At 43.2% G+C, this 57,233-nt stretch carries 54 protein-coding genes, 3 tRNA genes and 1 pseudogene (2 of these 58 cut by a window edge); 37 read left to right on the forward strand and 21 right to left on the reverse strand.

From position 1 onward, the window contains the following. Positions 1-377 carry the 3' portion of a GNAT family N-acetyltransferase gene (locus tag CDH51_RS14890; protein WP_100629468.1) on the forward strand. The gene continues 124 nt to the left of window position 1, outside the view, so the window shows 377 of its 501 coding nt (coding positions 125-501); its start codon lies beyond the left edge, outside the window; it ends in the stop codon at positions 375-377. Between the two features lie 55 nt (positions 378-432). Here CDH51_RS14890 and CDH51_RS14895 read toward each other — a convergent pair whose 3' ends face one another. From CDH51_RS14895 to CDH51_RS14905, 3 genes are all read right to left on the reverse strand, one after another. Continuing rightward, a complete protein-coding gene (locus CDH51_RS14895; protein ID WP_100629273.1) occupies positions 433-2,778 on the reverse strand; it encodes an outer membrane beta-barrel family protein in 2,346 nt (781 codons plus the stop codon). 64 nt (positions 2,779-2,842) lie between these two features. Then, positions 2,843-4,096, reverse strand: a complete 1,254-nt coding sequence (locus CDH51_RS14900; protein ID WP_100629274.1) for a sensor histidine kinase — start codon at positions 4,094-4,096, stop codon at positions 2,843-2,845. Beyond that, positions 4,093-4,776, reverse strand: a complete 684-nt coding sequence (locus CDH51_RS14905; RefSeq protein ID WP_100629275.1) for a response regulator transcription factor — start codon at positions 4,774-4,776, stop codon at positions 4,093-4,095. Before CDH51_RS14905 ends, CDH51_RS14900 begins: the two co-directional genes overlap by 4 nt. A 203-nt stretch (positions 4,777-4,979) precedes the next feature. Between CDH51_RS14905 and carB the strand changes: the two genes are divergently transcribed. Both carB and CDH51_RS14915 read left to right on the forward strand, forming a co-directional pair. Beyond that, positions 4,980-7,799, forward strand: coding sequence for a carbamoyl-phosphate synthase large subunit (carB, locus tag CDH51_RS14910; RefSeq protein ID WP_100629276.1), 2,820 nt, complete (start codon positions 4,980-4,982; stop codon positions 7,797-7,799). A 22-nt stretch (positions 7,800-7,821) separates the two neighbouring features. After that, complete coding sequence (locus CDH51_RS14915; protein ID WP_100629277.1) at positions 7,822-8,088, forward strand: DUF4834 family protein; 267 nt, start codon at positions 7,822-7,824, stop codon at positions 8,086-8,088. Here the strand turns inward: CDH51_RS14915 and CDH51_RS14920 are convergent, their stop codons facing one another. The 3 genes from CDH51_RS14920 to CDH51_RS14930 all read right to left on the reverse strand — a co-directional run bounded on the left by CDH51_RS14920 (position 8,089) and on the right by CDH51_RS14930 (position 10,897). Beyond that, positions 8,089-9,318 (reverse strand): class I SAM-dependent methyltransferase, encoded by a 1,230-nt coding sequence (locus CDH51_RS14920; protein ID WP_100629278.1) that lies wholly within the window; start codon positions 9,316-9,318, stop codon positions 8,089-8,091. Continuing rightward, positions 9,318-10,307 (reverse strand): aspartate-semialdehyde dehydrogenase, encoded by a 990-nt coding sequence (locus CDH51_RS14925; RefSeq protein WP_100629279.1) that lies wholly within the window; start codon positions 10,305-10,307, stop codon positions 9,318-9,320. Before CDH51_RS14925 ends, CDH51_RS14920 begins: the two co-directional genes overlap by 1 nt. A gap of 338 nt (positions 10,308-10,645) precedes the next feature. Next, a complete protein-coding gene (locus tag CDH51_RS14930) occupies positions 10,646-10,897 on the reverse strand; it encodes a hypothetical protein (protein WP_100629280.1) in 252 nt (83 codons plus the stop codon). Between the two features lie 174 nt (positions 10,898-11,071). Here CDH51_RS14930 and CDH51_RS14935 point away from each other — a divergent pair, with 174 nt between their 5' ends. Both CDH51_RS14935 and CDH51_RS20090 read left to right on the forward strand, forming a co-directional pair. Then, positions 11,072-13,579, forward strand: a complete 2,508-nt coding sequence (locus CDH51_RS14935; RefSeq protein WP_100629281.1) for a lamin tail domain-containing protein — start codon at positions 11,072-11,074, stop codon at positions 13,577-13,579. Between the two features lie 69 nt (positions 13,580-13,648). Beyond that, positions 13,649-13,819, forward strand: a complete 171-nt coding sequence (locus CDH51_RS20090; protein WP_157807126.1) for a hypothetical protein — start codon at positions 13,649-13,651, stop codon at positions 13,817-13,819. Between the two features lie 71 nt (positions 13,820-13,890). Here CDH51_RS20090 and CDH51_RS14940 read toward each other — a convergent pair whose 3' ends face one another. Next, the gene (locus CDH51_RS14940) at positions 13,891-14,958 is read right to left on the reverse strand and encodes an isoaspartyl peptidase/L-asparaginase family protein (protein WP_100629282.1); all 1,068 of its coding nucleotides are present in this window, start codon (positions 14,956-14,958) and stop codon (positions 13,891-13,893) included. A 177-nt stretch (positions 14,959-15,135) separates the two neighbouring features. Here CDH51_RS14940 and CDH51_RS14945 point away from each other — a divergent pair, with 177 nt between their 5' ends. Together CDH51_RS14945 and scpB are read left to right on the forward strand one after the other, a co-directional pair. Then, a complete protein-coding gene (locus CDH51_RS14945) occupies positions 15,136-15,519 on the forward strand; it encodes a TraR/DksA family transcriptional regulator (protein ID WP_026947826.1) in 384 nt (127 codons plus the stop codon). 2 nt (positions 15,520-15,521) lie between these two features. Continuing rightward, entirely contained in the window at positions 15,522-16,082 is a 561-nt protein-coding gene (gene scpB, locus CDH51_RS14950; protein ID WP_024283518.1) for an SMC-Scp complex subunit ScpB, read from the forward strand. 160 nt (positions 16,083-16,242) lie between these two features. On the opposite strand, the gene CDH51_RS14955 is transcribed toward scpB, so the two are convergent. From CDH51_RS14955 to era, 4 genes are all read right to left on the reverse strand, one after another. Further along, positions 16,243-16,866: a SprT-like domain-containing protein gene (locus tag CDH51_RS14955; RefSeq protein WP_100629283.1), complete on the reverse strand. Its 624-nt coding sequence runs from the start codon at positions 16,864-16,866 to the stop codon at positions 16,243-16,245. Between the two features lie 120 nt (positions 16,867-16,986). After that, positions 16,987-17,208: a hypothetical protein gene (locus CDH51_RS14960; protein WP_024283516.1), complete on the reverse strand. Its 222-nt coding sequence runs from the start codon at positions 17,206-17,208 to the stop codon at positions 16,987-16,989. A gap of 76 nt (positions 17,209-17,284) precedes the next feature. Next, the gene (der, locus tag CDH51_RS14965; RefSeq protein ID WP_024283515.1) at positions 17,285-18,598 is read right to left on the reverse strand and encodes a ribosome biogenesis GTPase Der; all 1,314 of its coding nucleotides are present in this window, start codon (positions 18,596-18,598) and stop codon (positions 17,285-17,287) included. A 2-nt stretch (positions 18,599-18,600) separates the two neighbouring features. After that, entirely contained in the window at positions 18,601-19,494 is an 894-nt protein-coding gene (gene era / locus CDH51_RS14970; protein ID WP_100629284.1) for a GTPase Era, read from the reverse strand. Between the two features lie 200 nt (positions 19,495-19,694). On the opposite strand from era, the gene CDH51_RS14975 reads away from it, so the two are divergent. Beyond that, positions 19,695-19,767: transfer RNA gene (locus CDH51_RS14975), tRNA-Met, on the forward strand. 182 nt (positions 19,768-19,949) lie between these two features. Here CDH51_RS14975 and ruvC read toward each other — a convergent pair. Next, positions 19,950-20,525 carry a crossover junction endodeoxyribonuclease RuvC gene (gene ruvC, locus CDH51_RS14980; RefSeq protein ID WP_100629285.1) on the reverse strand — a complete coding sequence of 192 codons (576 nt, stop codon included), beginning with the start codon at positions 20,523-20,525 and terminating at the stop codon, positions 19,950-19,952. A 21-nt stretch (positions 20,526-20,546) separates the two neighbouring features. On the opposite strand from ruvC, the gene CDH51_RS14985 reads away from it, so the two are divergent. The 12 genes and pseudogenes from CDH51_RS14985 to CDH51_RS15040 all read left to right on the forward strand — a co-directional run bounded on the left by CDH51_RS14985 (position 20,547) and on the right by CDH51_RS15040 (position 28,729). After that, positions 20,547-21,698, forward strand: coding sequence for a glycosyltransferase (locus tag CDH51_RS14985; protein WP_100629286.1), 1,152 nt, complete (start codon positions 20,547-20,549; stop codon positions 21,696-21,698). Further along, a complete protein-coding gene (locus tag CDH51_RS14990) occupies positions 21,673-21,930 on the forward strand; it encodes a hypothetical protein (protein ID WP_317045952.1) in 258 nt (85 codons plus the stop codon). The genes CDH51_RS14985 and CDH51_RS14990 overlap by 26 nt, the downstream gene beginning before the upstream one ends. 2 nt (positions 21,931-21,932) lie before the next feature. Then, positions 21,933-23,159, forward strand: coding sequence for a PP2C family protein-serine/threonine phosphatase (locus CDH51_RS14995; RefSeq protein WP_394335571.1), 1,227 nt, complete (start codon positions 21,933-21,935; stop codon positions 23,157-23,159). Continuing rightward, on the forward strand, positions 23,146-23,772 hold the full coding sequence (locus CDH51_RS15000) for a polysaccharide deacetylase family protein (RefSeq protein ID WP_100629287.1): 627 nt from the start codon (positions 23,146-23,148) through the stop codon (positions 23,770-23,772). Before CDH51_RS14995 ends, CDH51_RS15000 begins: the two co-directional genes overlap by 14 nt. After that, a complete protein-coding gene (locus tag CDH51_RS15005) occupies positions 23,769-24,866 on the forward strand; it encodes a glycosyltransferase (RefSeq protein ID WP_157807127.1) in 1,098 nt (365 codons plus the stop codon). The genes CDH51_RS15000 and CDH51_RS15005 overlap by 4 nt, the downstream gene beginning before the upstream one ends. After that, positions 24,863-25,645: a TatD family hydrolase gene (locus tag CDH51_RS15010; RefSeq protein ID WP_100629289.1), complete on the forward strand. Its 783-nt coding sequence runs from the start codon at positions 24,863-24,865 to the stop codon at positions 25,643-25,645. The genes CDH51_RS15005 and CDH51_RS15010 overlap by 4 nt, the downstream gene beginning before the upstream one ends. Continuing rightward, positions 25,635-26,702 carry an asparaginase gene (locus tag CDH51_RS15015; protein ID WP_100629290.1) on the forward strand — a complete coding sequence of 356 codons (1,068 nt, stop codon included), beginning with the start codon at positions 25,635-25,637 and terminating at the stop codon, positions 26,700-26,702. The genes CDH51_RS15010 and CDH51_RS15015 overlap by 11 nt, the downstream gene beginning before the upstream one ends. Positions 26,703-26,798: 96 nt before the next feature. Further along, a tRNA-Ser gene (locus CDH51_RS15020) sits at positions 26,799-26,886 on the forward strand. A 668-nt stretch (positions 26,887-27,554) separates the two neighbouring features. Next, positions 27,555-27,788: a hypothetical protein gene (locus CDH51_RS15025; protein WP_100629291.1), complete on the forward strand. Its 234-nt coding sequence runs from the start codon at positions 27,555-27,557 to the stop codon at positions 27,786-27,788. A gap of 4 nt (positions 27,789-27,792) precedes the next feature. Continuing rightward, positions 27,793-28,149 carry a hypothetical protein gene (locus CDH51_RS15030; RefSeq protein WP_100629292.1) on the forward strand — a complete coding sequence of 119 codons (357 nt, stop codon included), beginning with the start codon at positions 27,793-27,795 and terminating at the stop codon, positions 28,147-28,149. Positions 28,150-28,194: 45 nt separating this feature from the next. Next, positions 28,195-28,407, forward strand: a pseudogene (locus CDH51_RS15035) (RHS repeat domain-containing protein); the annotation flags it as partial. 160 nt (positions 28,408-28,567) lie between these two features. Further along, positions 28,568-28,729 carry a hypothetical protein gene (locus tag CDH51_RS15040; protein WP_157807128.1) on the forward strand — a complete coding sequence of 54 codons (162 nt, stop codon included), beginning with the start codon at positions 28,568-28,570 and terminating at the stop codon, positions 28,727-28,729. 544 nt (positions 28,730-29,273) lie between these two features. Here the strand turns inward: CDH51_RS15040 and CDH51_RS15055 are convergent. From CDH51_RS15055 to mltG, 3 genes are read right to left on the reverse strand one after another with little or no spacing between them, the layout of a single operon-like run. Next, on the reverse strand, positions 29,274-30,242 hold the full coding sequence (locus tag CDH51_RS15055) for a YihY/virulence factor BrkB family protein (protein WP_100629296.1): 969 nt from the start codon (positions 30,240-30,242) through the stop codon (positions 29,274-29,276). Between the two features lie 13 nt (positions 30,243-30,255). After that, positions 30,256-30,660, reverse strand: a complete 405-nt coding sequence (locus CDH51_RS15060) for an acyl-CoA thioesterase (protein WP_024283487.1) — start codon at positions 30,658-30,660, stop codon at positions 30,256-30,258. A 1-nt stretch (position 30,661) separates the two neighbouring features. Beyond that, complete coding sequence (gene mltG / locus CDH51_RS15065; protein WP_100629297.1) at positions 30,662-31,711, reverse strand: endolytic transglycosylase MltG; 1,050 nt, start codon at positions 31,709-31,711, stop codon at positions 30,662-30,664. Between the two features lie 158 nt (positions 31,712-31,869). On the opposite strand from mltG, the gene CDH51_RS15070 reads away from it, so the two are divergent. From CDH51_RS15070 to CDH51_RS15085, 4 genes are all read left to right on the forward strand, one after another. After that, complete coding sequence (locus CDH51_RS15070; RefSeq protein ID WP_100629298.1) at positions 31,870-32,286, forward strand: (deoxy)nucleoside triphosphate pyrophosphohydrolase; 417 nt, start codon at positions 31,870-31,872, stop codon at positions 32,284-32,286. 44 nt (positions 32,287-32,330) lie between these two features. Continuing rightward, positions 32,331-32,960 carry an L-threonylcarbamoyladenylate synthase gene (locus tag CDH51_RS15075; protein WP_100629299.1) on the forward strand — a complete coding sequence of 210 codons (630 nt, stop codon included), beginning with the start codon at positions 32,331-32,333 and terminating at the stop codon, positions 32,958-32,960. Next, entirely contained in the window at positions 32,960-33,583 is a 624-nt protein-coding gene (locus CDH51_RS15080; protein WP_100629300.1) for a WbqC family protein, read from the forward strand. The genes CDH51_RS15075 and CDH51_RS15080 overlap by 1 nt, the downstream gene beginning before the upstream one ends. An 81-nt stretch (positions 33,584-33,664) precedes the next feature. Next, a complete protein-coding gene (locus CDH51_RS15085; RefSeq protein ID WP_100629301.1) occupies positions 33,665-36,202 on the forward strand; it encodes an ATP-dependent Clp protease ATP-binding subunit in 2,538 nt (845 codons plus the stop codon). A gap of 61 nt (positions 36,203-36,263) precedes the next feature. Here the strand turns inward: CDH51_RS15085 and CDH51_RS15090 are convergent, their stop codons facing one another. From CDH51_RS15090 to CDH51_RS15100, 3 genes are all read right to left on the reverse strand, one after another. Then, complete coding sequence (locus CDH51_RS15090) at positions 36,264-36,740, reverse strand: hypothetical protein (RefSeq protein WP_100629302.1); 477 nt, start codon at positions 36,738-36,740, stop codon at positions 36,264-36,266. Between the two features lie 63 nt (positions 36,741-36,803). Continuing rightward, complete coding sequence (locus tag CDH51_RS15095) at positions 36,804-37,091, reverse strand: hypothetical protein (RefSeq protein ID WP_024283480.1); 288 nt, start codon at positions 37,089-37,091, stop codon at positions 36,804-36,806. Positions 37,092-37,291: 200 nt separating this feature from the next. Next, positions 37,292-38,953, reverse strand: a complete 1,662-nt coding sequence (locus tag CDH51_RS15100; protein WP_232724837.1) for a DNA polymerase/3'-5' exonuclease PolX — start codon at positions 38,951-38,953, stop codon at positions 37,292-37,294. Positions 38,954-39,142: 189 nt separating this feature from the next. On the opposite strand from CDH51_RS15100, the gene CDH51_RS15105 reads away from it, so the two are divergent. Genes CDH51_RS15105 through CDH51_RS15120 form a run of 4 tightly spaced genes read left to right on the forward strand, consistent with a single transcriptional unit; the run spans position 39,143 to position 42,660 of the window. Next, entirely contained in the window at positions 39,143-39,541 is a 399-nt protein-coding gene (locus tag CDH51_RS15105; RefSeq protein WP_100629304.1) for an EVE domain-containing protein, read from the forward strand. Continuing rightward, the gene (locus CDH51_RS15110; protein ID WP_100629305.1) at positions 39,538-41,145 is read left to right on the forward strand and encodes a hypothetical protein; all 1,608 of its coding nucleotides are present in this window, start codon (positions 39,538-39,540) and stop codon (positions 41,143-41,145) included. The genes CDH51_RS15105 and CDH51_RS15110 overlap by 4 nt, the downstream gene beginning before the upstream one ends. 36 nt (positions 41,146-41,181) lie before the next feature. Continuing rightward, positions 41,182-41,730, forward strand: coding sequence for a bifunctional pyr operon transcriptional regulator/uracil phosphoribosyltransferase PyrR (gene pyrR / locus CDH51_RS15115; protein WP_100629306.1), 549 nt, complete (start codon positions 41,182-41,184; stop codon positions 41,728-41,730). Positions 41,731-41,733: 3 nt separating this feature from the next. Next, positions 41,734-42,660 carry an aspartate carbamoyltransferase catalytic subunit gene (locus CDH51_RS15120; protein WP_024283475.1) on the forward strand — a complete coding sequence of 309 codons (927 nt, stop codon included), beginning with the start codon at positions 41,734-41,736 and terminating at the stop codon, positions 42,658-42,660. A gap of 3 nt (positions 42,661-42,663) precedes the next feature. On the opposite strand, the gene CDH51_RS15125 is transcribed toward CDH51_RS15120, so the two are convergent. Beyond that, positions 42,664-43,272 (reverse strand): outer membrane beta-barrel protein, encoded by a 609-nt coding sequence (locus tag CDH51_RS15125; RefSeq protein WP_100629307.1) that lies wholly within the window; start codon positions 43,270-43,272, stop codon positions 42,664-42,666. A gap of 94 nt (positions 43,273-43,366) precedes the next feature. On the opposite strand from CDH51_RS15125, the gene CDH51_RS15130 reads away from it, so the two are divergent. From CDH51_RS15130 to CDH51_RS15145, 4 genes are all read left to right on the forward strand, one after another. Next, the gene (locus tag CDH51_RS15130; protein ID WP_100629308.1) at positions 43,367-44,083 is read left to right on the forward strand and encodes an ABC transporter ATP-binding protein; all 717 of its coding nucleotides are present in this window, start codon (positions 43,367-43,369) and stop codon (positions 44,081-44,083) included. After that, positions 44,076-45,716 carry a putative ABC exporter domain-containing protein gene (locus tag CDH51_RS15135; protein ID WP_100629309.1) on the forward strand — a complete coding sequence of 547 codons (1,641 nt, stop codon included), beginning with the start codon at positions 44,076-44,078 and terminating at the stop codon, positions 45,714-45,716. The genes CDH51_RS15130 and CDH51_RS15135 overlap by 8 nt, the downstream gene beginning before the upstream one ends. Before the next feature lie 91 nt (positions 45,717-45,807). Further along, a complete protein-coding gene (locus CDH51_RS15140) occupies positions 45,808-47,175 on the forward strand; it encodes a pyridoxal-phosphate dependent enzyme (protein WP_100629310.1) in 1,368 nt (455 codons plus the stop codon). 6 nt (positions 47,176-47,181) lie between these two features. Beyond that, positions 47,182-47,853, forward strand: coding sequence for a hypothetical protein (locus tag CDH51_RS15145; protein ID WP_100629311.1), 672 nt, complete (start codon positions 47,182-47,184; stop codon positions 47,851-47,853). Here the strand turns inward: CDH51_RS15145 and CDH51_RS15150 are convergent. Next, positions 47,825-48,559, reverse strand: coding sequence for a lysophospholipid acyltransferase family protein (locus tag CDH51_RS15150; protein ID WP_317045953.1), 735 nt, complete (start codon positions 48,557-48,559; stop codon positions 47,825-47,827). The two genes, CDH51_RS15145 and CDH51_RS15150, sit on opposite strands and share 29 nt — an antisense overlap. A 295-nt stretch (positions 48,560-48,854) precedes the next feature. On the opposite strand from CDH51_RS15150, the gene rpsA reads away from it, so the two are divergent. Beyond that, a complete protein-coding gene (rpsA, locus tag CDH51_RS15155) occupies positions 48,855-50,615 on the forward strand; it encodes a 30S ribosomal protein S1 (RefSeq protein WP_100629312.1) in 1,761 nt (586 codons plus the stop codon). 295 nt (positions 50,616-50,910) lie between these two features. Here rpsA and CDH51_RS15160 read toward each other — a convergent pair. Next, a tRNA-Cys gene (locus tag CDH51_RS15160) sits at positions 50,911-50,981 on the reverse strand. Between the two features lie 425 nt (positions 50,982-51,406). Between CDH51_RS15160 and CDH51_RS15165 the strand changes: the two genes are divergently transcribed. The 4 genes in view from CDH51_RS15165 to CDH51_RS15180 are tightly spaced (at most 31 nt apart) and all read left to right on the forward strand, a layout consistent with a single transcriptional unit that may run on beyond the window. After that, positions 51,407-52,672, forward strand: coding sequence for a c-type cytochrome (locus CDH51_RS15165; RefSeq protein WP_100629313.1), 1,266 nt, complete (start codon positions 51,407-51,409; stop codon positions 52,670-52,672). Positions 52,673-52,703: 31 nt separating this feature from the next. Beyond that, complete coding sequence (locus CDH51_RS15170; protein ID WP_100629314.1) at positions 52,704-55,787, forward strand: TAT-variant-translocated molybdopterin oxidoreductase; 3,084 nt, start codon at positions 52,704-52,706, stop codon at positions 55,785-55,787. A 17-nt stretch (positions 55,788-55,804) separates the two neighbouring features. Next, positions 55,805-57,169: an NrfD/PsrC family molybdoenzyme membrane anchor subunit gene (nrfD, locus tag CDH51_RS15175; protein WP_024283465.1), complete on the forward strand. Its 1,365-nt coding sequence runs from the start codon at positions 55,805-55,807 to the stop codon at positions 57,167-57,169. A gap of 1 nt (position 57,170) precedes the next feature. Beyond that, positions 57,171-57,233, forward strand: the start of a protein-coding gene (locus tag CDH51_RS15180) for a DUF3341 domain-containing protein (protein WP_026947002.1). 471 nt of this gene lie beyond the right edge of the window; the window shows 63 of its 534 coding nt (coding positions 1-63); it begins with the start codon at positions 57,171-57,173; its stop codon lies beyond the right edge, outside the window.

Raw genomic sequence — 57,233 nt, forward strand, 5'->3', positions numbered from 1 at the left:
TCATGGAAAGCTTGCTGGAGTTTTACAGGCAATATGACCCAGCTAGGGACAAGGTGTGGGTGGTAGAGGCTGATGGGGAGATGGTTGGTTTTTTATTGCTAATGCACAGGCAGGACGAGCAGGCCCAACTGCGGTATTTTATCCTCGAAAAGAAATACAGAGGAATGGGGCTGGGCAAAAAACTGATGCAGGAGTGGATAGATTTTTATAAAGAAAAAGGTTACAAAGGTGCGTTTTTGTACACCACATCTGGACTTGACCCAGCGGTAAGTCTTTACGAGCGATTTGGTTTCAAAAAAGTCAGCCAAATCAAATCAAGGAATTTCGGTGTACCACTTTTGGAAATGCTCTACCAATTGAAAATGGAGAAGGCATAAAAAAACACCTCCAATTTAGAGGTGCATTTTTCTTATTACCCAATCTATGTTTTTTTTAAAAGCTGTATCGTGCACTCAAGAGTGCTATCCGGGTTTCTCTTTTGGAGTAGAAGTCTTGGTTGAAAGTATTGGTACGTGCAAATCCAGCCCATCTTCTGGTGTCGAAAATGTCTCTAACGCTCAATGTGACAGAACCGCGGTTGCCTGCAAAACCTTTTTGGATACTGGCATCCACAAAATACTGCGAGAGGTCTCTACCCTGGGCTTCGATCTCAGGAGATTCATAATTGGCAACCAATTGGAAATTGATTCCATAAGGAAGTTTGAAGTCTTGCGTAAGCTTCGTGTTCCAAGAGAATCCTGAATTGGTAAATTCTTCACCGATATTCGAACCATCGACCGAAATCTGAAAGATGGTTACTCCACCATTTAGCGAGTACCATTCGTTGATTTCTCCTACTCCGACAAATTCGACTCCGTATGAAGTGGAGGAAAGCAAGTTGTCCGGCTGAGAATAGGAAATTCCGTCTTCAATTATAGTAACATAGTCCAATTGTCCGTCAGTATGGCGGTAGAAGATATTTGTAGCAAAGCTTGACTTATCAAAATTCGCCAAATGCCCAAGTTCGAAAGAGTCAATCATCTCCGGCTGCAAGTTTGGGTTACCTCTTCTTACATTCAAGGAGTCGGTAATGTCTGGAAATGGATTCAGTCTCCAGGCGGTTGGTCGGTCAATTCTCCTACTGTAGGTGAATTTTATGGAGTGATTCTCATTCAGGTTGTACATGGACTGCACACTTGGAAAAAGATTGAAGTAACGCTGCTGATTTTCTTCATCTGTATTGGCCAAGTAGGTGTCTACGATCGTTGCTTCACCTCTCAACCCTAATGAGTATTCAAATTTTTTCCCAGCATTGGCATAAATGAAATAACCTGCGTGAATCTGATCCTTATAAATAAAGCGGTTGCTGATGGCAGGGTCTTCCACAAATTCTTGACTCTGCTCATCTAAACGCTCGTACCGGTAGTCATTGTCAAATTCCCGAATGTTGGATTTCAGACCCGCTTCGATTTTTCTTTTCTCATCCAGAGGCTTAATGTAGTCGACCTGAAAAATTGAAATATTTCGTACTTCATCTGTCACCGCTCGTTCCTGACCATTCAAATTAGAAGGGTCGGGGTCTAGGGTATTTCTGAAAATGTCAATGTTCTGTGTTTTGAACTGATTTCTGTAGGAATGACTAGCTGTAGCTCGAAAAGTATGCCCCTTGTCAGCGAATGAATGTTCAAAAATCAAAGCATTATCTATCCCTTCATCTGATTCGTTTTCATTGTTTCGTCGGACATAATCAAACTCAAACAATTCGCCGTTTTCCAATCTTTCCAACTCTGCAAAAAGGGTATTGGTCTGATAATCCATCCCATATTGATACACACCTTCATAGCTGATCACATTATTTCCAAAATAATAGTCAGCTCCTGCGTTTAGATTATGTCCCGTTCTTCTGGAAGAATTTCGTGTGTTTTGTTCGAGCGTTTCGTTCGTTTCGAATATTTCGCGAGTAGAAGATCGATCACCTACGTCCCGCCAATCTCGATAATTATACCCTCCAAACACATTGAACCGCTTTCCTCTGTGATTCAGACTTCCGCCAATGTTACTTCTACCCCGAGTACCGTAAGTGCCTTCTACATTTCCGTGAGTACCGAAATCTTGCCCTTTCTTCAAGATGATGTCAATCACACCACCTTCAGCTTCTGCGTCAAAACGAGCATTTGGATTATTGATGATTTTAATTTCTTCAATAGCAGAGGCAGGAAGTTGATCCAAGTTTTGTGTAAGGGAGGAGTTTCTACCATTGATCAGGATATTGGTACCCGAACTACCTCTTAGCGATATGCTTCCATCCTCAGATACTGTGATAGAAGGTGTGTTTCTTAGGATGTCCAAAAGTGTACCACCAGTATTTGCCAAGTTATTGTCTGGAGTAACGGTGATGCCTTCCATAGTGGATCGAACAGGCATTTTGGTTGTTTGGACGACGACTTCCTCCAAGGCTTGTCCTTCACTTTTCATGGATAGTTCTCCAAGGTCTTTGGAAGTGCTCAGATCGATATCAGAGACGATCAAATCCTCAAAGCCTAAGAAAAAAGCTTTGAAGGTATACTTTCCTTTTGGAGCGCGGAGAGAAAATTCTCCATTTTCGTCAGTGTCTGAGAATACTGTCGGGCTGGCATCTTCTATCGATTGAAACAAAGCAACCTGAACAAATCCGAGTGGCCCACCGCTTTGATCATCGATTAGAGTCCCTGAGAGGGTGTTTTCTTGCCCAAAAATTGGAATTGATATAAAAAGCCCCAGAAAAATACTGAGGTAAAAAGATTTAATTGTGGCGTACATTGTTGGTTTGGTTTAAGTCTTCGCTACAAGAGTACAATATGATTTTGTAGAGAATTTGAAGCAATTACTTAAACAAAATAGAAATTACGTGCAAATTGTTTTCAATTCGGTAGGTAGGTCTAAAGCCGTAGGTTTTACAGATTTGCTTGACGATAGCCAGACCCAAACCAATTGAATCAGAGCGGTTTTCGGCTCTTTTAAAGCGCTCAAAAAAGATTTCTGGATCAAAGTCAGGGAGTTTTCCGGTATTTTCTATGCGTATGGAGTAGTCATTGAGTTCAATCTGAATTTTTCCGCCTGGTTGATTATGTTTGATGGCATTGTTAATCAGATTCTGAAGTAAGACTTCAGCTACAAATGGATGAATTTTTACAAAAGCCTCCTCTTTGATTTGGGTTTTGAGATTTAGATCTTTCATTTCGATCAATTCCTCCATACTTTCAATTACTCGCAAAAGAACTGGACTCAAATTGATTGTCTCCGGTGCTTCAAATTCTTCATTCTCCAACTTGGCAAGCATGGATAGAGATCGTACGATTTTGTTGATCTTTTCATTGCTTTGATAGATTGACTGAATCATCGCAGCTTGATTTTCGCTGATATCCTCATTCATCATATGCTCGAGTTTTCCGCGGATGATTGCCGACGGGGTCTGGATCTCATGCGAAAGATTCTCAGAAAACTCCTTTATCTGACGATAATCTTTCAGGAGCTTTAGGGACATTCGAGAGAGAAAACTATTCAGTTTGTTAAATTCAGAGATTGCATATTGATCGAATTCCAGGGGTTTATTTTGCTGAAAATTAAAGCCTCGTATTTTGGAAAGGGTTCTATGAAAGGGTCTAAGAATTCTCTTAGATCCAATTCTTACAAAAAAGCCAAGAATCACCAGCTGAATCAAAAAAATCGAAGCCATAGTGATGACAACTGTCTCAGTGATATCCTCGCTTTCAATCACTACATTGTAATAAGATATTCGGTAATGTTTGTCCTCAGTTTTGAAAGATTTACTAGCCTTGAGTTGTTTCTCATGGCGGTTCATCGGGTCATGATAAGCGACTGTATCTCGAAGCGAGAGTTCTTCGATGGGTAGGTTGAAAGGGATTTCTTTTATTTCGAGCTTATCATAATTCAGTCGATCTGGTGGTACTCCTGCTTTAACTCTCTGCGCATAGGCATCAATCTGACGGTCTAGTTCGCGTCCGAGTTCGAAGTCAATTTCGGAATCGAGTTTTTTATAGATCAAAAATCCACCGATCAGCAGACCGACCATTGTGATCAAGATATACCAAGCGGTGAGAAGGTTTAGTAGTCTCATTTTGCGTTCGCGTCAAATTTGTAGCCTATGCCATAGACTGTTTTGATGTAGTCCTTTCCACCAGACTTCTCGATCTTCTTTCGAAGATTTTTCACATGTTGGTAGACAAAATCAAAGTTGGCCAAGTCATCGGTATAGTCTCCCCAAAGATGCTGGGCGATGGCTTCTTTTCCGATGACTCTATTTTTGTTGGTAAGGAAAAAGAGGAGTAGGTCATACTCTTTTTTGGTCAGGTCTAGGACACTTTGATTCACTTTTGCCTCCAGAAGTTTGGTGTCCAGATTGATTTCGTTGAAAATGATTTGATCCGAGCCGTCCAATTTGCTTCTGCGGTAAATGGCCCGAAGCCGGGCAAGTAATTCCGAAAGATGAAATGGCTTTGGTAAGTAATCATCCGCACCCAAATCCAAACCTCTCAGCCGATCATCGAGGGCATTTTTGGCAGAAATGATCAAGACATTTGCAGAGATTTGATTGGATTTGATGAAGCTTAGGATGTCCAGTCCATTTCCGTCAGGAAGCATGAGATCCAGCAGGATGCAATCATATTGGAAAGCCAAAAGCTTGTCCTGCGCCTCGAAAAGGTTCTTGGCTGTTTCGCAACGGATATTCTCCTGCTCAAGGTAGTTGACCATATTTAGGGTCAGATCTTCATTGTCCTCGATTATAAGTACCTTCATAAGGCTTTACTTTTGGGGCGGGTTTTGGGTGAAAGTCTTGAAATTTACAGCTAGGCTTTGAAGCAATTTTGAAGTAATCAAATTAGCCTTTTTTTATTTCTATTCAGGATTCTTCTACTTTTCTCCATGTCCCTATCGGATATTTTTCTAATTTTGACCCAATTTGGACTTAAGTAAAATTTTCTTCTCAACCCACCTTTCAAATGCCTAAAGACAGTAGCATCAAGCACATTCTTATCATCGGTTCTGGCCCTATCGTCATTGGTCAGGCTTGCGAATTTGATTATTCCGGTTCGCAGGCTGCAAGATCACTGCGGGAAGAGGGTATCACCGTCACTTTGATCAACTCCAACCCGGCTACGATCATGACAGACCCAGTTACCGCAGATAATGTTTACCTGCTACCTCTGGAGAAAAAATCCATTCGAAAAATACTCACTGACCACCCGGATATCGATGCTGTACTGCCGACCATGGGTGGTCAAACTGCATTAAATCTAGCGATCGACTGTGATAAAGCTGGAATCTGGAAGCATCACGGAGTAAAAATGATCGGGGTGGATATCGACGCAATCGATACTGCCGAAAACCGGGAGAAATTCAAGGCCCTCATGGAGAAAATCGGCGTGGGTGTCTGTAAAGGTGCTACAGCGACTTCCTTTCTTCAAGGAAAAGAAATTGCTCAGGAGATCGGTTTTCCGCTGATCATTCGTGCCTCCTATACCCTTGGGGGTGCTGGAGGTGCTTTCGTAGAGACCAAAGAAGAATTCGAAAAGGCGCTTTCTGCGGGACTACAAGCATCACCGGTTCACGAGGTTTTGATCGAGCAAAGTATTTTGGGCTGGAAGGAGTATGAGTTGGAGGTAATGCGCGATAATATCGGGAACATGATCGTGATCTGTTCCATTGAGAATTTTGACCCCATGGGTGTGCATACCGGAGACTCAATTACAGTTGCTCCGGCTATGACCTTGCCGGATACGGTCTATCAGCGCATGCGAAACTATGCCATTACAATGATGAATTCCATCGGGAACTTTGCCGGAGGTTGTAATGTGCAGTTTGCCGTCAGCCCTGACAATCAGGAAATCATCGGTATCGAGATCAATCCACGGGTTTCTAGATCTTCGGCCTTAGCTTCAAAGGCAACTGGATATCCAATTGCTAAAGTAGCTGCCAAGTTGGCAATCGGCTATAATCTGGATGAGCTTTCGAACTCCATCACTGGAACCACTTCAGCTTATTTCGAGCCTTCGATCGATTATGTGATCGTGAAGATTCCTCGCTGGAACTTTGATAAATTCAAAGGCTCTGATCGTCGACTAGGACTGTCCATGAAAGCCGTGGGTGAGGTGATGGGAATTGGAAGGAATTTCCAGGAAGCTTTGCAAAAAGCCTGTCAGTCTCTGGAGATCAAGAGAAATGGATTAGGAGCAGATGGAAAAGAACTCCGGGATCAGGAGAAAATTCTTTATTCACTTGCTAATCCTAGCTGGAACAGACTTTTCCATGTATATGATGCATTTAAGCTAGGGATTTCATTCCGTACCATTCAGGACCTCACTAAGATCGATAAGTGGTTCCTGAAGCAAATCGAGGAACTCATTCATCTTGAGGATGAAATAGACAAATATACCATAGATACCATTCCTCACGAGGTAATGGATATGGCTAAGAAAAAGGGGTATGCAGATCGTCAGATTGCTCACCTACTTGGCTGCTTAGAGAGCGAGGTATTCAATAAGCGCTATACAGAGATGGGTATAAAGCGTGTCTACAAGCTCGTTGATACCTGTGCCGCTGAATTTGAAGCACAGACTCCATATTATTACTCTTCCTTTGGGGAAGAGAATGAGTCCATCCGTACTGACAAAAAGAAAGTGGTTGTTCTAGGTTCTGGTCCTAATCGGGTAGGACAGGGGATAGAGTTTGATTATTCCTGTGTGCATGGAGTCCTTGCGGCCAAAGAGTGCGGATACGAAACCATCATGATCAACTGTAATCCAGAGACGGTTTCTACGGATTTTGATGTGGCTGATAAGCTTTACTTCGAGCCGGTATTCTGGGAGCATATTTATGAGATTATCCTTCATGAAAAGCCTGAAGGAGTAATCGTCCAGCTTGGTGGTCAAACTGCCTTGAAGCTTGCAGAAAAGTTAGACAAATACGGGATTAAGATCATTGGTACCAGTTACGAGGCCTTGGACCTGGCAGAAGACAGAGGTTTGTTTTCCACGCTCCTGAAAGATAATAATGTGCCTTATCCAGAGTTTGGTACAATTCACAATACAGATGAAGCGCTTGAGCTTTGCAAGACGATTGGATTTCCACTATTGGTAAGACCGAGCTATGTACTCGGCGGACAGGGGATGAAAATTGTGATCAATGAGAAAGAACTGGAAGAGCATGTGGTAAACGTGCTGAAGGATATACCAAACAATGAGATTTTGTTGGACCACTTCTTAGAGGGTGCGATCGAAGCCGAAGCAGACGCGATCTGTGACGGGGAGAATGTCTATATCATAGGAATCATGCAGCATATTGAGCCTGCGGGTATTCACTCCGGAGATTCCTATGCCGTATTACCTCCCTACAACTTGGGAGACTTGGTGATTCGTCAGATTGAAACGTATACTGAGCGTATTGCCTTGGCACTAAAGACCCAAGGTTTGATCAATATTCAGTTTGCCATCAAAAATGACAAGGTTTATGTGATCGAGGCCAACCCTAGAGCTTCGCGGACCGTTCCTTTTATCTGCAAAGCCTATCAGGAACCTTATGTGAATTATGCCACAAAGGTGATGCTTGGAGAGAAAAAAGTCACTGACTTTGAATTCAAACCGGTCAAAAAGGGTTATGCTATCAAGGAGCCTGTCTTCTCCTTCCACAAATTCCCAAATGTGAATAAGGAGCTTGGGCCTGAAATGAAGTCCACCGGTGAGGCAATCTATTTTATTGATGATTTGATGGACGATTACTTCTTGAAAATCTACTCAGAGCGAAACTTGTATTTGAGTAGATAATTTCGAATCAAAAAAAGCTTTAATGGGAGGTTTATTAAAATTTATCATAATTCTATTGGGTGTCGGATGGTTGCTTGGGCAGCTTATCCGATACTTTCTTCGTACCAAGTTGGCAAAATTTGCTCAGCAGGTAAACGAGATGGAAAAAGAGCAGCGTAGAGCACAACAGGCTGCTTCCAGATCAAATGAGGGGGTGAATGTGGATTATATCCCTAAAAATCACCAAAAGAAACGCCAGAAAGATATCGAAGGCGGAGAATATGTAGACTATGAAGAAGTGAAGGAGTGATTACATTCCTTCATTTTTTTTCTTGCACCAAAAAACCTTATAGCCTTTCATGGTTTTTGTCGCAATTAAAAAATCATCCCCTCCATCTTTAAGCCCCATTTTCTTTTTTAAGGAGTCGGCACCTAGCACATAATTTCTGGTAATGACATTGACTTTTCCGCTAGGGAAGAGCTTTTTGATTTCCTGCTTCTTCAGATTTACTTCTTGGATCACTTCAAAGGTTCTCCCGGGAATATCTTCAGGGACTTGGTTTCCTGTATATAAATGGCTGTTTTTTTCCAGCTTTTTTAACCCGTATCGCTCCCCAAAAAGATTGAAGGCTCCTGATTTTAAGATTCCGCTAAGGGGTTCAACCAAGTATCTTTCCGCTTCTGAGTAGTTGGCATCAGCCTGTTCCTCTTCTTCTCTGTTAAAGCTAAATTGTTGGAATTCTCTTCCTAAATCCACCACTTCTATAGATTGCCGATTAGAAATAGACCCTTTTTTCCAATGAAGCAAAAGCTCTTTTACCTCGTTCTTAACAGAAATGATTGTGACTTTTTGGATGTCCGGGAGCTCTTTCCATGCCTGAGAAATATCCAGCATGGGAGAGGCTTTGATTAGAATCTGTTCAGATTTGGAAGTTAAGAGTTGCCAATTGCTTACTACATCGGGCTCGCAGTCCTGCAGTTTGTAAAGCTTTTGATTACCGGAGCCTCTTCTGGCAGGGTCGGCATAGATTAGGTCAAATTGGATAGTTGTTCTTTCTAAAAACTCCAAACCATCCCCTTCCACAAAGTCAAACTTTCCTCCTAAACCCTCCAAGCCTTCCCTGTCCTTGGATAGCTCCAATTGCTCGAGATTATGCTTCGATATCTGGAAAAGTTCAGCCTGCCTTTCGCAGTAGATCCCTTTTTCAAAGCCTTGGCTTAGATAGAAAAAATCCACTCCCAAACCTCCTGTGAGATCAATCATGGTTTTTCCTTCGAGTCCTTCCGCCTTGAATTTGGCAGTTTCTTCACTAGAACTCTGCTCCAAAGCTAAAGAGGCAGGAAAAAGCAAGCTTGGGTTGCTAGACCAGCTTGGGAGCTTTTTAGAAGCCTTTTGTCGGGCTGAAATCTGTTGTACAGCCATTTTCAAGTCAAAAGGAACTTTGCCCTGATACCTAAAAAGTAAAAGTGCAGGATCGTCTTGGAGATGATCCTGCACAAATTTTTTGAATTCAGCGCTATTTGCTTCGCTGATATCCATTAGACCAGTTTATTAGCCAGCAAGTACTCTGCAATTTGTACAGCGTTGGTAGCTGCTCCTTTTCGCAGATTGTCTGCAACGATCCACATATTCAGCGTATTGGCTTGAGACTCATCTCTGCGAAGTCTTCCTACAAATACTTCATCCTTCTTGTGGGCATGAATTGGCATAGGATAAAGCAATTTTTCCGGGTCATCCTGTACGACGACTCCCGGAGTTTTGGTAAGTAGGTCACGGACCTCAGCCAAGTCAAAATCTGTCTTAAACTCCACATTTACCGATTCAGAATGACCACCCATGGTAGGGATACGTACCGTAGTGGCTGTAACAGCAATGCTATCGTCAGAGAAAATTTTCTTTGTCTCATTGATCATTTTCATCTCTTCCTTGGTGTAGCCGTTAGGCTGGAACACATCGATGTGAGGAAGGACGTTCATGTCAATTTTATAAGGATAAACCATTTCAGGCTCTTCTCCTGCTCGCTCAGCCATCATCTGATCTACCGCAGCTTTTCCGGTTCCTGTGACAGATTGATAGGTAGAGACTACCACACGCTTGATTCCATATCGCTGACGTAAAGGTTCCAAAGCCAAGACCATCTGAATTGTAGAGCAGTTGGGGTTGGCGATGATTTTATCTTCTTTGCTCAGCTCCTTGGCATTGATCTCCGGTACAACCAGTTTTTTGCTTGGGTCCATACGCCAAGCGGAGGAATTGTCTACCACAGTAGTACCTGCCTCAGCGAATTTGGGAGCCCATTCTAATGAGGTGCTTCCACCCGCAGAAAAAATGGCGATCTCAGGTTTGGCTGCTACTGCATCGGCTAAGCCAATAACTGTATGGGTTTTTCCTTTGTATTCGATTTGTTTTCCCACAGAGCGCTCAGAAGCGACTAGTAGTAATTCATCATATGGAAAATTGTGCTCATCTAGCACTTCTAGGATTTCAGAGCCTACCAGACCGGTTGCTCCTACCACTGCTAATTTCATTTGTTTATAATTTGTCTTTAAGCGGTCACATGGAATCTCTGCCTGCGGTAGGCAGGTCGCATATTTTCCCCGATATATCGGGGCATCCCCCCTTGTGACGGGTACGTCATGCCTGCCTGCGGAAGGCAGGCTCGATTTCATGATGGTTTAAATAGGTTAATGTATCGGTTTGCAAAAGTAATAGCTATGTAATCAATTTCAGGTTTATCCTGAGAATTATTGACTTACTCAAATACTTTTTATCAAATTCGGACCCCTGCCGCACCGATAGCTCTCAAGTAAGGAGACTCTTAAAGCTTTCCATTGATACCTCATGCTCATTCCTTGAAAGAGATCCACTAGTCATCAAATTCACCTTCTCTTCTCCAGCCATAGGGGTTGGAATCCGCAGTGGTAATTTGGTAGTCTATTTTTCCCGTTTGAGGGTCCTCCGTAAAAAACATAGCTGAAGATTCCCATCTCAGTAAGTTTACTTCGGCCTTTAGTTTTTCTTCATCGCCGTCAAAAAACCTATTTAGTAAGTCCTCCCTGCCGGCGCATTGGGCATATTTTGTCTCACCGTTTTTGTAATGTATCTGATATTCTCTCATAAGCTCTTTTCATAAAAAACTACCCCTTTCTGGTTTTGTTACGAAACAAGCTCATCCTGACGGATTAACTATTCGGGAACTAGCCTAATCCCTGGAGGATTTTTATTCGGTTGAAATCAAAATTATTCTTTTAGATTTAGTAAATTAGTTTACAGATGCTAGTCTAATAGGTTTATGATCAGATTTTTAGCCAGACTTTTTCTTTTAATACTGTTTCTGTTTCAGATAGGTGCTCTGAAAGCAGCGAATCAAAAGGAGGATTTTGAACAGGATTTTAGAATTGTAAATGATCCCGATGAATTTATTCCAGGTTGGCGCGGCAATGAGTTGAGAGAAAACTCTTCACGTATTTTTCAATCCAATTCCTCCGGAAAGGAGGGAAGTCGGTGTTTGGCGGTTCAGCCTATTTCTACCTTCGATGGAGAATTAACCGTTCGGCTTTCTCCCGCTGATTTTGAGAATCCTGCCATACAATTCTGGGCACGATCGATCCGCAATGGAAGTGGTAGCCGACCCGCTTTGGTTTTTTATGGATTTGGTGAAAGTGTGGACTCAGATTTTTCCGAAATGGTACAGATTGGAGACAATTCGGAATTTGCGAATGAGGATCAGATTTTTCGTCAGTTTAAAATTGAGTTGCCAGACTCACTTCGAGGCTTAGAGGAAATCTTTTTTCGGTTGAAAATCGAATATGGTCCCGGAACAGGAAGTGCGGCTCGTTGGCTTTTGGATGATTTTGAATTCGGAGATTTTGTGGAGGATTTGCAGCCCCCGACTTTGGAATTGGTAAGAGGTTTTGGGCCTAGGACAGTAGAATTAGGCTTTTCTGAAGCCTTGGATGCTGTTTTCTCTCAGATTCAACTCAATTACTCGCTAGATGGCATAGATCCAATCAATGCAAGTTTGGCTTTTGATTCCTTGGTTTACCTGGACTTTGAAGAACCATTGGCAGTTGGTCAAAATTATGTTCTCACAATTAGTCAAATTCCTGATTTGGCGGGAAATTTTTTGAGGGATACGACCCTTACTTTTCGCTTCGAAGATCCTACTGCTATCGGGTTTAAGGATTTGGTAATTAATGAAATCATGCCGGCTCCTCGGGATGGAAATGACTTGCCCAATGTGGAATATGTCGAGCTTCTTTATTTGGGTGAAAAGGATATCCGTCTGGGTGGAGTGAGTTTTCGGAATTCCAGAAATGAATCGATTTTGGAGGATAGATGGATGGAATCAGGGGATTATTTGATCTTGGCTCCTGCTAATCAGGCAGCTTTATTTGCTGAATATGGAGATTTCCTTGCGGTTGATCCTTGGCCCACGCTACTCAATTCGGGAGATGAAATTAGTCTTCTCGCTCAAAATGGAGAATTAATAGATCTAATCAGCTATTCCACGGCAACTTGGGGAGATTCAGAGCTTAGCGGTGGAGGTTACAGTTTGGAAGTGGTCAATCCTAACCTTCTTTGTGAGCAAAGCGAATTTCTCAAACCCTCTGAATCTCCAGCCCGAGGTACTCCTGGGACAGAAAACTTTGTCTTTGATCTTACTCCGGATACCTTGGCTCCTGAGTTTATAAGCTACTCCTTCACTGATTCCCTAAGCTTGGTATTAGCTTTTTCAGAGCCTATCCAATCAACTTTGACTGTGGCTGACTTCCAGATTGAACCCAATTTGCCGCTCGATTCAGTAGTAGTAGCAAGCAAACAGATTCTTTTATTTTTCTCAGAAGCTATAGCTGACAATCAATCCTATCAATTAGGATTGGACGGGGTGGCCGATTGTAGTGGAAATCAACTGGAAGAGACTAGAATTGAAATCATCCGTCCACGAACTGCAAAAATTGGCGAAGTTTTTCTTAATGAGCTGCTTTTTGACCCGCGCAGTGGAGGCCCTAAATTCGTGGAGCTTTATAATCCGACTGATGATTATCTGGAAATTGGGAAATGGAAATTGGCTAACCTGGATGATTTGGGACAGGTTGATCAAGTCCGGATGCTTTCTGAAGAGAGCTTGGTGATGTCCCCGAGTTCCTTTTTGGCCATCAGTACAGATTCCGAACGACTCAAAATGGACTATCCCAGGTCTGCAAATGGAGGTTTTTTTGAGATCAGGACTTTGCCTTCTTATCCAATTTCTGGTGGTTCGGTAGTGCTGATAGATGCTCAGGGGGAGATCGCCGAACAGTTTGAGTATGATGAGGAACTGCATCATCCTTTGCTACGAGAGACGAAGGGTGTTTCGTTAGAAAGGGTTTCGGTTGGGTCACCTGCTGATTTTACAGGGAATTGGCACTCAGCTTCGGGGAATGAAGAGTATGCTACACCGGGTAGGATGAATTCTCAGCGGATACCGGGAGAATTTGAAGCTGAACTCATTCAAATTGATCCCGAGATTTTTGATCCTGAGGGGAGTCAGGGCAATACCTTCACGACGATTCGATATCAATTGGATCAATCAGGTTGGGTAGGAAGCTTCAGGATTTATGATATTTCTGGCAGAATCGTGTCGGTGCTTGCGCAAAATGAGATTTTGGCTACCCAAGGACTATACACTTGGACAGGGACGGACTCTAAAGGTAGAAGATTGCCGACGGGTTATTATGTTTTGTTAGTTGAGTTATTTGATCTGCAGGCAAGGATTCGGAATGTCAAAAAAACAATCATTATTGCAGAAAATATCTAAAAATTATCAGTTTACGAAACATGATTTGCTAAAAATCAGTATTTTAGAGTAACAAATCACGCCCAAACCATGGAACCCGGAATAATCAACAAAGCTCTCAAACAACTTTGCGTCGTGGAATCAAAACCGATTTCGGAGGTGGTGCAATATCTCAAGTTGCGCTACCAAATCGATGCCGACGAAATGATCCTCAAAAAGCGACTGGAAAAAATCCTGAATCAGGAGCAAGCAGTAGCCTAGATCATTTTAGACTTTATTAAAAAGCTGCATTCTTTCAACGAATGCGGCTTTTTTTGAATCGCTAAGGGCTACTAGTTTTCGTCCTTGTAGATAAATACCTGAGCTTCCTGATCGGCTTTGCGATAGCCACGATACATCCCTTCAGAGTTAAAAGGCATCGCGATATTCCCCATACGATCGATGGAAATTATTCCTCCTGAACCTCCCATTTCTACCAATTGCTTCATGACTACATCATTTGCGGCATCTTCGAGACTTTTATTTCCATATCGCATTTGAGAGGCAATTTCATGGCCAACGACAGTTCGAATGAAAAACTCCCCATGTCCGGTAGCTGAAACTGCGCAAGTTGCATTGTCTGCGTAGGTACCTGCTCCTATGATTGGTACATCACCTACTCGGCCATAGCGCTTGTTTGTCATTCCACCTGTGGAAGTAGCTGCGGCGATATTGCCATTTTTATCAAGTGCTACTGCGCCTACTGTTCCAAATTTCCGGTCCTTGAAAAAGGGATCCTGAAGCTCCATCTCTAAAAGTGAACTGTGATCCAGTTGTGTTTTTTCGGTTTCACGGATTTTCTCTAATTGCTGAAAGCGGAAATCGGTGTAAAAGTAGTCTGGAGATACCAGTTCGAGCTCCTGTTCTTTTGCAAAAACTTCGGCTCCGGCACCAGTCATAAATACGTGGGGTGAATTTTCCATTACAGCTCGTGCTGCGGTAATTGGGTTTTTGACGGTAGTTAGTCCTGCCACGGCACCTGCGTTTCGGTCTCTCCCGTCCATGATAGCAGCGTCCATTTCATTTTTCCCTTCATTGGTAAAAACAGCTCCTTTTCCAGCATTGAACAAGGGGCTGTCCTCCATGACTTTCACCGCAGCAATGACGGCATCTAGCGCTTCACCTCCGGATTCTAAGACAGCGTAACCAGCATCGAGCGCCTCTTTAAGCTTCGCTCGGTATTCAGCCTCCTGTTCATCACTCATGTTTTCCCTTTTTATGGTGCCTGCTCCTCCATGGATGGCAAGTGCAAACTCAGATTGTGTTATGGTTTCTTCTGAAACTGACTGATTGTCAGTTGGCTGCGAGCAAGACCAAGAAATAATTAAAATTGAAAGGAATGAAAGGAAGATTTTATTCATGTCTTGATTAAGTTTTTTTAGATGTGGAATAATTTAAAAATAGGGCCATTTCTTCAAATTGGAAGGGTTTTTTACATCGAGAGTAAAATTAAATTTTTGTATTTGCGATCCCCCACGTATTTTAGGGAACTTTAAAAAGTCCAGTACGTCAAAGAATTATTACCTAATAGAATCGCCATGAGCCAGGAAGCAAAAACATCCTATTCTCAAGAAGAATTAAAGGAATTTGAAGAGATCATTTTGAAAAAATTGAGCAGTGCTAAAGAAGAGTTAGGTATGCTCAAGGAATCTCTCAGCAAAAAGAATGATAGTGGTACGGACAATACAGCATCTACTTCGAAATTACTCGAAGATGGGGCAGATACGCTTGAGCGTGAAAGTCTGAGCCAATTGGCAGCCCGTCAACAGAAGTTTGTAATCAATCTTGAGAATGCGCTCGTGAGGATTAAGAACGGAACTTACGGCATCTGTGTGGATACGGGGAAATTGATCTCCAAGGAGCGATTGCGCGCAGTACCTCATACCATGCATTCTATAGAAGCTAAGCTGGCTAAGAAATAAAAGTGGATTTTCTTCCCCGCCATATTGAGGCCTTGATTTTCTGCAGTCCTGCGCCACTACCCAAAGCTGAGATTCAAAAATGTCTTTCGGAGATGTTTGAGTCAGAAGTGCCGGGTGAGCACATCGACGAAGCTTTGGCGCAGTTGATTAAAAAATATGAGCAGGACGAGTTTTCTTTTTCTCTCGAAAAAATAGCCGGAGGGTATCAATTTTTGACCAAGCCGGCCTATCAAACGAGTATTGCGATATTACTCAAGCAGCAGAGTCAAAAGCGTCTCTCAACGGCTCAGCTCGAGACCCTTTCTATCATTGCCTACAAGCAACCGGTGACGAAGGGGGAAATCGAGCAGATTCGAGGTGTCAACTCCGACTATTCGGTTCAAAAACTTTTGGAAAAAGAACTGATCGAAATCAAAGGGAAGTCAGAGCAAATTGGCCGTCCTATGATTTATGGAACTTCGCCGAAGTTTATGGAGTATTTCGGGATCAATTCCATTCAGGACCTTCCTCAACCCAAGGATTTTTCCCAACCTGATAATCAGATCGGCGAGGAGCGTGAGTAGGGTTGGATTAAATGTTTGGGAAGAACTCTTCCAGCTTCGCTCTTCTTATTCAATCGTTATGCTGCTTTTCCGAAAGCAGCATTTCTGATTAAGGGAAGTTAAGTAGTTTTTGCTAGAAATGAGGATCACTTCCAACTTCCCTCTTCCATCTCCCCACTTCTTAACTTTCAACCTGAACTTCTGCTAATTGAGAAATAAGGTAGCGTTTCCCTGAGGGGATTTCCTCGCAAAGAACTCGTGTTCTACGCGTTTCTTTCTTTTTGAATTTTCGGCCATTGAGCTCAAAAATACTTTCCGGTTTCAAATCGGAAAGGAAGCTTTTTTCAATTCCAGCAGTTGCTTTGTTGTATTTACTCAACTCTTTTGTCAAAAAAAGATCCCCTGCTGAAGTAGCTTTTGGATTTTGCATATGTCTGACAAGAGGAATCAAAAGATCCTGAGGAAAAACTTCTTTCCGAAGCAGGGGAGACATCAGATTCTTGAATACTCGCTTCCACTCTTGTCCGTGTGGTGGGATATTCAGACCAAACCGAATAAAAGCATATAAATGGGCCACCTCGTGGATGTACGTAATTAGGAATTGATAAGGGTTCAAATTCCCGTTGATGGTGATAGTTTGCAGCGATTGATCTCGCTTCCATCGGAAGTCGCCCAATTTGCTTTTTCGCTCGCGGGTTAAGGTGAAATTAAACTTCTCTTGTTTCCAAAGATCTATGCAATACTCCAGGCTTGCAGAGGGGACTTTTGCAGAAAGAATTTCGCGAAGCTTTTCGGACTGATCCATGTTGGGAAATTACTGATATCTGCGGATTCTAGGAAGTCCACATTTTTAAGATTCGATAAATAGGAACAAAAAAAGAGCTCCAATTACGGAGCTCTTTAAAAATTTGAGAAGAATGGGTGATTAGTTGTTTTCTACCACTTCTTCAACTTGCTCAACAGCTACTTCAGCAGCATTTTCGATTGAGTCAGTTGTATCTTCGATCACTTCTTCAGTAGCTTCTACAGCTCCTTCAGTCGCTTCTTGAACAGTTTCAACTGTTTCTTCTTCTTTTACTTCTTTGTTGCCGCAAGAGGCAGTAGCCATCAAACCGACGATTGCGAAAATTGCAAATACCTTGTTCATTTGTTGTGTTTTTTTAAATGCGGTGCAAAGGTATCTGAAGTTTTATCAATTTCGCAAATTGCCGTTAAAATTATTTTTATTTGTTTTTATACAAGATTTTTACCGGTACTCCATCGAATTCGAAATTCTCACGAAGGCGATTTTCCAGGTATCTCGTGTAAGGATTTTTGATGTATTGCGGAAGGTTGCAGAAGAAAGCAAACACCGGATTTTTCGTTGGCAATTGGGTTACATATTTGATTTTAATGTATTTGCCTTTCCAAGCTGGCGGTGGATAATGCTCGATTTCCGGCAGCATCACATCATTCAATTTGGATGTCGCTATCCGTCTATTTTTATTTTCATATACCTTCACGGCCAATTCGATCGCTTGGAATATTCGTTGCTTTTCAACTACCGAAGTAAAAATGATCGGGATCCATTTGTGCTCACCCAATCGCTCCATCATTTCATCCTTGATCTTGTTCATGGTCTTGTGGTCCTTTTCGATCAAATCCCACTTGTTTACCATGATCATGATTCCCTTATTGTTTTTGATGGCAAGGGAAATCAAATTGACATCTTGAGACTCCAGTCCTCGTGATGCATCGACCATGACGATGACTACATCCGAATCTTCCAAAGTCCTGAGGGACCGCATGACAGAGTAAAACTCAATGTCTTCTTTGACCTTGGCCTTCTTTCGGATCCCTGCTGTATCGGTGATGATAAAGTCCTGACCGAAAAGCTTGTATCGGGTATGGATCGCATCCCGGGTAGTTCCGGCTTCATCGGTTACGATGGATCGCTCTTTTCCAAGTAGGGCATTCAAGAAAGAGGATTTACCCACATTAGGACGGCCAAGGATAGAAATCTTTGGAATTCCCGCATCAGGATCTTCTACTCCTTCATCTTCGAAGTGCTCCACTACACGGTCCAGAAGTTCACCTGTTCCGCTACCACTGGTAGCAGCGATGGGGAAGATTTCAAAATCTGAAAGGCCCAAAGCATAAAATTCATTGGCCATGAAGGCCTTTTCTTGATTATCTGCCTTGTTGGCTACGATATAAATCGGCTTTTTGCTTCCACGAAGCTCGTCGGCAAATTCCTTGTCCAAATCCGTCAATCCATCATGACAGTCTGCGACAAAAAGGATAACATCCGATTCTTCCACCGCGAGCTTAACCTGCTTTCGGATCTCAGCCTCATACACATCATCAGATCCAGTGACATAACCACCGGTATCAATGACCGAGAAAAATTTTCCATTCCACTGGGCATGCCCATAGTGTCGGTCCCGAGTTACCCCGCTGACATTATCCTCGATGGCTTTTCTCTCTTCCACCAGTCTATTAAAGAGTGTGGACTTGCCTACATTAGGTCTTCCTACAATTGCTACGATATTTGCCATGTTTAAGAGGGATCGTATCCGAATTTTCTAAGTTTGAGTTTGTTTTTACGCCAGTCCGGTTCCACCTTGACGAAGGTTTCCAGATGGACTTTTTTGCCAAAGAATTCTTCCAAATCTTGGCGGGCTTCAATACCCACTTTCTTGAGCATTTTGCCTTTTTCACCAATGAGAATTCCCTTTTGGCTATTGCGCTCCACAAAGATGGTGGCTCGCATGCGGATGATATCCGTATCTTCTTTGAAATCCTCCATCACCACTTCGGTGCTGTATGGGATTTCTTTTTTATAGTTTTTGAATATTTTCTCCCGAATGATCTCGGAGGCAAAGAACCGCTCCGGACGGTCTGTTAGTTCCTCTTTATCATAAAAAGGTGGATGAACCGGCAGGCGGTCTAAAATTTCCTGCATGATTCGCTCTGTGTTGAACTTCTCCAATGCGGAAATAGGAATCACCGTAGCAGCCTCAATTCTTGAGGTCCAATATTCGGTGACCTTATCCAATTGCCCTTCCTTAGCTAGGTCAATTTTATTAATTACCAACAAAACCGGGATCCCTGATTTATTTATTCTTGTGATAATCGGCTCGATATCCGCGTCGGTTTCAAAAAGATCCGTCACAAATAAGATGATATCGGCATCTTCCAATGAAAGATTGACAAAGGACATCATACTTTTGTGGAGCTCATATTGTGGCTTGAGCATTCCCGGAGTATCGGAGAATACGATCTGGTAATCGGCTGTATTCGAGAGGCCAAGGATGCGGTGACGGGTTGTTTGGGATTTGGGAGAAATGATCGACACCGGTGTGCCGACCAAGATATTCATCAGGGTAGACTTGCCCACATTGGGTTTTCCGATGATATTGACAAAGCCTGCCTGATGAGTTTGAGGATTCATTTCTTGAAATATTTTTCACAAAGGTACTTGATTTTTGACAGTATGTCTTTACCTTTGTACCACAATTCGCCGGAAGGGCGGATGGAACTAAAGAAAAGACGATTAAGTTTTAACAATATATCGCGGGATGGAGCATCCCGAGTCCCGATAATTATCGGGAGGAGGTAGCTCATCGGAATCCCTTCTCACAAAAGACATATCGCGGGATGGAGCAGTTGGTAGCTCGTCGGGCTCATAACCCGAAGGTCACAGGTTCGAGTCCTGTTCCCGCTACTACAAAGGGTACCAATCGGTACCCTTTTTTATTTTCAATAATTACAATCCACAGGTTCGACCCGCGATAGCTATCGGGGCTGTTCCCGCTACTACGAAGCCGGTCAGAAATGATCGGCTTTTTTCTTTTATCAATCATGGTCACTGGTTCGAGCCGTGACTTTCAGCTTTATTATTCTCCCCTACTTCTTCACCCGATCAGGGTTCTCTTCGATAAATGATTTCCAACCGGCAGCTCTACCGCGGCTTTGGATTCTTCCTTCGTGAAAGTGATGACAAAGCGCCACAGCCAAAGCATCTGTTGCATCCAGCATTTTGGGGATTTCTTCCAGTTTAAAAAGTGTCTGAAGCATTGCAGCAACTTGTTCCTTGGAGGCATTTCCGTTCCCGGTTACCGACTGTTTGACTTTCTTGGGAGAGTATTCGGTGATGGGGATTTCCCGTGCCAAAGCAGCTGCCATAGCCACCCCTTGTGCACGGCCTAGCTTGAGCATGGATTGGACATTGGCTCCGTAAAAAGGAGCTTCAAGAGCGACCGTATCCGGCAGAAACTCCTCCAAAATCCCGGTGATCCGCTCAAAGATCTTTTTGAGCTTCAATTCGTGACTTCCGTACTTTTTCAGATGAATCACTCCATACTGAAGCAATTTATACTGCTTGCCCTCAGTTACAATCAGGGCGTAGCCCATCACATTGGTGCCGGGATCGATCCCTAGAATGATTTTTTCCTTTGCGGCTTTTTTAGCTTCTTTACTCACTGCCGCAAGATAGTCCAAAAGATGCTAAGTTTTTATTTGATAGGTGCCTTTGTCTATTGCATTTTGCTTGGGTTCTTGAGGTCCAAATGGCTCAGCGCGGCTTCAAAGGAAGGGTCTTTCGAAAAGGCTAAGCTCTCTGCTACGCTCCTGATTCCAGTTCGAAATGAGTCTCAAAATCTGGATAGTCTGCTTTCCCATTTAGAAATAATTGAAGGTGAATTTGAGGAAGTCATTTTTATCGACGATCAAAGCGAGGATGATTCCTTCGAAAAACTTCAGGAACTGATCACCAAGCGAAAACCCTACAAGCTGGTTAGAAGTGCAGGCTCAGGGAAAAAAGCAGCGCTTCAGTACGGGGTTCATGCAGCCAAAACTGATCTAATCCTTACCTCAGATGCAGATTGCCGATGGAAATCAAGCTGGCCTCAGCAAATGAAAGCTCCCTTTTCTGATTCCTCCGTTCAACTGGTAGCAGGTCCTGTTTTGACGGAGAAAAGTGATGGTTTTCTTGCTGGTTTCCAGCGCTTGGATTGGGCGAGCATCCTGCTTTTGACGGGTTTTTCTTTTGCTCAGAAGAAACCCCTGATGTGCAGTGGGGCCAATTTGGCCTTTCGTAAATCCGCTTTCCAAAAAGTCGGAGGCTATGCAGGAAATGAGCATTGGCTTTCAGGAGATGATGAGTTTTTGCTCAAAAAAATCCACCAATTTTTCGGGAAGGAAAGCACGCAATATCAATTCAGGCCGGAGGCTTTGGTTCGTACCCAATCAGAGCCAACTTGGAAGGCTCTTTTCAATCAGCGAATTCGCTGGGCAGGAAAGTGGCGAGCCCATCCCTCTTTTTCCCATTTTGGAGCTTCTTTGGCGGTGATGGCGATGCAGTTTTTTTGGATAGCTTCCTTTTTCCTTTTACTTGAAGGAGAGTGGGGCTGGATTGTATTTTCCCTGACCTGGCTTTTGAAATGTTTTGGGGAATACTATTCCCTGGAGAGAATTTTGGAGCATTATGACGAAAAATCGAAGAAAATCCATCTTTTCGGCACGAGTCTGTTTCATCCGCTCTATTCTCTCCGTATTGGATTTGGAGCTATTTTTGGAAATTATAGCTGGAAGGGAAGAAGCATCCGTGGAAATGTTAATTTTGAAGTAAATGGAACTGACAGACGAGGAATTTGACCTGCTGGACGAACTTTATTTCGTCCAATCATTTGATTATTTGTTGGAGGAACTAGGCTGGAGTGATGAGGTATTGCTTCAGACCCTTCATTCGCTTTTTCAAAAGGGAATGATCAAATGTCTTGCTTCTCCCGATGATGAGCTTTTTGGGAATGTAGATATCCTGAACGAAGGCAAAAGCATGCTTTTCCTTGCCACCAAAAAAGGGCTGATGGCCCATAATGCAATTTGATTTTGACAGAAACCAACCAAAAATATCAACGCAAAGAACTCGAGCTGAAGTCACTGCTGGAGATCACGCAGGCGATCAATGAAAATCAGCCGGAGAGTACACTCACCGAGATTTTCAAGTTTACTTGCTTGATACACCTCAATATCCGCTCCTTGATACTGTACATGCAGACGGAGAAGGGCTTTGAGAAAAAGATCTCGCATGGAGTTAAAGCCAAGGTTCCTCCAATCATTTCCTTGGATCAGATCCATGAAACCAAGTCGGCCGAAAAGCTGGAACTTCACCTGGATGAAGGCTTTTCTTTCGAAGAGCTGGAGACCTATCTTCCCGTCTATCATAAGGATAAAATGCTGGCCATTCTTTTTATCAAGCGAAAACGAATGGATGAAGACCTTGATTTGAACTTTACCCAGGCATTGACCAATATTCTGGTGGTAGCACTGGAGAATAAGCGCTTTGCCCGAAAGCAACTACAGCAAGAGGTCCTCAATCGGGAGGTGGCCATTGCTTCTCAAGTGCAGCAATTGCTTTTTCCCAGGAATCTTCCCGAAGAAGGGGATTTGCAGGCAAAGGTGACTTACATTCCTCACAGTATGGTGGGTGGAGATTATTACGACTTGATTCGTGTGGCAGACGGACTTGACTTTTTTTGTATTGCTGATGTATCGGGAAAAGGGATCGCCGCAGCTTTGCTGATGTCTAATTTTCAGGCATCGCTTCGAACCCTATTGCGAAGTGGAGAGCGCTCGCTTACAACCATAGTCAATCAGTTGAATTTTACTCTTTTTGAAAATACCCATGGAGAGCGCTTCATCACCTTTTTTCTTGGGATGTATGATCGCAATACTCAAACCTTGGACTATGTGAATGCCGGACATAATCCGCCCATTCTCTGTCATGAGCATGCCGGGGAAGTCGAGCTGCTCAATGCGGGGACGACGGTACTTGGAGCCTTTGAGGAGCTGCCATTTATGGAGGCAGGCCAAAGGAAGCTTAAGGGAGATTTTACCCTTCATCTCTACACGGATGGGCTGACAGAGGCCATGGATGAGAGCGAAGAGGAGTTTGGGGAGGATCGTTTGAAGGACTTTGTTTCCGGTCATCTGTGCATGGATCCTAAGGATTTTCATGAGTCTTTTCTTGCCCGTTTTGAGAAATTCCGAGAAAAAGAAGCTTTGCGGGATGATCTGACATTATTTAGTCTGCGCTTTAAAAATGGTCATTCATAAGGTCCCCTCTTCGATACAGGCAGTTTTTCCGAAAAGGGAGTGGAAAATCCCGGCAGAGGGGAAAACAGTTTTTCTGACCTTCGATGATGGACCTGTACCGGGAGCGACGGATTTTGTGCTCAATGAACTGGCAAAGCGAAATCAACAGGCGACTTTTTTTGTGGTGGGAGACAATGTGCGCAAACATGCAGACCTGGCAAGAGCAGTCATCGAAAGTGCACATCAAATCGGCAATCACACTTATCACCATCTGAAAGGATGGAAGACTGATTTGGAAACATATCTAAATGACGTGGATCGCTGTGATCAGATACTAGCGGACAAGTTGGGGCTTGAAACGAAGCTTTTTCGGCCTCCTTATGGTCAACTCCGGCCAAGCCAAGCTAAAGAACTCCTCCAATCCAAAAGAGTCATCATGTGGGATGTGCTTTCTGGGGATTATGATTTTGATTTGAATGATGAACAGGTGATCAAAGGAAGCACCGAAAAAATAGATGCAGGGTCGATTGTGGTTTTTCATGATCAGGAAAAAACCAAAGAGCGCTTGACTCGAGTACTCCCGACTTTTTTGGATTATCTGGTAGATAGGGGTTGGAAGACCGAATTGCTGTGATAGTATTCGCCTGGATATTGGCCTTTCTTTCGATTAGCCCTTTTGTGATTGGGCTTTGGCATTTGAGGTTCCGCTGGAAAAGATTCCCTGCCAAAAGCTCAGGTCAATTCCCGAAAGTCAGTATTCTGGTGGCCGCACGTAATGAGGAGAAAGATCTCCCGAGGTTACTCGCCTCTTTGGATAAGTTGAGCTATCCTGCGGAAAAGCTTGAATTTCTTTTTGCCAATGATCAAAGTGAGGATCAAACCCTGCCAATATTTCATCAATGGGCTGCGGGAAAAGAGAATGTAAAAATCATCACCACAGAAAAGCTGGAACCGGGCCGAAACGGAAAGGCAAAAGCTTTGGCTGAGCTCGGGAAGCTTTGTCAGGGAGAAATTCTGTTTTTCACAGATGCAGACTGCGAAGTTCCTCGGGATTGGATTAAAAGCCTTTTAGCTGCCTACATAGGCAAAACGGGAATGGTTTTGGGCATCACCCAAGTGGCGGGCAGAAGTCTTTTAGGCAGATTTCAAGAACTGGATTGGTGGATGACCTTGGGTTTTGTCAAGGTTGCGGCAGATTGGGGGATTCCTACCACAGGTCTGGGCAATAATATGAGTATTTCCCGAGAGGCTTATTTTGCATCGGGAGGTTTTGAAGGAGTGAGCAAAAGCTTGACTGAGGATTTGGAGATTTCCAGAAAAATCAGGCAAGCCGGCTTTACCATTTCTCATCAAGTAAGTGAAAAAGCACTGGCACGAACCAAGGCAGAGGAAAGCCTTCCCCGGCTTTTGAAACAGCGAAAGCGCTGGATGAGTGGGGTGATGACTTTACCTTGGTATTGGCAATTAGCCTTAGGTTTACAGTTTGCCTTCTATCCTCTGATCACCTATCTGATACTCTCAAATTGGCTTTTTGGCTTGCTTTTTTTTATGCTGAAAGTTCTGCTCCTTTCTTCCTTTATTCAGCATTTCGCGTCTAAAACCGGCCAAAGTCTTAAGAGGTATTTATTATTTCTATTTGATTTTTACTTCCTGCCTCTTACCCTCCTGAGTATTCTTTATTACTTTTGGCCTTCTTCTACCGAGTGGAAATCCCGAAAGTACCGATGAGACTGATTGATACACACGCACATATTTATTCACCAAAGTTTGATTCTGATCGAGAGGCCGTCATGGAAGCGATCCAAGAGGCAGGAGTGGAGCGGATTTATATGCCCAATGTGGATGTGGAGACCATCGATCAGATGTTTCAGATGGAAAAGGATTACCCGGGTCGCTGCATACCCATGATGGGACTGCATCCCTGTGATGTGAAGGAGGATTTTGAAGCGCAGCTTCAGGTGATGAAAGAATGGCTGTGGAAACGACCTTTTGCAGCAGTGGGAGAGATAGGTCTGGATTTGTATTGGGATAAGAGCTTTTTTGAGCAGCAAAAAATTGCTTTGCGCGAGCAAATATCCTGGGCTCAAGAACTCGATCTTCCCATCGTACTTCACTGTAGGGAATCTATGGATGAGACTATAGAGATTATTCGGGAGATGCAGGATGGAAAACTCAGGGGGATCTTCCATTGCTTTACCGGCAACCTGACGCAGGCCATGCAGATTATTGAGATGGACTTTTTGCTGGGGATCGGTGGAGTAGTCACTTACAAGAATGGTGGTTTGGATCAGGTTTTGCCCCATCTGAGCATAGAAAACTTGGTTTTGGAGACGGATGCGCCGTATTTGGCTCCGGTACCCTTTCGGGGAAAGCGAAATACCCCCGCTTATTTGCCGTATATTGCTGAGCGTGTGGGGGATTTGATGCAAATGAGCGCTGTTGAGGTAGCTGAGGCTACGAGTTCAAACGCCTTAAATTTGTTTGAGAAATTTGAAAATGAATTATAAAATAGTTCGCCTGAATACCCGGGCCAAGACCAGTAAGACTTCCTCGGTCTTGATCATCTATACCGGAGGCACTTTGGGAATGGCTTACGATGAAAGTGGAGCCTTGGTACCCTTTAATTTTGGGCAGATTCTTGAGAAGATCCCGATTATTAATAATCTGGATGTGGCCATCACGGTGATATCATTTCCTTCTCCGATAGATTCATCCAATGTTTCTGTTTTGCATTGGAAGGATATGGCCTATATTATTTATGAGAATTACGATAGCTATGATGGTTTTGTGGTGCTGCACGGTACGGATACCATGGCCTACTCTGCATCCATGCTTAGCTACATGCTGAATGGCTTGAATAAGCCGGTGATTTTTACAGGTGCGCAGTTGCCTATTTCAGCACTTCGCTCGGATGCCCGCGAAAACCTAATGAGCAGCTTGGAGATTGCGACAGCCAAAATCGATGAAAAGCCTATCGTTCCAGAGGTTTGTATCTTTTTCAATCACCTACTTCTTCGAGGCAACCGATCCAAAAAGGTGCAGAGTGTTCATTTCGATGCGTTTGAATCTGAAAACTACTCGCCTTTGGCGGAGTCCGGAATTGTGATTGATTACCAATTGGCGGCTATTCGCCCCTACGAACCCAGTAAAAAGCTCAAGTTGCTCAATGAGTTGGATAATCGGGTGATGGTGCTGAAGCTTTTCCCGGGGATCACGGACAAAATCATGGATGCCTGCTTTGCAATCCCGGATTTGCGCGGGGTCGTGCTTGAGACCTATGGATCGGGAAATAGTCCCAGTGAGTCATGGTTTATGAAGTCACTCGAGCGGGCTATCGCCAAGGGTTTGATCATTCTCAATGTGTCTCAATGCAATGGTGGCCGGGTGATTCAGGGACGTTATGAAACCTCCCGAGAACTCCTGAATGTGGGTGTAGTCAGCGGTGCCGATATGACCACAGAAGCGGCTGTGACCAAGTTGATGTTCCTTTTGGGCCAGTCCAAGGATCGAGAAGAAATCCGAAGGAAATTGACCATTCCGATTGCGGGCGAGATGACGACCTGAGAAAGCTTGGGTATTTTCGCAGGAAATTTGGAAAGGGGTCGAATAATTTTTTTCTTTGCACTCCGATTCTGAAAGGGAGTCGTGAAAAATACATACAGAGAGGTGTCCGAGTGGTTGAAGGAGCACGCCTGGAAAGCGTGTATACCCCTAAAGGGTATCGAGGGTTCGAATCCCTTCCTCTCTGCAAAACAAGCCTTTTCGCGACGCGGAAGGGCTTTTTGTTTTTTAGCCGCCAAGCTTGCTTGAGTGGCTAAGGAGCAAAAAGACAAAAACGAACGAAGTGAGTAGGCTTGGTTTGCAACCCGCCTTCATTTAGGGAAAGGCGAAGCCAATCCCTTCCTCTCTGCAAAGCGTTGAAATATTAAAATTTCGACGCTTTTTTTATGCCTTAGAATAAGCAATTATGAATTATGAGGGATGAGAACTCTCCTTCTGAGCGTAGAAGAAATATGGTTAGGACTAGGCGTAATTTGCCTACCCTGTTATCTGGCCTCTTGCTAAAAAGCTTTATAAAAGCTTTTTCTGACGCTCGATCCTACCTTCATATAATAACAAATTTGTAATTTGCTTATGATAGAAGACGATATTAAAATAAACCAATTGCATCCCGATATCCCCTTCTGGGTGTAGTAGAATCATGATTAGGACTAGGTGTAGATTGTATCTACACCTTTATATAAAAACAAATTTGTAATTTCCTTATCTGACAAGTAGATATAAAAATGAACCAATTGCAAATTGGTAAGGATAGAAGGGTGGAATTGCAAATTCCACCCAGCCTCAATCGGAACTTCAAAGCTGCTGAGGAGAATCTACGCCCAGTTGGGGCCAGTAAATGAGATTAATCGGGAGATGTTGCAAACCAGCGTGCAAGGAGGCCAAGCTACAGGTTGGGGATCTGGAGGGTTGGCTGCTGGAGGTAAAGTAGGTTTTACGGGTACATACACACCGATGGGGCTGACGTCTGGTATTGTAGGCGGTCAAGTAAATGTTGGACTTGGACTACCTTTAGGGCCATTGCCGGGGAATGGAGCAGGAGGTTTAAGCAATTCGTTTGTTTTATATGACTTCTTTCAAAAGAAATAATTGAATGAAAAAGAATGTTTTAATCGGGATTTTTGCAATATCTATCCTATCTATTTTGCTTACTATTGGAGTTTTCCAGGAAAAAAAGGCAAGACATAATTTTAATGAATTCAATTCTGCTGTAATAGATTCTCAAATTAAATCAATAAGAATTGCATACAAGGGTACAGGGATGAGGCTAATGGATGGGAGGGAATTCGTTTTTTATCCATTAACAGATAAAGGTTTGAATGAAGGGAAAAAATTTAGCTATACCGCAGAGGAAGGTGATCATGTTTTTAAAGCAGCTTTTTCTGATACTTTATTCTTAATACATGGTGATAAAAAGTTGGCATATACTTTCAAAAGAATGACTGACTAGGGTGAGCTTATAGGATAAGAAATGATATAAGTACAGCGTTATCTTTACAACGGAAAAGAGGCAAACGGCCATTTGGGAGTGAATATTTATGATTACGGGGCACGGCTTTACGATCCAGCTATCGGGAGGTGGTTTGTGGTGGATCCGATGGCGGAGCAGATGCGGCGACATTCCCCATACAACTATGCCTTCAACAATCCGATGCGGTTTATCGATCCGGATGGGATGGCACCCTCTCTGGGAGTAGTAGGAATATGAATAGGACTAGGTGTAGTTCGTAACTAAACCTTTTTATATAAACAAATTTGTAATTTGCTTATGAAACAAGGATTGAAGAAATAAAACCAATTACATCCCGATATCCCATCGGGATGGTAAGGATATGAGGGTGGAATTGCAAATTCCACCCAGTCTAAACTTGTATCTGACCACGCCGAGAAGGGGAATGGAGTTTTTGCGTGGCGTATTCCAGAACTTAGGAATAGATGGAGCTCATTTTGATCTGGCTAGGCCAGGAGCAGAAGCTGATAAGCGTATCCAAGAAACTACCGATGATCTCAAAAAACAGGGGGTTAACTAATGAATAAATTAGCACGAAAAATAGCTTTGTGGTTCATGGGTATTTATACTCTGCTAGCCACTTTTGGATCCATCTTCCTTGTTAGCTGGGGGCATTCTAATTGGTATAAAAAAATCATGGTATTTGCTTTAACCTTTCCTGTAGCTTGGGACAAGTTAATAGCAGATGTGTCATTAATTTTTCTGCCTCTAAATATATTGTTCTGGTCTGCTGTAGTTTATCTTCTTGCGTTCCTCATTATCAAGATAAGGTTACGTTTAAGATAAGGAAAATGACAAGAATTTAATTAAAGCCTTTCAGGGATTCCGGGCTTTTTTGTTTTTAAGCGCCGAGTGAGTTCTGTACCTGGCACTTGAACAGGAATGCGTCCATCAGTGCGAAGATGTGCTCCCTGTCCTCCGCCCCCCCCTAGCTAGGCATAAACAAATATGGTTGGGAATAGGCGGGATTACTCCCAACAGCTGTACGGAATCACCTAGTTTCCCGGGGCAAAATGATACAATTCACTGATCTCTAAAGCCTAAAAATATCCCTCGATTAGGCTTTAATCACCATAATCGATTTCGGTATAGCTTTCTTCCTCCATTCGCTTTTTCTTCTCATCCAGCAAATCCATGGTCACATTGACCTCAAAGGAAATCAGAATAATCAGGGAAGTGATGTATAGCCAAAGCATCAGGGCTATTAGCGTACCGATAGAGCCATACAACTTATTGTAACTGGCAAAATTATTCAGGTAAAAAGTGAATCCATAGAAGGACAGGGTGATTAAGAGTCCTGCAATATTTGCCCCGATGGAGAAAAAGTGCCACTTGTCATGCACGGCCGGAGCAAAGCGGAAAATGAAGGCCGAAGAAAAATAGAAAACCAAGAGTAAAACCAAGAATTTCAGGGAGTTGAAAAGGAAAATCATGAACTCAGAATTGAATACATGAAGCGTTTCTATCCGCTGAATGGCAATACTTCCAAATATCATGGTTGTACTGGCCACAATGATGGTTAGGACCAATATAAATACGATCAATACGGATATACCCCTGCTTTTGAAAAAGCCTCGATTTTCATTCGTCTGGTAAACCGAATTAAAGGAATTCATCATAGAGATTACTCCTTGGCTTGAGGCAAAAAGGGCAAAGAAAAAACCGAAGGAAAGTAAGCTTTGACGGGGTCTGGATACGATATCGGTGATGGTTCCTTCCATCTCTTCGAAAATATCCCCGGGTACAATTTCTGTGATGAATCCCAGAATATTTTCAGTAGTCACCAAGGGAAAAAAGTTTTGAAGGTAGGGGATCAGATTGAGTAAAAACAGGAGCAAAGGGAATAAGGCGACAAAGAAACTAAAAGCCATGGAGCCAGCCCGCTCGGTGATGTCATCCTTTTGTAGCTGATCGATAAAAAGCTTCCCGGTATCGTAGAGGTTTTTGTCAGGATTGCCAAAGTGAACCTTGCGCAACCTCAGAAGTTGCTCATGTGTGAATTTTTCTACTTGCTTGATTCGCTTTTTGACCACAATTGGACTTTACTTAAAAGTAAGGTTTCAATAAATCTAATAAATTCTTTGGGGGTCTGGTAGGTTGATGATTCTCTTTTTTCAAAAAAGCCAGAACTGTCCAGCCTTCTGTGATAAGCTCTCCTTGCTCATTGAGCACTTCATATTCAAAGCGGATTTTTACCCCCGGCATGCTCGGAATTTTGGTGCGGATAGTCAGCTTTTCATCGTATTTGCCTGGTTTGATATATCGGAAATGACTTTCCAAAACCGGCATCATGACCCCTTCTTCCTCCATTTTCCGATAGGAGAAACCGATCTGCCGCATAGCTTCAACTCGCCCCACTTCGAAATACATGGCGTAATTGCCATAGTATACGTAGCTCATTTGATCAGTTTCAGCGTATCGAACGCGGATTTGCGTATCAGCTTGGTACATATTAAAATATTTTTGCCCGATTCAAAGCCGCCTGATAGCGTCTCGCATTAGCATTATGCTGCGACAAGTTAGTCGCAAAGACGTGATAGCCTGAGAAATCTTCTTTGGCGCAGAAATACAGGTAATTATGGTCTTCTGCATTTAGCACCGCATCCAAAGCTGAAATATCCGGAAGATTAATCGGTCCGGGAGGAAGGCCTGCATATTTGTAGGTGTTATATGGGCTGTCGGTTTCCTTGTGAATATTCAGGACGCGTTTGATGGAGAAATCTCCCATGGCAAATACCAGCGTAGGATCTGCTTGTAAAGGCATGCCAAGTCGGAGACGATTGAGATACACGCCTGCTATTCGGTCACGTTCGTCGTTTTTTTGGCTTTCTGCCTGTACGATACTTGCAAGCGTACTTACTTCTTTTTGGGAAAGCCCCAAAGCCTTGGCCTTTTCCTTCCGAGATTCCGTCCAGAAATTTTCATACTCCCGATACATTCGATCAAAAAGAGCCTCCGCGCTTGTATTCCACCATACTTCGTAGGTATTAGGGATAAACATGCTCATGATGGTCTCCTCGTCGAAATCAAACTTACGGATGTAAACCGAGTCCTGTAGCAAGCCGAGAAATTGATCGGATTCGATTTCGAGATTACTGGTGATTTTTTCTGCCAAATCCTCCTTGGTCCGCACATTGTTGAATGTAATGCGGATAGGTGTTTGATCTCCCGAGCGAAGCAGCCTGACCAATTGCAGGTTGGTCATTCGGGGCTTAATACTGTAAAGACCCGGCTTCACCAGCTCCTGATAGTCCAGGACCTTTGCAACAAAACCAAAGCTGACCGCGTCATTGATGATTTTTTGATCGTAGAGCTGATTGGCCACATATTGGTAGTTGGCATTGCTGGGAATGCGAAATGCAATTGGCTGATCATTGTCACTTTCGACCAAGACATTTGGGCTGAAAAAGACCTGATAGAAATAAAAGGTCATGGAAATACCCAACACTGAAAAGGTAATGATCAGGATGAGCAGTAATTTTTTCTTCTTATCGGCTAGCATGGCAGCAAAAATAGGAAAACACTTTATTTATCTCTCTGCTAACAGGCCTTGCTGGAGAAAAGTTGTCCATCCTCATTTCAGAAAATCCAAAAAAGGTATGGTTAGAATAGCTTTCTCCTTGATATTTGGATTTACGTATTAAACGAAATTTGAATCATATGACCATTCCCGTTGCCTGTGCAGTCATTTTAGCTGATCAAAAAGTACTGGCGGTCCGCAGGTCCAAGGATATGCCCTTGGCGGGTTATTGGGAATTTCCGGGAGGCAAGGTGGAGGAGGGTGAAATTCCTGAAAGTTGCATCGTCCGGGAAATTGCGGAAGAATTGGGAATTCGGATTCGAGTCCTAGCCTCTCTTCCGAATAATACCCATGCGATGACTTCCAGAAAATCCATTCTTTTAATCCCCTTTTTGGCAGCAATGGAAGCCGGGGAAATCAAACTTTATGAGCATGATCAGCTTTCTTGGCTGAGCCAAAGTGAACTTTTTGAAGTAAATTGGGCACCTGCAGATATTGCTGTAGTGAAGTATTTGGAGGAAAATTGGGATGATTTACTAGTTCAATTTTCCAAGTGAGTTGGGCAGCTTAAAGATTGATTGACCAACTAAGACTAAGAATTATGTCAGCTGAATTTATCAAACTATACGAAGAGAATCCCGATCCCAAGCGGATACGCCATATTGTGGATATTTTACGGGATGGGGGAGTGGTCATTTATCCCACGGATACAGTCTACGGGATCGGCTGCGATATCACCAATCAGCGAGCAGTAGAGCGCATTGCCAAAATCAAGGGTATCAATCCCAAAAAGCATAATTTTTCCTTTATCTGTGCAGATTTGAGCGATATAGCCCAATACACGCGGGTCATTCACAAGCCTGTGTTCAAAATGATGAAAAAAGCTTTTCCCGGGCCTTTTACTTTTATTTTGGAAGCCAGTTCGCAGGTGCCCAAAATCATGCAGATGAATAAGAAGACTGTCGGGATCCGGGTTCCTGATCATAACGTCCCCCGAATGCTGGTGCAGGAATTGGGACAGCCTATACTCACCACTTCCATCCACGATGAGGATGAAGTGATTGAATACAGCACGGACCCGGAATTGATTTTTGAAAAATATCAGCATCTGGTGGATGTGGTCATCGACGGGGGATACGGTCAGAATGTGGGTTCTACCATTTTGGACTGTACTGGTGAGGAGGTTGAAGTCATCCGGGAAGGTTTGGGTTTGGTGGAGGAGATTCTTTGATGAAGACAGTTTTTGCAGATTTGCATTACTTTCCCAATCTGGAGTATTTCTGTGCGATTCTGGACTCGGATAAGCTCGTTTTGGATCCACAGTCCATCTATCAGCGCAAGTCCTTTTTCAACCGCACCCAAATCCGATTGGCCAATAAAGTGGAGACGCTTTCAGTCCCGATCGTTGGACGAAGACCTCGGATTCCGCTTGGTGAGATCGAGATTGACTACCGTCAAAAATGGCAAAAAGTACATCTTCGTGGGATTCAAAGTGCCTACGGAAAGACTCCGTTTTTCGAATTTATTTTCCCCTATTTCGAGGCACTTTTTGAGCAGGAATACAAGCTTCTTTGGGATCTGAACCTTCAGGTGCTGACAATCTGTCTGAAAATCATGCAATGGCCTGTCAATTTGGAAATTGCTTCGGAGTCAGCCGATAAGCAGGGATTTACCGACATAAGAGGGCTTCTGATGCCGGGATCGCATTTTTCGCAGCGGGATATTTATCAGCCGGTGGCCTATGTTCAGAATTTTGGCTTAGACTTTGAACCCAACCTGTCCATCTTGGATTTGTTATTCGCTGAAGGACCTCAAGCCAAATCGATCTTGCAGGCATCTTCAAAAAAACATTGAACATTCGTTAAATTGATTGTGTTTTTAAAACAAATTCGGTAACATACGTACAGTTTAACTATCTATTCAGAAAGGAAATAAATGGAAGCAAAATTTTCGAACAGAGTCAAGGAGGTAATTTCCCTTAGTCGAGAGGAAGCGCTCCGCTTGGGGCACGACTATATCGGCACGGAGCACCTTCTGTTGGGTATGATTCGTGAAGGAGAAGGGGTAGCTGTTTCCATTCTTAAGAAACTTGGAGTTCCAATGGATGAACTTCGGGCTTCTATTGAGCGGGCAGTTCGTGGTACTGCCAACCACAATGTGAAAAATATGGCCAATATTCCGCTGACTCGTCAGTCGGAAAAGGTGTTGAAAATCACTTATTTGGAGGCGAAAATTTTCAAAAGTCAATTGATCGGAACGGAGCATTTACTTCTATCCATCTTGCGTGACGAAGAAAATATTGCCACTCAGATTCTCAATAAATTTGATGTAAACTATGACTCGGTGAAAGAAATGCTGGAAATGCAATCTGATTCGGGTGCTAGTCCGAGAGCAAGAGCTGAAGCGGATGACGCGGATGATGATGGCTCCAAACTATTTGGTTCACCAGGTGGAGGTTCAGGTACTTCCAAATCAGGTTCTGAAAAGTCCAGGACTCCGGTTTTGGATAACTTCGGAAGAGACCTGACCAAGATGGCTGAAGACGACAAATTGGATCCAATCATCGGTCGGGAAAAAGAGATTGAGCGAGTGGCTCAGATACTTTCACGAAGAAAGAAAAACAACCCAATCCTTATTGGAGAACCAGGTGTCGGTAAGACTGCCATCGCAGAAGGTTTGGCACTTCGAATCGTACAGAAAAAAGTATCTCGTGTCTTGTTTAACAAACGCGTGGTCACTTTGGATCTAGCATCCTTGGTAGCAGGGACCAAATATCGAGGTCAGTTTGAGGAGCGAATGAAGGCTGTGATGAATGAGTTGGAGAAATCTCCAAATGTCATTCTTTTCATAGATGAGCTACACACCATTGTCGGTGCTGGTGGCGCTTCAGGGTCATTGGACGCTTCGAATATGTTTAAGCCGGCCTTGGCCCGAGGAGAAATCCAATGTATCGGTGCCACCACTTTGGATGAGTACAGACAGTACATCGAAAAAGATGGAGCTTTGGCAAGAAGATTCCAGATGGTCATGGTGGATGCTACATCCCCTGAGGAGACCATTCAGATTCTCAATAATATCAAGGATAAGTACGAGGATCACCACAATGTAAACTATACCGAAGCGGCTATTGACGCTTGCGTCAAGCTATCGGATCGATACATCTCGGATAGATTCCTCCCTGATAAAGCAATTGACATTTTGGACGAAGCGGGAGCGAGAGTCCATATCAATAATATTCATGTACCGGAAGATATCCTCAAGCTAGAAGCTGAAGTAGAGGAAATCAAAACCGAGAAAAACCGGGTTGTAAAATCTCAGAAGTATGAGGAAGCTGCACAGCTTCGAGATAAGGAGAAAAAACTTCTTGAGCAGCTAGAGCAAGCCAAAAACCGCTGGGAAGAAGAAAGCAAAACGAAGCGTTTCACAGTCGATGAAGAAAATGTCGCTGAGGTAATCGCTATGATGACTGGCATTCCTACCAAGCGAATCGCTCAGAATGAAGGAGCAAAACTTCTGAATATGAATGAGGAGCTTTCTGGAAAAGTGATTGGTCAGGAAGAAGCGATTAAAAAGCTAACCAAGGCAATACAGCGAACAAGAGTTGGACTGAAGGATCCTAAAAAGCCTATCGGTTCATTTATTTTCCTAGGACCAACTGGTGTCGGTAAGACAGAGCTTGCCAAAATGCTGGCCACTTACCTATTCGATAAAGAGGATTCCTTGATCCGAATCGATATGTCTGAATACATGGAGAAATTCTCCGTCTCCAGACTTGTCGGAGCGCCTCCGGGATATGTAGGTTACGAAGAAGGTGGACAGTTGACAGAGAAAGTTAGAAGAAAGCCATACTCAGTAGTCCTATTGGATGAGATTGAAAAAGCTCACCCTGATGTGTTCAATATCCTTCTCCAGGTTTTGGATGATGGGATTTTGACAGATGGACTCGGAAGAAGAGTTGATTTCCGAAATACCATTATCATCATGACATCAAATATTGGAGTTCGTGATCTGAAAGATTTCGGTGCAGGAATTGGCTTTGCAAGTAAGGCTAAGCAGGACAATATGGACGATATCATGAAGTCCACCATTCAGTCTGCTTTGAAGAAGGCCTTCAGCCCTGAGTTTCTCAATCGTCTGGATGATGTCGTGGTATTTAACTCACTCACGAAAGAGCATATCTTCAAAATCATTGATATCTCATTGGCCAAGCTTTTCCACAGAATCACGGACTTGGGCTATAAGATTGAATTGACTGAGAAAGCCAAGGATTTCTTATCAGAAAAAGGCTACGATCAGCAATATGGTGCAAGACCGCTCAATCGAGCGATTCAAAAGTACCTAGAAGATGCTGTTGCCGAGGAAATCCTCAAAGGTGATCTTTCTGAAGGTGATGTAATCACTGCCGATCATGATGGAAAAGCTTCCGAGTTGACCATCACAGTCAAAAAGAAGAAAGAGAAAGCTGAAGAATAAGAATTAAAAATTCAGATAAATACAAAATCCCGAGATCAGAAGTCTCGGGATTTTTTTTTGACTATCTCGAAAAGAATAATCGGGTGACGAATATTCCCTGACCGTCTTCGGCACCGGCATCACTTTCTACTCCCGAGGTGACATACGTTAAGTTCCAACCTTCCATCAGCATGCTGTTAATTTTTGATGCGATTACCGCATCATTCGAAGCGATATTTTGGAAGTTGATTCCGGTGGCACTGAAGAAGTTCAAAAGTTTGGTTTCTTCGAGTTCATCTACTTTGATCTTGCCCCGCTCAATTTCGTTTTGATTGCTTTTCTTTCCGTCAGTTCTTTCGGTAGTGAAGTTGGAGGCGTCTACCTTCGTCTGACTGTCGATGATTCGAGAGCGACCAATACCCATAGGGACGATGGATTCGACTACCGTGACTACTTTAAATTCTGTTGGTTTTTGACCGGTGGTGCTCATCTGCTGAGCATAGGTGGCCTGAAATACAAGGGCCAAAAAGAGTGCTGAAAGGATTTTGATTTTCTTCATTTTAGCTGATGATTAGAATATTTTTCTAATCAACGCATTTTTTTACTTTCTGGGTGATTTTTTTTAAAGAGATAGAATGAAAAATAACAAAGCTACTCCAAGCACCAGGGTCATTACTTTTGCTTTTTCCATGTCTTCCTTTTTTACTTTCCGCTTTCTCATCACCATGATGGCAAGGCTCAATCCGAAAAATTGAAGTAACATCGCAACTCCATTTAAAGGGCCCATCGGAGCATCTACCAGTTTAAATTGGGTATTGAAAATCGACAAGGTGGCTAAGATTATTCCTACGATACCGAATAAAAATGATCGTTGTAGTAGTACGCCTTCCGGCAGGTCAGTCCATTTCATGTGTCTATATTTGATTTTTAAAGGTCAGATAGCTTGTCCCGAACTTAATTCGGGAGAATCTTCGCATTGATAGCCCGATTCATAGGGGCATCCCTCTGCATGTCGCTTGGGGTCATGCCTGTTTGCTCCAGGCAAGTTTGATTTTAGAATGGTGAGTGAATTTTGTTGAAGATAAGGATTCTTCTCAGGTGAGTTGAAATCTATTTCTGGATTAGTTCTTTTTTTCTTTTGGAGAAATAGTTTTCAATTTCTTGTAGGCTTAGGGCATTTAGGGTCATTTCTTTAGTTAGCCCTCCTTTTCGTCCAACTAAGACTCCGTATTTCATGTCCCCGTAGCCATCCATTTCGTGTGCGTCGGGATTAATGGATAGCATCACTCCTTGGTCCATGGCATAGCGCACCCATCTCCAGTCCAGGTCCAAACGCCAAGGATTGGCATTGATTTCTATGGCTACCTGATGCTTTGCACAGGCATCGATGATGGTTTTGTGATCGATAGGATATCCTTCCCGTCTGAGAAGTAATCTTCCGGTGGGATGTCCAAGGATGGTGGTGTAAGGATTTTCAATTGCAGCAAGTAGTCGACTTGTAGCACGCTTGATGTCCATGTTTAGGATAGAGTGGATGGAAGATACAATGAAGTCGAAACTTCCCAAGACCTCATCCGGGTAGTCCAGACTCCCGTCTCCGAGGATATCCGATTCTATTCCTTTGAAGATTTTAAAAGGCGCCAACTCCTTATTTAACAGGTCAATTTCTTCCTGCTGTTTTTGGACTTTTTCGATCTCCAAGCCCCCTGCGTAGCTAGCTGTACGTGAGTGGTCAGAAATTCCCAAATATTCATATCCCAACTCCTTACAATACTCTGCCATCTGTCTCAGACTATGCTTCCCGTCGCTGTAAGTCGAGTGATTGTGAAGGATTCCCTTTAGGTCCTTCTCTTCCAGTAGATCGGGAAGCTTTTCTTCCAATGCCAGCTGAACCTCTCCGTAGCCTTCCCGCATTTCTACAGGGATGTACTGAAGTTTGTGTTGGGAGAAAAATTCCGAATCGTTTTTGAATCCATTCGCCCTCAGCGCATCTCCAATGGATAGATTTTCAGAGATTTTGCTTTGAAGATGAAGTGGGCTGGCGCAAAGTGCATACTGCTTCACCGGGAAATCATTCAGGCTGCAAAGGTGGATGGTGAATTTCAGATCTACGGATTTCACTTTTCCTCTAATCGAAAATGGTCCCGATTGGGACGCGTCCATTTCAAAATCCTCCAGATCCTCAATTTTCTTTTTGATAGACGAAATGTTCCCTGCGCCAATCAGCCATTCTGCCTGAGAAATGATCTCCATTTTGCGGGCATATTCTCCAACCAAGGAAACTTTAGATTCTTTTAGTTCATTTTCAAGTTTTTCTGTAAGACTCTCCAATACCTCCTCAATATCTGCATAAAGCCATTTACCGGCATTGGAGGCTTTGAATTCTAGGTTTTGAATGATCGTGTCTTGTGTTTTTTCACCGAAACCTTTGATTTTAGCCACCTTTCCACTTTGACAGGCTTCCATCAATTCATGAGTGGAGGTAATTCCCAGTTCTTCCCAAAGAGTTTTTACTTTTTTTGGTCCCAGTCCTTTGATTTGTAGGATTTCCAGGATGCCTTGTGGAGTTTTTTCCAGGAGTTGATCAAGCTGGGGAAAGCTTTCACTTTCCTTCAGGCTTTTGATAGCTTCGAGAATGCTTTTTCCTACTCCGGGTACTTTGGACAATTCATCCTCACTCAGCTCCATGATATCCGCATCGCCTCGCTCCAGCGAATTGAGAGCGGACTGGTAGCTACGGATTTTGAAGGTGTTTTCATCGTGCAGCTCCATGAGCTGAATGGTAAGCTTGATTTTTTTGAGGATGGTCTTGTGGTCCAAAACGAATAAAATTTGGTTGCAGAATGATGACAAATGTCTTCATTATTTGTTTTAAAATAAAGTCTGATCATTTATCTTATAAGAACCGTTAATTAATCTGATGTGGTTTCTTTCTGAAAGAAAATATTAGAAAATTGAGCTATGAATTATTGGATGGTCAAAAGTGAACCCAATTCCTACTCTTGGGATGATTTTGAAAAGCAGCAAGAGGATATTTGGGATGGTGTTCGTAATTATCAAGCAAGGAATTATCTCCGTGAAATGGGGCAGGGAGACTTGGTTTTATTTTATCACTCTGGAAAAGAAAAGGCGGTGGTTGGAATCGCTAAGGTCAGTTCATCCCCATTACCTGACCCAAAAGATGAGGCTTGGACGGCGATTATGCTCTCTGTGCATCAAAAGCTCACAAATCCCGTAACCTTAGCTCAGATAAAGGCTGAAGATCGTCTGGCAGATTTACCCATGCTAAAGCAGTCTAGACTTTCGGTGCTACCGGTGGGTAAAGATGAGTTTGAATTAATCCTAAAAATGGCCCAATGAGATTTATTCTAGTTTTTTTGATTTCCTTTTTCATGACCTTACCGGGATTCAGTCAGGTAGAATTTGTTTCTAGGTTTGAGGTCGAGTCCGAGTATTTTGATCCGCTTTTTGAGATGGTGAGGACGGACGATGGCATGATAGCATTCCGTACCATTGCCAAGCGGGCATTTTCTGGTGACCGGGTTTTTCAATACATGCTTTTTGATAGGGAATTGAATACCGAGTCAGGATTGATAGAGCTTCCTGTTCAGCCGAGTTATGACATGATTGGCTACGATCTTGATGGAGCTTTTCTATACATTTTGTTTCAAAAGGGGACAGGAATTACCGGTGATAAATATGTACGCAAGATCGATTTGGTAAGTCAACAGGGATTCGACTATGATCTGGATAATTTGCTCGATTTGGAGCTAAGGGAGTTTTTGGTTCAGAATGATCGGGCGATTTTTATGGGTGTAGCAAATATGCGGCCTGCTGTCCAAGTCTACAGTCTTATCGATAAAAGTGTACATACGGTACAAGGGGTATATGGAAATGACACCCAAATCCTACAAATCCGAAAAATGCCTGAGGTTGAAGCTTTTGAGGTGGTCATTAGCCGAGAGGGACCCTATCGCAGTACAGAGGTGATTTTGAATACGTATGATTTGCTAGGAAATCTCCTTCGGGAAGTAAAGGTGGATAAGTTTGGAGAGGAAAGCCAGGAAATCATCGAGGCAGTAGTGGTGGAGGATGGTCCATACCGAAAGGAAATGTATGGTTCTTTTGGCTTGGCAAGAAGGGATTCCTACTTGGGAATGTACCGATTGGATATCAATGAGTTTGGGGAGTACGAGAGCAGACTTTATACCTTGGAAGATTTTCCTAATTTCTTCAATTATTTGGATGAAAAGTCAAAATCGAGAAAAGACGCTGATGTGCTGAAGCAGGTAGACCGAGATAAGATACCGAGTATCCGCAATGTTTACACGATTCGCGACGTGCGAAAAGATCAGGATGGTACCTACCTGTTTTTTGATCATTACAATGTTATTAATTCTCGAGGAGCACCGCTTTCTGCGCCGAACTCTTACCGAAGTAATGATTGGAGTCGAATGACTAACAGTTCGGACTTTTTGGATCCAATTTATGTCAGATCCTTGGGACGGGGCAGACAGGCCGTTTATTCAGAGTTGAGTTACATCTCGGCTCATTTTGTCAAGTTAGGAGAAGATGGAAGAGTAATTTGGGATAATTCCGCTACCTATGATGATCTCTTGACAGACTATATTCTTCCCTTCGGTGAGATAGCTGTGGTCGGTGATGAATTCTACCATGCCTATGTAAGAGACGACAAGATTAGGCTTTCTTATTTCAAGGATGGAGAAAAAATCTTCGATAATTTGGATTTTGAACTAGAGCTACTCAATGAAAATGAGCGAATAGCAGAGACTAACATGGAGAGCCTTCAGCTTGTCCATTGGTATGACCGATACTTTTTGCTTACGGGAACGCAGCGTATCCGATTTCAGAGAGAAAATGGACAAGCAAGTAGCAAAGAGGTGTTTTTCTTTTCAAAAGTGCTCGTAGCAGGTGATCTCTTCGAGCCGGAGGATCCTCGTTAGTCATATTTCTTTTTATATTTACGGCAAATCCAACCCATGCAAAAAAGGCTAGTTTTAAATCAGCAGCAGATTCAGATTGTCCTCAAGCGATTCTGCCATCAGCTGATCGAAAATCACGACAATTTTGAAAATACTGTGCTATTGGGGCTTCAGCCAAGAGGGATAGTACTTCTTGATCGCATAGTCAAAGAACTTGAGATCGTCTCTGGCGAAAAAGTGCCAGCCGGATACTTGGATGCCACTTTTCATCGGGATGATTTTCGAAGGAGAGATTTTCCTTTGAAGGCAAATGAAACAAAAATCAATTTTTTGGTCGAGGGAAAGAAAGTGATTCTCGTAGATGATGTACTCTACAAAGGTCGCTCTGTTCGTGCCGCGATGGATGCGATGATTGCCTTTGGTCGTCCTCAAAAAGTCGAATTGATGGTCTTGGTCGATCGAAAGCTTACCCGCGACTATCCCATCATGCCGGATTATTTTGGGATCCGTGTGAATACCTTGGATTCTCAATATGTAGTCGTAGAATGGGCCTCCCAAGGACAGCCTGAAGATGCCGTTTGGATCACCGAAAAAGAAAAGAAATAACCTATGTCTCAGCTCAGCACCCGCCATCTTCTTGGAATCAAAAACCTCACTGAAGAGGATGTTAATCTGATTCTGGATACGGCGGAAAACTTCAAAGAGGTTATCAATCGGCCGATCAAAAAAGTACCATCTCTTCGAGACATTACCATTGCCAATATCTTTTTTGAAAACTCAACCCGGACACGACTTTCTTTTGAGCTAGCCGAAAAAAGGCTTTCTGCCGATGTGGTCAATTTCTCTTCCAGTAACAGCTCCGTCAAAAAAGGAGAAACGCTGGTAGATACTGTCAACAATATTCTTTCCATGAAAGTGGACATGGTTGTGATGAGACATAGCAGCCCGGGTGCACCTCATTTTCTTTCGAAAAATATCAGTGCCAATATTGTCAATGCAGGGGACGGCACACACGAACATCCCACGCAAGCACTTTTGGATGCATTTTCGATGAGAGAAAAGCTAGGCGATCTTCAAGGAAAGAAAATCGCAATCATTGGAGATATCCTGCATTCTAGAGTAGCACTCTCGAATATCTTTTGTCTGCAAAAACTTGGAGCGGAGGTCATGGTCTGCGGACCGATTACGCTTTTGCCAAAGCATATTGAAAGCTTGGGAGTAAAAGTGGAGTTGGATGTTCGAAAAGCCTTAGCTTGGTGTGACGTAGCGAATGTGCTCCGGATTCAACTGGAAAGGCAGCAAATCAAGTATTTTCCAAGTCTTCGTGAATACTCCCTTTACTACGGGATCAATAAAAAGATGCTTCAGCAACTAGATAAAGAAATCGTGGTGATGCATCCAGGTCCGATTAATCGAGGAGTGGAGCTTTCTTCAGACGTAGCTGATTCTAAGCAAGCAATTATATTGCAGCAGGTAGAAAATGGGGTAGCCGTGCGAATGGCTGTTCTCTATCTTTTGGCAGGGGTCAGGAGCTAATTTTTAGCTTTTTCTCCAGCGGCCTCCACCGACATAGAATCCAAACGTAAATCCGAAATATTGATTGATCGCCTCACCAATCACTGCTCCTGAGGTGTCTTGAAGATTTGAAGGAGGAATAAAATTATATTCTGCTCCCATTCTGAATCTTCCAAGTTCGATACCTGCACGAAGCATTGGTGACCATTTGAAATTGGCTTCAAGATTTCCAACATCGGTATTATCAATTGCATCAGCATCGATTTCGACTGAACTCAGCGCATAGTAGCCAAATCCAGCCCCGATGTAAGGTGCAAAATTACTCCCTCCGTTATTGAAGTAATAATCCAAGGTGCCAGCTACAGATACATTGGCAGACACTTCCCCTTCATAATCCTGAGAAATATCGAAATACGTCACGTCTTTGGCGAGTCCGGCTATTCCAAGGCGAATACCAACATTGAGATTATCTCGTACATTGATTTTCGGTTCGATATTGACCAGTGCACCTATGCCTCCATCTTTTGGGATAGCAGGTCCTAAGTCCATTCCGATTCGGAATTTTCCGGCCTGTTGGGCAAAAGTCAAAGTGGAAAGTCCGATGAATAAGCAAAGTGTGAGTAATTTCTTCATATCGTTTCTATTTTGTCAGTCACAGGCAAAAAAGGTTCCAGAATTACTAAACTTCAATTAAAGTATCCTAGTTTTAGAATCAAATTGCATTTTTATGCTGGAAGTCCAAAATCTGATCAAAAAGTACGGTAAGCAAAACGCTGTCAATGACATCACTTTCGACCTTCAGGGAGGTGAAGTGGTAGGTTTGCTTGGTCCAAATGGTGCCGGGAAAAGTACCACCATGAAATGTATCGTAGGCTTGCTACGCAAAACATCTGGAGAAATCAGAATTGGTGGATACGATCACCTATCGATAGAGGCCAAACGCCTTTTCAGTTACATCCCGGAAACCCCTTATGTCTATGACTTGCTGACGGTTGAGGAGCATTTACAATTTGTAGCTCAAGCCTATGGCGTGCGAGACTGGAAGGCAAAAGGCCATGAATTATTGGAAACTTACGATCTGCAGGATAAAGCCAAAAAACTAGGAAAAGACCTTTCGAAAGGCATGCGGCAAAAAGTATCTATTTGCTGTGCGCTCTTACCGGATCCGCAGGTGTTGTTTTTTGATGAACCTATGATCGGTTTGGATCCAAAGGCTATCCGAAATACCAAACGGATTTTTCGAGAATTAAAAGAAGCTGGAAAGACTATTCTAGTCAGTACCCACTTGATTGATTCGGTAGAGACGATTGCAGATCGAATCATGATTTTGAAAAATGGGAATATTATTGGAAATGATACACTTGACAATTTGAAGCAGACCTTCGAACAAGGAGAGAGTGGAACACTGGAGGATATATTTTTAGAATTGACAAAGGATGAATGAGATCAAACTGCTGATTCGGAAGGATCTGCTGATCCTGAAAAATAATATCCTGCTAATCCTGCGAAATCCCCTTCGACTGATTCCTTATGCAGCGATCGTGGGTTATTTTTTCTTTATCTACACCATGCGGATGCGTGACCGTGCGGAAGATATGGAGAGCCAAATGCCGGAATTGGACGCAAATGGACTTCCGGAAGTGGATTTTGCTGTACAGAATATTATTGGCGGAGTGACGGTATTAGCTTTGGGTTTTCTCTTGTATCAGTTATTCCGTGCCACTAAAAGGAATGTTAGCTTTTTTACCATGGCAGACGTAAACCTGCTTTTTACAGGGCCTGTCAAACCTGAAAATATTTTGATCTACTACATGGGGAGGTCCATTTTGCCCTCCCTGGGTGGAAGTATCATTTTCTTAGTGTATGCCGGGAGTCAGATGGCTGGGACACTTGATTTCTCGCCGGATAATATCTTCTTCATTCTATTTGGCTTTGCCTTTTTCTTCTTCCTGCTATCTCCCATTCGTTTTTTGATCTATACGCTCCATACTAAATACGATATTCTAGAACCCATCAAGAATGGTGTCACTGGATTGGCGGTAATTTTAGGTGCAATGGTATTGATACCCGGTTTGATGGCAGAGAAGTTTTGGCAAGGAATGTTTAGCTGGATCGCTTCGCCTTGGTTTGATCTGTTTCCGATTGTCGGTTGGACTCGTGGAATGATGAGCTATGCCTTTCACCAAAACCTGATCTTGGCTTTGGCCTTTTTTGGCTTGTATGTTTTGACGTATTATTTGATTGTTCGCTTGGTTATTCAATTTGCCGGCTATTACTACGAGGACGTACTCGAAGTCACCAAGTCCAATGAAATCCAACGAGATAAGGTCAAGGGTAAAAAGGAGGCTTCTGAGGCAACAGGCAGCTTGAATACTAAAAAGCAGCTCGCACTTCCTGATTTCGGGGTAGGGGCCAAAGCATTTTACTGGAGGAATTATGTGCATGCCAGCCGACAGGACTTTCACCCTCTATTTGGGGTTTACAGCCTAGTCATGGCCGGCATCGGGATAGTCTTCGCAGTATTGTCACGTTTTGATTGGTTTTCGCATAAAGTCCTGAACGGATACATTTTAGTGCTTCTGGGCTTTTACTTTCTGGCGGGAATCGGCCGCACGAATATTGGAGATCTCAAAAAGCCCTATTTCTTTTTGATTCCAGCATCCTGGTCTGCTAAATTTTGGAATTTGATCAAGTTAGACCTGGTTCAAATCTTACTCTTTGCAGCCGTCATGATTGTTCCCTCCGTCCTGATAGCAGGCTTGCATTTGCTCATGATACCCATTTTCATTTTTGGGATCCTAGTTTCTTACATGATAGGGGTTTGTATTAATCTGATTCCTCAAATCTCTCTGGAGGAGGGCTGGGACCGAAAGCTTATCAAACCAGTCATGCTGATCGGGATCTTTCTTTTTGGGATTATTCCAGCTTTGATTTTTGGAATACTTGTTTTCGTACTGACCAAGCAGTTTGTCTGGATGATGCTCACGGTAGCAATTGGGATGAGTTTTGTTGCAGCTATTTTGATTCATGTGGCCTTGGATGTACTTACCCGCTTGGAGTTTAAGGAGGCTAATTAAACACCATAGGAATTAGGCCATTCTTTTTCGATTCCTTCTAATGGGGATGAAAAATCTCTTATTTTTGCCCCAACCCAAATAAAACGAAGACATGATTTATAATTCCATCATTGAAACCATCGGAAATACGCCGATGATCCGACTGAATCGCGTAGCCAAAGACATCAAAGGGGAGGTGCTGGTCAAAGTAGAGTACTTTAATCCAGGCAACTCGATGAAAGATCGAATGGCTATCAAAATGGTGGAGGATGCCGAGAAGGCAGGAATTTTAAAACCGGGAGGTACCATTATCGAGGGAACCTCAGGTAATACCGGTATGGGGCTTGCTTTGGCAGCTGTGGCGAAGGGTTACAAGTGCATTTTTACCATGGCTGATAAGCAGTCCAAAGAAAAGATTGATATCCTCAAGGCTGTGGGTGCAGAAGTGATCGTCTGCCCAACCAATGTTGCGCCTGAAGATCCAAGGTCTTACTACTCCGTTGCTCGGAAATTGAATGCAGATATCCCCAATTCTTTTTACCCCAATCAGTATGACAACATGTCCAACACGGCCGCTCACTATGAGACAACCGGGCCTGAGATTTGGAAGGATACCGATGGAAAGATTACCCATTATGCTGCAGGAGTCGGTACAGGTGGGTCCATGTGTGGTACGGCTACTTACTTGAAGGAGCAGAACCCAAATATTGTGACTGTGGGAATAGATACCTATGGTTCAGTTTTCAAAAAATACAAGGAAACCGGGGTCTTCGACGAAAAGGAGGTTTATCCTTATTTGACAGAAGGAATCGGAGAAGACATCCTTCCCAAAAATGTCAACTTCGACGTGATTGACCATTTTATCAAAGTGACTGATAAGGATGCTGCGGTCATGACCCGACGTCTCGCTCGTGAGGAAGGACTCTTTATCGGATGGTCTTGTGGTGCTGCCGTTCATGGTGCATTGGAGTGGGCGAGAGAAAATTTGAAAGAAGGCGATCAAATGGTGGTGATTTTACCAGATCATGGTACGCGTTATTTGGGCAAGGTTTACAATGACGATTGGATGCGGAATCATGGGTTTATGGAGGATAAAAGCTATGCTACGGCTAGGGATATTATCTCCAAGCGACCTTCAGATTATAGTTTGATCGCCGTGAAAAAATCAGATGCAGTAAGAGAGGCAATTGCACTGATGAATAAAACTAGTGTATCTCAAATCCCGGTTTTGGACGGAGGGGAAGTAGTAGGAAGTGTCACCGATACCAAATTGCTTTCCAAGATCATTGAGAATCCGGTTTTGAAGGACGCACATGTGTCCGATGTGATGGAAGATTCCATGACTTTCGTAGCTGGTGATAGCACGCTAGATGTACTTTCTTCCATGATCGAGAAGGAAAAAGCGGTTTTGGTACGAGATGCTAATGGAAATATTCATATTATTACCAAGCATGATATTTTAGAAGCCTTCACCAATTAATCTTCCATGATCAATCCGAATAAGCTGGAGCAGATGCTCCAAAGGCCTGTACATTTTGACATTGATAAGGCCTTAAGACGAGGCTGGGAGCTGTTTACCTCCAACCCAGGAATGTTTATAGCTTTTTTCTTGGTAATAATTGCAATTTCTGCGGGAGCTACTTGGTTTCTCGAAGATTTTGCTGGGATTATTTCCATCTTCGTCACTCCAGCTTTGACAGCAGGCTTTTATTTAGCTGCTAATCGGGTTAGTCGTGAGGAGCCACTCGAATTCAATCACTTCTTTGATGGCTTCAAGTTTTGGTTTCCGGTAATAGTGGTTAATCTGGTAGTCGGTATTTTGACTGTTTTGGGGATTATTGCACTGATTATTCCGGGGATCTATTTGGCAGTGGCTTATAGTTTTGCTATGCCATTTGTGTTATTTGCCGGCTTGGAGTTCTGGACCTCGATGGAATTTAGTAGGAAGCTGATCACCAAAATCTGGTGGCGTTTTTTCGCATTTCTATTACTCCTATTAGTGATTAATCTAGTAGGCTTGCTCTTTTTAGGGGTAGGTCTTTTGGTAACAGGTCCCGTTAGCTATTTAGCAATCTATGCCGCTTTTGAGGATTTGACAGGAGACTATTTAGTAGAAGATGAGGGAACTGTCAATCTTCCTCATGCGCCAGAAGCATAGCCTCAAGTCGGTTACGGCATTTGGCTGTGTAATCATCAACAGCAGTGGGTGAGGGATGGGATGGCTGTAAAGCTTCTGAGAAATAAATTCTGATTTTTCCTGGTCTTAGCAAAAGCGATCCCCGCTTCATTATCCGATCGGCTCCTATTACTGCCATGGGTAAAATTGGGATTTGACTTTCGATGGAAAGGCGAAAAGCTCCCTTGTGAAAAGGCAGCAGGGTTTCTGAGCTGTCATTTCGGGTTCCTTCCGGTGCTACGACCACAGATTTACCTTTGGAAAGGATTTCGACGAGTTTTTCCAGACTTATTCTTCGGGACTCGGTGGAGGTACGATCCACCCAAATGGCAAACCTACCCACAATCCAACCGAAAACCGGGATCTTCGAAAGCTCCATTTTACCAAGGGCTTTCAGCGTTTGAGGGATAGCCATGGGGATGACCGGCGCGTCCACAAAAGAACGGTGATTGAAAATGAAAATGTAGGGCTGTGTTCGATCAATGTATTCCAATCCTTCTACCTGATAGCGTATCCCGGAGAGGAAAGACCAGATTCCAGCCCACAGTCGGATAAAGAAAAAGGAAATTCGATCGCCACGTTCAGAAATCAAGGAAGGAATTACCATAAATAGCCCAAGCAAAATCATCAAGATGATGAAAATCAAGGCTGAGTAAATCGTATAAATCCATTGGAAGAACTTGATCATCCGAAATAATCGTTATTTTTGGGTTCGAAAATAATCCTTTAACTCTTTGCTTGCACAAGCCCCGATGCGTTTCGGGGCTTTTTCTTTTAAAGGACAATTTCCAAAGTTTTTTCAAAATGATGCTATCCCTTTAATTTTTTATAGGATTTTCTAGAAATCACAGAAAATCAGTACCTTTGCAGTCCGTTCGGGTGAGCGGGGTGCTTTGGAATAGTCTAACGCATTGATCTTCAAACAAAAAACCGCCACTTCATGATCCGAAAGTGGTTCGGAATTACAAGGATCAAACACTATTATGTCAAACAATTCAGATTTTAACTGGGAAAACTTCGAGACCAAAGGATTCGGAGAAGGGTACTCCAAAGAGCAGCGTGAGCAAATGGCCGCGATGTATGAGGGTACATTGAACGAGATCACTGAGAAAGAAGTGATCAAAGGAACTGTAGTAGGTGTGAACGATAAGGACGTGATCATCAATATTGGTTTCAAATCCGATGGCTTGGTTCCATTGAACGAATTCCGTGACTTGGAATCCATCAAGCCAGGTGACGAAGTAGAAGTATTCATCGAAGAGCAAGAGAATGCTTTGGGTCAGTTGATCCTTTCCCGTAAAAAAGCCAAAATCGTCAAGGCTTGGCAGGACATCGAGAGCGCGTTCGAAAATGACAGCGTGATCGAAGGACTTGTAAAGCGTAGAACCAAAGGTGGTTTGATCGTAGATATCTACGGTGTAGAAGCCTTCTTGCCAGGTTCTCAGATTGACGTGAAGCCTATCAGAGATTTCGATATCTATGTAGGTAAGAAAATGGAAGTGAAAGTGGTGAAAATCAACCACGCTAACGATAACGTAGTCGTTTCTCACAAAGTCTTGATCGAGAAAGATCTCGAGAAGCAAAAAGCAGAAATCCTCAACAACCTAGAGAAAGGTCAGGTATTGGAAGGTGTGATCAAGAACATGACCAACTTCGGTGTATTCATCGATTTGGGTGGTGTAGATGGTCTACTTCACATCACAGACATCTCTTGGGGACGTATCAATCATCCAGAGGAAGTATTGCAGCTTGACCAGAAAGTACAGATCGTTGTATTGGACTTCGATGATGACAAGAAGCGTATTTCACTAGGTATGAAGCAATTGACTGCTCATCCTTGGGATTCTTTGGCAGGCAGCCTAGAGGTTGGTTCCAAAGTACAAGGTAAGATCGTCAATGTAGCTGATTACGGTGCGTTCTTGGAGTTGGCTCCTGGAGTTGAAGGTTTGATCCACGTTTCTGAAATGAGCTGGTCTCAGCACTTGAGAAACCCAGCTGACTTCGTGAAAGTAGGAGACGAAATCGAAGCAGTTGTATTGACTTTGGACAAGGACGAAAGAAAGATGTCTTTGGGTATCAAGCAATTGACCGAAGATCCTTGGACTAAGGAAGATATGTCTACCAAATATGCGGTAGGTACCAAGCATAAAGGTGTGGTTCGTAACTTGACTAACTTCGGTCTTTTCCTAGAAATGGAAGAGGGTATCGACGGTTTGGTTCACGTATCTGACCTTTCTTGGACTAAGAAAATCAAGCACCCATCTGAGTTTGTTAAAGTAGGTGATGAGCTTGATGTAGCTGTATTGGAGCTTGACGTAGAAAACAGAAGATTGGCCTTGGGTCATAAGCAGCTTGAAGAGAATCCATGGGATACTTTCGAGAATGTATTCCCAATCGGTTCTGATCACAAGTGTACTGTTGTTTCTAAGAATGACAAAGGCGCAGTATTGGAGCTTCCTTACGGACTAGAAGGATTTGCTACTTCCAAAAACTTGGAGAAGGAAGACGGATCTCAAGTTGAGGTTGGTGAGTCTTTGGATTTCAAAGTGATGGAATTCTCTAAAGATGACAAGCGAATTGTTCTTTCTCACACAGCTACTTTCCGTGAAGATGTGAAGCCAGCTCCTGCTAAGAAGGCTCCTAAGAAGAAAGAAACTTCTTCCTCTGAGCCTGCTGAAAAGTCTACCCTAGGTGATTTGGATGCTTTGGCAGAGTTGAAAGAGAAAATGGAAGGCAAAAAATAAGAAGCTAGATTTTAGAATCTAGAAGAAATGTCTTCAAATAATTGAAAACGCCGGCTGAAAAGTCGGCGTTTTTTTTGGTTCGAAATCTTCCTGATCCCTAGCTTTGAATACGACTTGTTTGATGGTTGCAAATGGTGTAGCCATCAGGAGATTGCCTTAGCGTGAGGAGGCGATTGGCTTTACCTTCGGTAGGAAGGCCTACCGTGGGCAGGCAGGTTCTAACCGCTGTACAAGCTTTAAGTCATTGGAATAAGTCAAAAAGAAAAAGCACCCTTTTCAGGATGCTTTTTTGTTGAGGTCGCGAGCGGATTCGAACCGCTGTACAAGGTTTTGCAGACCTCTGCCTAGCCACTCGGCCACGCGACCAATCGAATTTTACTGAAAACAATTTGCAGTAATGAAATAGTTTCAGAGCTTTTAACTCTCGAAAGCAAATCGTAATCGGTGGGCAAAGGTAGTTATATTTGGCTTGTAAGCCAAAATCGATCTTCGAATTTTCACGACTTTTTTTGATGCCTATAAAGAAGGTTTATTCAATTTGAATACAGGATTTATAGCAGATATAATAGGTGAAATTTGGTAGGTGTAAATTGTATTTATTTATAAAGATTCTAAATTAAAACCTTTAGGAATTAACTGCGATAAGTAATTGTAAATCAATTGACTATATTCATAAATGATCGAGTTTGAGCTTGATTGTTTAAATATTGTCCGTATTTGAAAAATAAACCCCGGATACTACCTTTGCAGGGGTTATTGAAGACCGAATAAACTATTTAATTAGCTATAATATGTTATCCAAACGCTCGTTAGTAGGAGTTCCATTGAAATTCCACACACTGGCATTGCTGTTTTTCCTGTTCTTGGGCGGACAGGTTTTCGCCGCAGATCCGGCAGTAAGCGACAGTGAGGAAGCCATCTCGGCAGGTAAGTCAGTTTTTAACGCAAACTGTAAGACTTGTCATAAATTGGATCAAAAGGCTGTTGGGCCTGCCTTGAGAGGTATCACCGACAGAAGATCCATCGAGTGGGCCAAAAGTTTCATCAAGAACTCTCAGGCAGTAATCGCCTCAGGTGATGAGTATGCCAACAATCTCTATGCAGAGTACAACAATTTGATGATGCCACAGCATGAGTTTTTGTCTGATGCAGATCTAGACAATCTCTTGGCATATATCGAATATGGAGACAAAGTTGATCCTGCTGCTGAAGCTGCAGCTGCCGCTGCCGCGGGTGGTGAAGCTGGTGCTGGAGGAGGAGGAATCCCTACTCAATACCTCACCATTATCATTGTGGTGTTGGTCATTGTTCTATTCCTTATCCTCGTTGTTTTGGGATTGATTATTTCTATCCTGACCAAATATGTCAATAAGCAGGATCTCGACGAGACAGATAAAGAGTTTGTATCTCAGAAGTTTGAGTTTGGAAAAGTATTTAAGAGCGATGCTTTCATCATCATTGTAACTGCTTTGGTGGTGGCATTAGTTGCAAAAACAGCAATTGATGGTCTCTACACAGTAGGTGTGCAGCAGGGTTATGCGCCTACACAGCCTATCGCTTATTCCCATGCTTTGCATGCGGGTACCCTTGAGATCGAATGTCAATATTGTCATACTGGAGTGGAAATTGGTAAATCCGCTAACATTCCATCTGCCAACATTTGTATGAACTGTCACATGCACGTGCAGAACGTACAGGGCCAAGATGGTATTTCTCCAGAGATCCAAAAGATCTACGACGCAATCGATAACAATCAGCCGATTGAATGGGTGAGAATTCACAATCTCCCTGATTTGGCTTACTTCAATCACTCTCAGCACGTGAAGGTGGGAGGAATTGAGTGTCAAACTTGTCACGGTCCTATCCAAGAAATGGAAGTTGTCTATCAGTACTCATCTCTGACCATGGGATGGTGTATCGACTGCCACCGTCAGACCGAAATCAATGCGCAAGGAAACGAGTACTACGACAAATTGGTACAGCTTCACTCTGATTCTAAAGATGCCTTGAAAGTTAAGGACATCGGAGGTTTGGAATGTGCTAAGTGTCATTACTAAAAAAATCTGAAATCTATTCCTAGATCATAAAATGAAGGAAACTAAGAAAACATACTGGAAAGGACTGGAGCAGCTCAGCAACGATCCGGAGTTTGTTAAGAATGCAGACAGGGAGTTCCCAGAGCTTCCATCCATGATTTCCGAAGACGGAAACGCATCCAGGAGAGACTTTCTGAAAATGATGGGCTTTAGCTTGGCAGCTGCTTCTTTGGCAGCCTGTGAGGCTCCTGTACGAAAGGCGATCCCTTACGTCAACAAGCCTGTTGATATCAACCCATCCATCCCTAACTACTACGCATCTACTTTCGCTTCCGGTGGAGATTATGCATCGATCGTAGTGAAAACCCGAGAGGGTCGACCAATCAAGATCGACGGTAATAAGCTTTCTCCTATTAATAATGGAAAAGTAAATGCCATCGTAGAGGCTTCTGTTCTTTCGCTATACGATAAAGAGCGTTTGACTGGACCGTATTTGGCTGGTGAGAAGACAGATTGGGCAAGTTTGGATGCAGAGGTGAAATCAAAAGTTTCTTCCGCAGGAAATGTAAAGATCGTTTCCAACACGGTACTTTCTCCTTCTACTTTGAAAGCATTGGATCTTTTCTCTGAATCAGTAGGTGGTGCAGAGGTCATCATGTATGATCCGCTTTCAAATTATGGAATTGCCAAGGCTTCAGAATCTATGTACGGCCAAGCGGTAGTTCCATCTTATTCATTTGACAAAGCAAAGACTATCGTCTCTTTCGGAGCTGACTTCCTAGGAACTTGGATATCTCCGATCGAATTTGCTGGTCAGTATGCTAAGACTCGTAAAATCAGCAAAGAGCGTCCTGAGATGTCTCGACATTACCAGTTTGAGTCCAATTTGTCTCTAACAGGTGCGAATGCAGACTATCGTTCACCAATCAAAGCTTCCCAAAGCGGATTGGCTGTTTTGGCGCTTTATAATATTCTTGCTCGAAAGGCAGGTGCTACCACAGTTTCTGCTCCGGCAGTTGAAGTAGCCAATTTAGAAAAAGCAGCCAATGACCTCTGGGCTTCTAAAGGTGCTTCTTTGGTCGTTTCAGGTTCTAACGATCCTAACGTTCAAACTGTCATTCATGCAATCAATGAATTGCTAGGAAATAATGGAACTACAGTAGATTTTTCTACTCCAGTTCACTTTAGAAAAGGAGATGATGCGAAAATGAATCAGTTCATCACTGACCTCAATGCAGGTCGAGTTGGAGCTGTCATTTTCCATAACTGTAATCCTGTTTATGATCATCCAAGAGGTGCAGAACTAGCTGAAGGCATTTCTAAAGCTCGTTTCTCTTTGGCTACAAATATGACCATGGACGAAACAGCTTCTTTGGTAGGAGCGCTTGCTCCAGATCATCACTTCCTAGAAGCATGGAACGATTTCGAGCCAAAGCCAGGTCATTATTCACTTTCTCAACCAACCATTTCTCCGCTGTTTGATACACGTCAGGCGCAGGAGTCACTTTTGGTTTGGGCAGGAGAAACTACGAACTATTACGATTTCTTGAGAAATAACTGGGAAACCGGTCTCTACACGCAAGTAGCGACTTTGGATTCCTTCCAGACTTTCTGGGATAAATCACTTTACAACGGTGTATTGGCACTAGAGCGTGAGGGAATTCCTTTCTCTCCGATTGGCGATGTTACTGAAGCAGCTACTGCTGTGGCTAGAACTTACAGCGCTGATAATTCTGGTGCAGAACTGATTGTATATCCAAAAGTAGCTATCGGAAACGGTACCTTTGCCAATAACCCTTGGCTTCAGGAAACTCCGGACCCGATCACCAAGGCTACTTGGGACAATTATTTGACAGTATCTCAAAAATGGGCATCCGATAACGGAGTAACCATGATTGAAGAAAATACTCGTAAGGCTTCTGTAACTATCAACGGTAAAAAAATCACTGTTCCTATTTTGATCCAACCGGGTCAGGCTGAAGGAACCTTCGGTTTAGCTCTTGGATACGGAAGAACCAAAGCAGGTAGAGTTGCAAATGGAGTGGGTGTAAATGCCTACGAATTGCTTGATGCGTCTGCTGGCTTTGTGAACTTTGATATTACTTCTGGAGTGACTGTAGAGGTTACCGGTGATTCTTATAAGATTGCAAGAACGCAGACACATCAGACTTTCATGGCACGTGAAAACGTGATTCAGGAAGCTACGCTTTCAGAATACAAGCAAGATGCTTCTGCAGGTCGATACAAGCCGGAAATCTACAAGGAAGGTGAATTCATCAAGCCTTCTAAGATCTCCTTGTGGAAAGGGCATCAATATTCTCAGCATCACTGGGGATTGGCCATTGACATGAACTCCTGTATCGGGTGCTCGGCTTGTTCCGTAGCCTGTCAGGTAGAAAACAACGTCGCTGTAGTAGGTAAAGAAGAGGTTTTGAATCGTCGTGAGATGGCTTGGATCCGTATCGATAGATATTACTCTTCTGATGCTGCAGCAGATGATTTGTCAGGTTTGGAAAAAGCTTCTGAAAACCCAGAAGTTACCTTCCAGCCGATGATGTGTCAGCAGTGTAACAATGCACCTTGCGAGACTGTATGTCCAGTAGCTGCGACCACTCACTCTTCTGAAGGTTTGAACCAAATGACTTACAACCGTTGTATCGGTACGCGTTACTGTGCTAACAACTGTCCTTACAAGGTTCGTCGATTCAACTGGTTCAAGTACCATGACAATACTCAATTCGCTGGAGTCAATGTGGCTCAAAACGATGATTTGGGTAAGATGGTATTGAATCCTGACGTGACTGTACGAGTTCGAGGCGTGATGGAGAAGTGCTCCATGTGCGTGCAGCGAATTCAAGCAGGTAAGCTTGAGGCTAAGCGTGAGAAGCGTAAAGTAAAAGACGGAGATATCAACGTGGCTTGTGCTACGGCATGTCCAACCGATGCATTGGTATTCGGAGATATGAATGATCCGGAAAGCCGTGTATCTAAGCTCTTGAAGATTGAGGAAAACTCAACTTCTGCTCTGAAGGAAGTCAATGAAGAGCGGGCTTACCACGTATTGGAAGAGATCAACGTGAGTCCAAACGTTTGGTACTTTACCAAAATCAGAAATAAAGACAAAAACGAAGCGTAATCATAATTTTATAAACTATGCAGGTTACTTCATCCGTACGAGAGCCTTTAGTTACCGGCGGGAAAAGCTATCATGACGTCACCCATGATGTGTCACGTCAAGTAGAAGGAAAGCCGTCACTATCTTGGTTCCTTGCCTTTTTGACAGCAGCTGGTGTATTGGGACTTGGTTCCATCGCATTAATTGCTACCCTTTGGGAAGGAATTGGAATGTGGGGACTCAACAAGACCATCGGTTGGGCTTGGGACATCACCAACTTCGTGTGGTGGGTTGGTATCGGTCACGCCGGTACATTGATCTCAGCCGTACTTTTGCTATTCAGACAAAAGTGGAGAACATCCATTAACCGAGCTGCTGAAGCGATGACTATCTTCGCTGTAATCTGCGCGGCGATGTTCCCGGTTATTCACATGGGTCGTCCTTGGTTAGGAGCTTATTGGGCACTTCCACTTCCCAACACCTTTGGTTCGCTTTGGGTTAACTTCAACTCACCGCTCCTTTGGGACGTATTTGCGATTTCGACTTATTTCTCCGTATCGCTTGTTTTCTGGTACATCGGTTTGATCCCAGATTTTGCAACGATTCGTGACCGAGCTACTGGCTTGAGAAAAACTATCTACGGAGCCTTGTCCTTTGGATGGGATGGAGCAGCAAAAACTTGGATGCGTTATGAATCCGTTTCCTTGATTTTGGCAGGTTTGGCTACACCGCTTGTACTTTCTGTACACACGATTGTATCCTTTGACTTTGCTACTTCAGTGATTCCAGGATGGCACACGACGATCTTCCCTCCATACTTTGTGGCAGGTGCGATCTTCTCCGGATTTGCGATGGTATTGACCCTGATGATTATCACCAGAAAAGTATTTAAACTGGAAGATTACATCACCATGGGCCATATCGAATTGATGAATATCGTGATCATCATCACCGGTTCGATTGTAGGTATCGCTTACATTACCGAATTCTTCATCGCTTGGTATTCAGGAGTGGCAGCAGAACAATATGCATTTATCAACCGTGCAACAGGACCTTATTGGTGGGCTTACTGGTCTATGATGACTTGTAATGTGATTTCACCACAGTTGTTCTGGTTCAAGAAAATCCGTACTTCTATCGTGGCAACCTTTATTCTATCTCTTGTGGTGAATATCGGGATGTGGTTTGAGCGATTTGTAATTATCGTGACTTCCTTGCACAGAGATTACTTACCTTCTTCTTGGGCGATGTTCTACCCAACTTGGGCTGACATTGGTGTTTACCTATTTACCTTCGGACTGTTTTTCACCTTGTTCTTCTTGTTCGCTAAGTTTTTCCCTGTGATCAACATGGCTGAAGTAAAGTCTGTATTGAAATCATCATCCGAAAAAGCTGCTAAATAATATGGAAAGAGATACTCATTTTGTATTGGGCGTATATGAAGACGAAGACGTTCTTCTTGACGCA

It is taken from the genome of Algoriphagus formosus (genome assembly GCF_002807035.1).
In the GTDB taxonomy this organism is placed as follows: domain Bacteria; phylum Bacteroidota; class Bacteroidia; order Cytophagales; family Cyclobacteriaceae; genus Algoriphagus; species Algoriphagus formosus.

Excerpts from the sequence above, each read along its gene's own strand:
- CDH51_RS15060 (WP_024283487.1), bottom strand. The coding sequence starts at position 30,660 with ATGTACCAAGCTGATACGCAAATCCGCGTTCGATACGCTGAAACTGAT.
- CDH51_RS15095 (WP_024283480.1), bottom strand. The coding sequence starts at position 37,091 with ATGAAATGGACTGACCTGCCGGAAGGCGTACTACTACAACGATCATTT.
- CDH51_RS15110 (WP_100629305.1), top strand. The coding sequence starts at position 39,538 with ATGAGATTTATTCTAGTTTTTTTGATTTCCTTTTTCATGACCTTACCG.
- CDH51_RS15080 (WP_100629300.1), top strand. The coding sequence starts at position 32,960 with ATGAAGACAGTTTTTGCAGATTTGCATTACTTTCCCAATCTGGAGTAT.
- CDH51_RS14955 (WP_100629283.1), bottom strand. The coding sequence starts at position 16,866 with ATGGATCAGTCCGAAAAGCTTCGCGAAATTCTTTCTGCAAAAGTCCCC.
- CDH51_RS14940 (WP_100629282.1), bottom strand. The coding sequence starts at position 14,958 with ATGAATAAAATCTTCCTTTCATTCCTTTCAATTTTAATTATTTCTTGG.
- mltG (WP_100629297.1), bottom strand. The coding sequence starts at position 31,711 with ATGCTAGCCGATAAGAAGAAAAAATTACTGCTCATCCTGATCATTACC.
- nrfD (WP_024283465.1), top strand. The coding sequence starts at position 55,805 with ATGCAGGTTACTTCATCCGTACGAGAGCCTTTAGTTACCGGCGGGAAA.
- CDH51_RS15165 (WP_100629313.1), top strand. The coding sequence starts at position 51,407 with ATGTTATCCAAACGCTCGTTAGTAGGAGTTCCATTGAAATTCCACACA.
- CDH51_RS14920 (WP_100629278.1), bottom strand. The coding sequence starts at position 9,318 with ATGGATATCAGCGAAGCAAATAGCGCTGAATTCAAAAAATTTGTGCAG.
- CDH51_RS15125 (WP_100629307.1), bottom strand. The coding sequence starts at position 43,272 with ATGAAGAAATTACTCACACTTTGCTTATTCATCGGACTTTCCACTTTG.
- CDH51_RS20090 (WP_157807126.1), top strand. The coding sequence starts at position 13,649 with ATGGAACCCGGAATAATCAACAAAGCTCTCAAACAACTTTGCGTCGTG.
- CDH51_RS14990 (WP_317045952.1), top strand. The coding sequence starts at position 21,673 with ATGGAACTGACAGACGAGGAATTTGACCTGCTGGACGAACTTTATTTC.
- CDH51_RS15145 (WP_100629311.1), top strand. The coding sequence starts at position 47,182 with ATGATCAATCCGAATAAGCTGGAGCAGATGCTCCAAAGGCCTGTACAT.
- CDH51_RS15135 (WP_100629309.1), top strand. The coding sequence starts at position 44,076 with ATGAATGAGATCAAACTGCTGATTCGGAAGGATCTGCTGATCCTGAAA.
- CDH51_RS15100 (WP_232724837.1), bottom strand. The coding sequence starts at position 38,953 with ATGGAGCTGCACGATGAAAACACCTTCAAAATCCGTAGCTACCAGTCC.
- CDH51_RS15025 (WP_100629291.1), top strand. The coding sequence starts at position 27,555 with ATGTTGCAAACCAGCGTGCAAGGAGGCCAAGCTACAGGTTGGGGATCT.
- CDH51_RS15030 (WP_100629292.1), top strand. The coding sequence starts at position 27,793 with ATGAAAAAGAATGTTTTAATCGGGATTTTTGCAATATCTATCCTATCT.
- era (WP_100629284.1), bottom strand. The coding sequence starts at position 19,494 with ATGAATCCTCAAACTCATCAGGCAGGCTTTGTCAATATCATCGGAAAA.
- CDH51_RS15130 (WP_100629308.1), top strand. The coding sequence starts at position 43,367 with ATGCTGGAAGTCCAAAATCTGATCAAAAAGTACGGTAAGCAAAACGCT.
- CDH51_RS14935 (WP_100629281.1), top strand. The coding sequence starts at position 11,072 with ATGATCAGATTTTTAGCCAGACTTTTTCTTTTAATACTGTTTCTGTTT.
- CDH51_RS14930 (WP_100629280.1), bottom strand. The coding sequence starts at position 10,897 with ATGAGAGAATATCAGATACATTACAAAAACGGTGAGACAAAATATGCC.
- CDH51_RS14900 (WP_100629274.1), bottom strand. The coding sequence starts at position 4,096 with ATGAGACTACTAAACCTTCTCACCGCTTGGTATATCTTGATCACAATG.
- CDH51_RS15010 (WP_100629289.1), top strand. The coding sequence starts at position 24,863 with ATGAGACTGATTGATACACACGCACATATTTATTCACCAAAGTTTGAT.
- CDH51_RS14895 (WP_100629273.1), bottom strand. The coding sequence starts at position 2,778 with ATGTACGCCACAATTAAATCTTTTTACCTCAGTATTTTTCTGGGGCTT.
- CDH51_RS15120 (WP_024283475.1), top strand. The coding sequence starts at position 41,734 with ATGTCTCAGCTCAGCACCCGCCATCTTCTTGGAATCAAAAACCTCACT.
- CDH51_RS14960 (WP_024283516.1), bottom strand. The coding sequence starts at position 17,208 with ATGAACAAGGTATTTGCAATTTTCGCAATCGTCGGTTTGATGGCTACT.
- CDH51_RS15090 (WP_100629302.1), bottom strand. The coding sequence starts at position 36,740 with ATGAAGAAAATCAAAATCCTTTCAGCACTCTTTTTGGCCCTTGTATTT.
- CDH51_RS15105 (WP_100629304.1), top strand. The coding sequence starts at position 39,143 with ATGAATTATTGGATGGTCAAAAGTGAACCCAATTCCTACTCTTGGGAT.
- CDH51_RS14945 (WP_026947826.1), top strand. The coding sequence starts at position 15,136 with ATGAGCCAGGAAGCAAAAACATCCTATTCTCAAGAAGAATTAAAGGAA.
- CDH51_RS15015 (WP_100629290.1), top strand. The coding sequence starts at position 25,635 with ATGAATTATAAAATAGTTCGCCTGAATACCCGGGCCAAGACCAGTAAG.
- der (WP_024283515.1), bottom strand. The coding sequence starts at position 18,598 with ATGGCAAATATCGTAGCAATTGTAGGAAGACCTAATGTAGGCAAGTCC.
- CDH51_RS15170 (WP_100629314.1), top strand. The coding sequence starts at position 52,704 with ATGAAGGAAACTAAGAAAACATACTGGAAAGGACTGGAGCAGCTCAGC.
- rpsA (WP_100629312.1), top strand. The coding sequence starts at position 48,855 with ATGTCAAACAATTCAGATTTTAACTGGGAAAACTTCGAGACCAAAGGA.
- CDH51_RS14985 (WP_100629286.1), top strand. The coding sequence starts at position 20,547 with ATGCTAAGTTTTTATTTGATAGGTGCCTTTGTCTATTGCATTTTGCTT.
- CDH51_RS15085 (WP_100629301.1), top strand. The coding sequence starts at position 33,665 with ATGGAAGCAAAATTTTCGAACAGAGTCAAGGAGGTAATTTCCCTTAGT.
- CDH51_RS15150 (WP_317045953.1), bottom strand. The coding sequence starts at position 48,559 with ATGATCAAGTTCTTCCAATGGATTTATACGATTTACTCAGCCTTGATT.
- CDH51_RS14925 (WP_100629279.1), bottom strand. The coding sequence starts at position 10,307 with ATGAAATTAGCAGTGGTAGGAGCAACCGGTCTGGTAGGCTCTGAAATC.
- CDH51_RS15070 (WP_100629298.1), top strand. The coding sequence starts at position 31,870 with ATGACCATTCCCGTTGCCTGTGCAGTCATTTTAGCTGATCAAAAAGTA.
- CDH51_RS15000 (WP_100629287.1), top strand. The coding sequence starts at position 23,146 with ATGGTCATTCATAAGGTCCCCTCTTCGATACAGGCAGTTTTTCCGAAA.
- pyrR (WP_100629306.1), top strand. The coding sequence starts at position 41,182 with ATGCAAAAAAGGCTAGTTTTAAATCAGCAGCAGATTCAGATTGTCCTC.
- CDH51_RS15140 (WP_100629310.1), top strand. The coding sequence starts at position 45,808 with ATGATTTATAATTCCATCATTGAAACCATCGGAAATACGCCGATGATC.
- CDH51_RS14905 (WP_100629275.1), bottom strand. The coding sequence starts at position 4,776 with ATGAAGGTACTTATAATCGAGGACAATGAAGATCTGACCCTAAATATG.
- CDH51_RS14915 (WP_100629277.1), top strand. The coding sequence starts at position 7,822 with ATGGGAGGTTTATTAAAATTTATCATAATTCTATTGGGTGTCGGATGG.
- CDH51_RS15075 (WP_100629299.1), top strand. The coding sequence starts at position 32,331 with ATGTCAGCTGAATTTATCAAACTATACGAAGAGAATCCCGATCCCAAG.
- carB (WP_100629276.1), top strand. The coding sequence starts at position 4,980 with ATGCCTAAAGACAGTAGCATCAAGCACATTCTTATCATCGGTTCTGGC.